This window comes from Gemmatimonadota bacterium, from assembly GCA_016719105.1.
Taxonomy (GTDB): domain Bacteria; phylum Gemmatimonadota; class Gemmatimonadetes; order Gemmatimonadales; family Gemmatimonadaceae; genus SCN-70-22.
On record JADKAQ010000002.1, the window covers coordinates 403701 to 461371 of the forward strand.

Here is a 57671-nt window from a genome sequence, read left to right on the forward strand (position 1 = left end):
CGCTCTCGGAGCTGCACCGCGTGGCCCCCCCCTTGCAACAGGTCACTGGCGTCGCCCCCGTGCTCGGGAGCGGCGTCGTGCAGGAACTGCTGCGGCGGCGTCGGCAGGCCAGTGAATTGGTCACCGCCCCTCCGCCGCCCACCGTCGACGAGCGCTTCTAGGCGTCAGGCGACATTAAGTTCCTCCTCGACACTGCCGATACCACAAGGCAAGGAGGATGCCGATGAAGATCCAAGGCGGCAATGGCGGCCCGATTCGCCCCGATCGTGCGCGTGACGTCTCGACCCAGCCGGTCGACGCGCGTGAGCGAGCGAGCGCACGGACCCCGTCGCAAGTAGAGAAGTTCGATCGGGTCGAGATCTCCGACGCTGGGCGCGCCAAGGCGGGCCAGCTCGAGCCGACCTCCCAGGGCTCGGAACAGCGCCTGGCCGAAATCCGCCGCCGCGTCATCAGTGGCGCATACGACGCCGATGCTGTCGTGGGTGAAGTCGCGCGACGGATCATCGAGCGCGGCGACGTCTAGCACCTTTCCCCGCAGGAGACCCGGACCATGAAGATCCTCGTCGTCGACGATTCGGCCACGATGCGGCGCATCCTCGTCAACTCGCTCCAACGCATTGGCTACAGCGAGTGTGTCGAAGCCGGCGATGGCCGCGAGGCCGTCGACAAGTTCGATGGATCGATCCAGTTCGTCATCACCGACTGGAACATGCCGAACATGTCCGGGCTCGACCTCACGCGTGCCCTGCGCGCCCATCCCGATGGCAAGTCCGTCCCCATCCTGATGGTCACCACGCGCAGCGTGAAGGAAGACATCATCGCGGCCGTCCAGGCCGGCGTCAACAACTACATCGTGAAGCCGTTCACGCCGCAGGTCTTGAAGGAAAAGATCGACGCCGTGTTGAGCGGCACCGCAGCGGCGGCCTGATCATGAGCGCCAAGCAGCCCAGCGAGCTTCTGTACGATTCCGAAGCGACGCTTCGACTGGTCGACACCGCGATCCACGATATGGGGGATCTCGATGGTGAAGGCCCCCCATCCCTCGAACAGCGAGTGCGCGCGGCCATGACCCAGCCACAGGGGACCTCCATCGGACTCATCGGGCTCTCCGATCTCCTCGCGCGTGGCTACGCCGAGATTCTCGGCGTCCTCGATTCGTTGCGGCAGAGCCGGCACCTCCTCGAACGCGCCGCGGTCGAGAAGATCCAGCACACGCATGACAAACTGCGCGAAGTCTCCAACGCCACCGAGACCGCCGCCACCGACATCCTGAATGGCCTCGATCGCGCCAACATGATGGTCGATGACCTCGACGCCTACGCCGGCGAGCACGGGGAACCCGATGACCGGGCCAGCATGATTCGCGCATCGCTGCGCGATGAACTGTTCGCCCTCATGGGGCACATGCAGTTCCAGGACATCACCAGCCAGCAGCTCAACTACGCCTCCGCGGTCCTGACCGAGATGGAGACGCGGCTCGCGAACATCGCGCACGCGTTCGACCCCGCCGTCTTCGGCGTCGTCAGCCCCGACGCCCCGGCGCCCAGCGCCGCCACCGGTCCGGTGACCTTCGACCCCAATGCCTCGACGCAGAACCGCGCCGAGCGCCAGGCGGTCGCCGACGAGATCGTCGCCACCAAGGCGATCGCCTAGCACGGCGATCGCCGGATAGGACGATCGCCCAGTTGGGAGATCGGCCGGCACGACGTCGCCCCTTCGCATCGCGCCATCGCCCCACGGGGCGGTGGCGCTTTTCGCTTGTTAGGGGATGGCCGCCCGGGGGGTCAAGAAGCGCACAACGGCGGCCGACACTTCGAGGTGGCAGTCCGCGGCCGTCTCGCTCCGCCGGACGTGCGCCACTCTCCTCTTCACGACTCGCTTCCCGTGCCGTCGCACTCGCTCAACGACCTCGCCGCGCGACTCATCGCCATCGAGGGCACCGACGACGATTATCAGGAGATCCTCGACACCCTGTGCGCCCTCACCGACGATGCGTCGTTGCCGGAGGGCGTCCGAGCGCTCATGGGCGATGCCCTCGTCCGGTGGAGCGGCACCGCCGTCGATGCGCGCGAGCGCGTCGCCACCGAACTGCAGCAGGTCGTGACCGCGGCCCAGAACCGCCTCGACCTCCGCGATCGCCTGGCGCTGGTCCTGGGGAACGAGCCGGAACCCGCCCCGGCCCCCGCCCCTAGGGCCCCGCGCATGCCGACACCGATCGCCACCGTCGTGACGGTCGCCACGGTGTCGTCCGAAGTGATCGGCCCGTCGGGGGCCCCGGCCGCGTTGCTCCCGCCCGAATCCGACCTCTCGCTCCTCGGCGATTTCATCGCCGAGAGCCGTGAGCTCCTCGAGCACGCGGAGGCCGCACTGCTCGGCCTCGAGGTCGACCCGGACAACGCCGAAGCGGTCAACACGATCTTCCGCGCCTTCCACACGATCAAGGGCACGTCCGCCTTCCTCGCGCTCGACTACATCACCGAGTTCGCCCACCACGCCGAGACGATCCTCAGCCGCGTGCGCGATCGGGAGATCCGCTGTACGGGTGGCTACGCCGACCTGGCGCTGCGCTCGTGCGACATGCTCCGCTCCCTGCTCGACTCCACGCAGGATGCGCTCGAAGGGCGCGGCGAGACCATTCCCGCGGGCTACGACGCCCTGCTTGCCCTCGTTCGCAACCCCGAAGCCTCCGGCGTCTCCGAACACGGACGCGCCGCGTCGTCGGGCCGCGACTTCACGCGCGGCGATCGTGCCGGCGAGGGCGCCGGAGACGAGTCGCCTGACGAGTTGGGCGCCGCGCGCGACGCCACCCCGTCGGCCGGTGCGCGCCGCGCCGGCCCCGCCGCTGAGCAGAGCGTTCGCGTCCGCACCGAGCGCCTGGATCGCCTCATCGAGATGGTGGGCGAGCTGGTCATCGCCGAATCGATGATCTCGCAGGATGCCGTCATCAAGCAGGGCGGGCACCTCGAGCTCAATCGCAAGATCTCGCACGCCGACAAGATCGTCCGTGAGCTGCAAGACCTCTCGATGGCCATGCGCATGGTGCCCCTCAAGGGCCCCTTCCAGAAGGTGGCGCGCCTCGTGCGCGACCTCGGGAGCCGCAGCGGCAAGCGCGTCGAGTTCGTCGCGGAGGGGGAGGACACCGAGATCGACCGCAACATGGTCGACTTCCTCGGTGACCCCCTCGTGCACATGGTGCGCAACTCCGTCGACCATGGCATCGAGCCGCCGGATGAGCGCCGGGCCCTCGGCAAACCCGAACACGGGACCGTGCGCCTCTCCGCCTATCACGCCTCGGGCAACGTCGTGGTGGAACTCAGCGACGACGGGCGCGGGCTCAATCGGGACAAGATCGTCCGCAAGGCGATCCAGCAGGGGCTCATCGCCTCGGCCGAAGGGCTCAGCGACAAGGACGTGTACGACCTGATCTTTGCCCCCGGCTTCTCCACCGCCGACAAGATCACCGACGTCTCCGGGCGTGGCGTGGGGATGGACGTCGTGCGCCGCAACATCGAGGCGCTCCGCGGGCGCGTCGAGATCCAGTCGCGCGCCGGGCAGGGGACGACCTTCCTCGTCCGCCTCCCGCTCACCCTCGCCATCACCGACGGGATGCTCGTCCGCGTCGGGACGGAGCGCTACATCGTCCCGACCATCAACATCCACCTCTCGTTCCGTCCGGCGCGCAGCGCCCTCTCCACGGTGGCCGGCAAGGGCGAGATGGTCATCCTGCGCGACGAGATCATGCCCCTCGTGCGCCTGCACCGAGTCTTTGGAGTATCCGGCGCCGTCGAGGATCCCACCGAGGCGCTGCTCATGGTGGTCGGCGACGGCAGCCAGCGCACGGCCCTCCTCGTCGATGAACTCCTCGGCCAGCAGCAGGTCGTCGCCAAGTCGCTCGGCAACGGCCTCGGTCGCGTCAACGCCATCTCCGGTGGCGCCATTCTCGGCGACGGCCGCGTCGGCCTCATCCTCGACGTCAACGAACTCCTCACGCTGGCGCGCCTCGGCGACGCCGGCGATCACGTCCACAGCACCGCACGCGCGGTCGCCTGACCGCCAGGAGCACGTCCATGCAGACTGCGACCGCCACCCCCGGCACCTCCCGACTCGCCCAGGCGGGCAAGTACCTCACCTTCTTCCTCGCCAGCGAGGAGTACGGGGTCGAGATCCTCAAGGTGCACGAGATCATCGGGATGCTGCCGATCACCCGGGTACCTCGCACGCCGTCGTTTGTGCGCGGCGTCATCAACCTACGAGGCAAGGTCATCCCGATCATCGACCTGCGTGAGCGCTTCGGCATGGCGCACGATGGCGCGGAGGAGCAGTGCATCATCGTGGTGCAGGTGCACGGCATCCAGCTCGGCGTCGTCGTCGACAAGGTCTCCGAGGTCCTCTCGATCGCCGACGGCGACATCGAGCCCACGCCCTCGTTCGGCGTCGACGTCAGCACGGAGTACCTGCTCGGCCTCGCCAAGGGCGACGGACGCGTACGTCTCCTGCTCGACATCGATCGCGTGCTGACGGCCTCGGAGGCCGATAGCGTGCAGTCCGTCTCCGGGAGCGACGGCGGGGCATCGCGCGAATGACCGCTCCCTCGGTCGGCTCCATTGGCGGGATCGACCTCACCGACGCGCAGTTCCGGCGTGTCGGTGAGCTGGTCGGCCGCATCTCGGGCATCCAGCTCCCGCCAGGGAAGGAGAGCCTCGTGCGGTCGCGTCTCGCCAAGCGCCTGCGCGCGCTCGGCCTCGCCTCGGTCACCGAGTACCTGGAGATCGTCGAGCGCGAGCCCTCGCGCGCCGAACTCGCCGAGATGGTCGACGTCCTCACGACCAACAAGACCTCGTTCTTCCGCGAAGTCGATCACTTTCGCCTGCTCGAGTCGACGGTGTTGCCGGCGCTCGGCGGCAAGGGGGCCCCCATTCGCATCTGGAGTGCGGGCTGCTCCAGCGGCGAGGAACCGTACACCGTGGCGATGGTCGCACGCGAAACGCTTGGGGCGGCCGCGTCGCGCGTGCGCATCCTCGCGACCGACATCTCGGCTCGCGTTCTCGCGCGGGCGCGCGAGGGACTCTATGACGCCGACACGCTCGACGACGTCCCGCCCGCCCTGCGCCGCACGCACTTCGAGCCGGTCGCCAACGCCACCGATCGGCTGCGCGTCGCCCCCGCCACGCGCGACCTCGTGCAGTTCGCCCGGCTCAACCTCATGGGCGACTGGCCCATGAAGGGGCCATTCGACGTGATCCTCTGCCGCAACGTGATGATCTACTTCGACAAGCCGACGCAGGAACGCCTCGTCTCACGCTACGCCTCGCTCCTGGCTCCCGGCGGATACCTCTTCGTCGGGCACTCGGAGAGCTTGAGCGGCCTCCGGCACGAGCTCGCCTACGTGCAACCTGCCACCTATCGCAAGGGCCGCTGATGCAATCCACCGATAGCATGGCAGACCGGGTGATCGGGATCGCCGACATGGCCGTCTCCGCCAGCAGTGCGGACCGGCTGGTGACCTACGCGTTAGGCAGCTGCCTGGGTGTCTGCGTGCACGATCCCGTGGCCGGCGTCGCGGGGCTGTTGCACGTGATGCTCCCCTCGTCCGACATCGATCCGCAGAAGGCGCAGCGCAACCCGTACATGTTCGTCGATACGGGCGTCCCCGAGCTGTTCCGCGCCGCCTATCGCGCCGGTGCCCAGAAGGAGCGCTTGATCGTGAAGGTCATCGGCGGCGCATCCACGGGCGACGGCGATCAACCCGACGCCTTCCAGGTCGGCAAGCGCAACGTGCTCACGCTCAAGAAGCTGCTGTGGAAGAACGGTGTCATCCTGCGCGCCGAGGATGTCGGTGGCCAGCGCTTGTCGCGCACCGTCTTCCTGCAGGTCAGTTCGGGAGAGGTACTGGTGAAGACGAACGGTCGCGAAGCCACGCTCTGACCACATCGAGGAACGATTCCAATGGCACTCAATGTCCTGGTGGTCGACGATAGCGCCGTGATGCGCTCGATGTTGATCCGTACTCTACGCCTCAGCGGACTCCCGCTGACCAACGTGTATCAGGCCGGCAACGGCGCCGAGGCGCTCGCTTCGCTGGCGGCCCACGAGGTCGACCTCGCCCTGGTCGACATCAATATGCCGGTCATGAACGGGGAGCAGCTCATCGAGCAGGTCCGCGCCGACGCGCGGCTCGCCGGTGTGGCAATCGTCGTCGTCTCGACCGAAGGATCCGAGACCCGCATCGATTCGTTCAAGGCGCGTGGCGTCTCCTTCATCCATAAGCCGTTCACCCCCGAGCAGGTACGCTCCACCGTGCTCAAGGTCCTGGGAGTCGCCGATGCCTGAGACACTCACCTCCCCGCTTCTCGAGGCCGCGACCGAGACCTTCGAGAGTCTCGCGTATCTCTTCGCGGAACCCGGGATCACCGACGACATTCCCGGGGAGGACGTCGAAGGCGTGGTCGCGGTCGCGTTCAGCGGTCCGTCCCACGGCGGCGTCATCATGCAGCTGTCGGGGGGGGTCCTTCCTGCGCTCGCGGCCAACATGCTCGGGCTGGACGATCCCACGTCGGGCCATGACCAGCGCGATGCCTTGGGCGAAGCCGCGAACGTCATCTGTGGCAACGTCCTCCCGCGCGTGGCGGGCAGTGCGGCCGTCTTCGCGCTTGGGAGTCCCACAGCTGTTCGCCAGCTGGTCCGACGCCGTCCAATCCCTCGGCGCCGAGTCGGCGCGGATCCGGCTCGATGTCGAAGGCGGACGCGCCGATATCGCACTCGTGATGCACCCGTCGCTCTGAGAGGGGCGCCACGGCGCGCCCCCCCGCACTCGTCCCTTCGCTGCCCACGCTGCCCACCACTCCCATGCCGATCCGCGTCCTCGTGGTCGATGACTCCGCCGTCGTGCGCAAGGCGTTGAGTGAGGAGTTGTCGCGCTATCCCGACATCGAGGTGGTCGGGACGGCGATGGACCCGTACGCGGCGCGCGACAAGATCATCGAGCTCCGACCCGACGTCCTCACCCTGGACGTCGAAATGCCCCGGATGGATGGCCTCTCGTTCCTCGAGCGGCTCATGCAGCACTATCCCATCCCGGTCATCATCGTCTCGTCGCTCACGCCCAAACACTCCGAAGCGGCGGTGCGCGCGCTGGCGCTCGGCGCGGTCGACGTCGTCCCCAAGCCCGGAACGCAGTACTCCGTCCCCGACGTCGAACGTCACCTCGTCGCGGCCGTGCGCGCCGCCGCACGCGCTCGGCTCCACAAGCGTGATGCGACCGCGCCGAGCGCGCCGTCGGTGCACATCGGGCAGATCCGCACGACCGACCGGCTCGTCGCCATCGGGGCCTCGACCGGTGGCACCGGAGCCATCGAGGATGTCCTGCGCCGATTCCCGGCCAACGCCCCCGGGACGGTGATCACGCAGCACATGCCCGCCGGCTTCACCGCGTCGTTTGCGCAGCGCCTCGATCAGCAGTGTGCCGTCAACGTGCGCGAGGCGCGCGACGGCGACATCATCACCCCGGGGATCGCGCTCATCGCGCCCGGCAACTTCCATCTGCTCGTGCAACGGAGCGGGGCGCAGTGGATCGCGCGCGTCAAGGACGGCCCCCTCGTCCACCATCAGCGCCCCGCCGTCGACGTGATGTTCCAGTCGGTGTCCAAGGCCGCCGGCCGCAATGCCGTCGGCGTGATCCTCACGGGAATGGGTGAAGACGGCGCGCGCGGTCTCGTGACGATGCGCGACGCCGGTGCCTGGACCATCGCGCAGGACGAGCAGAGCTCGGTCGTGTTCGGGATGCCGCGCGCGGCCATCGAGATGGGCGCTGCGCGCGAGGTGCGGCCGTTGCACGAAGTTGCCGACGCGATCTTCGCCGCGTTGGCCCCCGGCCGGCGTACTCCACTCTCGTCTGCGGTCGCCGCCGGGTAGCCCGACCGCCGCGGGAGATGCGCATCGATGAACGGATGAGGTCGTCCCGACGCACTGGGCACACGCGAGAAAACGCCCGCCACCGAGAGGGTGACGGGCGTTTCTGATGTCGTCGTAACTGAATAGTCGGGGCGACTGGATTTGAACCAGCGACCTCCTGCTCCCGAAGCAGGCGCGCTACCGGGCTACGCTACGCCCCGAAACTACCGGAATTTCAACGAATGATATGCGCCCAGAGAGACTCGAACCCCCAACCTTCTGATCCGTAGTCAGATGCTCTATCCAATTGAGCTATGGGCGCTCACCATAAGCGCTTACAACACCTGCACCTGCTCGCGCCTCGTACGACCCCACCAACTGGCCGGACGAAGAACGCGGAAGGTAGACACCCCTCTGGAGGCCGTCAAGTGAGCGAGCGGTGTGGCCTCGCGACAGAATCCTCCGGAAAAGCCAACGCCCTCGGCGATGCCGAGGGCGTATGGGCGGTACAAGACTCGAACTTGTGACCTCCACGATGTCAACGTGGCGCTCTAACCAACTGAGCTAACCGCCCGATTCACCGCAACCACCGGCAACTTTCCGCCGGCCCCGCACGTTCATTCCAATACCCCGGAGTAAAGCATGCTGGCGTTGCGCTGAGAAGCGGGAAACGGGACTCGAACCCGCGACCCCAACCTTGGCAAGGTTGTGCTCTACCAACTGAGCTATTCCCGCGAACCGCTAGCCTGACGCCCGCTTTCGTGAGCTGCAACTAATCTCGTCGATCGCAGGCCATCACACTATTCCAGGTCGAAGCCTTCTCGACCATGGAGGCGAGGGGAATCGAACCCCTGACCTCTTGAATGCCATTCAAGCGCTCTCCCAACTGAGCTACGCCCCCGCACGCGACGCCACCCTGACAACTTCTGGCAACCGCCGCTTTCAGGAACCGGGAAGTGTATCCGGGAGTAGTATTGATGTCAAGAAATCCACTCTAGCGGATTCACCATCGAACGGTATTTTGCAGCGACTTTTTCCACTCCTGCGTTAGCCTGACGAGACACCGTCAGGTATCCGCGAGTGTTTCTCGTGCGGCAGCGCCTTTCGCGCCGCGCTTCTCTTTATAAACGCCAAGTCCACGAGGACTTTACTCAATGACTGACGTCAAGCGCCGCCGCCGCCGGACGACCCCCGCGGGGATCGCGCCGAGCGAGCCGGAGCGCGACATCCTCGACCAGTACCTGTACGAGGTGAGCACGTACCCGCTGCTCAAGGCGGCGGAAGAGATCGAACTCGCCCGCAAGATCCGCGCGGGCGATCAGGACGCGCTGCAGGAGCTCGTCAAGCGCAACCTGCGCTTCGTCATCTCGGTGGCGAAGAAGTACCAGAACCGCGGCCTCCCCCTCATCGATCTCATCGGCGAAGGGAACGTCGGCCTCCTCACCGCCGCCCGGAAGTTCGATCCGGATCAGGGGGTGAAGTTCATCTCGTACGCCGTGTGGTGGATCCGTCAGGCCATCCTCTCCTCGCTCGCGCGTCAGGGGCGCACGGTTCGCGTCCCGCTCAACCGCACCGCCGATCTCTCCCGCATCATCAAGGCGTCGGAAATCCTCCGCCAGAAGCTCCGCCGGGAGCCCACTCCCGAGGAACTGGCGCAGCTGACCGGCCTCTCCGTCGATGTCGTGCAGTCGCTCGCCGCGCTCAACACCGGCGACGTCCGCCTCGATGCCCCGATGGATCCGGAAGGCGATCGTGCCCTCATCGAGCGCTTCGTCGCCGATGAAATGCCCGACACCGAAGAAGAAGCGATGAACCGCTTCCTCTCCGATGAAATCGAACTGGCGCTCTCCACCCTTCCGCCCCGCGACGCCAAGGTCCTGCGGCTCTACTTCGGGCTCGAGGGCGGGCGTGAACACACGCTCGAGGAAATCGGCTCCATGCTCGGCGTTACCCGCGAGCGTGTGCGTCAGCTGCGCGACCGTGCCCTCAAGCGCCTCCGCGAAGGCGATGTCGGGCGCGCGCTCTCCAGCTTCGCCGCCTAGCGTTACGCGATCGTCGACGGGACGTGCAACGGGCGAGCCTTCACCGGCTCGCCCGTTCGCTTTTCCGCACCAACCCGCCCTCGTGTCACGGCCCCGCGCGCCCCTTTCGCCCGTCACATTCATGCTGTTGATTGGGACCGGAGGCGAGTGTCGCGTAGCGCACCCTCTCGTCTTCCCGCGGTCTCAAGCCTCTGGGCCCCAGCGCTCGCTGGGGTGCTCGCTGCGCTCGCATCTTCCCGTCTTCTCCATTGATCTCCCTACAGAACGTCCACAAGGCGTTTGGCTCCAAGAAGGTGCTCCAAGGCTTCACGCTCGACGTGGCCGAAGGAGAGACGATGGTCATCATCGGATATTCGGGGAGCGGAAAGTCGGTGGCGATCAAGCACATCGTCGGCCTCCTCGAGCCCGATGAAGGGAACGTCGTCGTCGATGGACTCGACGTCCCCAAGCTCTCGCGCCGAGATCTCTACGCCCTGCGCGCCCGCATCGGCTACGTCTTCCAGTTTGCTGCCCTCTTCGATTCGCTCTCCATCGGCGAAAACGTCGCGATGGGACTGCGCAAACAGGGGCAACTCTCCCCCAAGGAGATCGCCGACCGCGTGCACGAGGTCCTGGAACTCGTCGACCTCCCGAACGTCCAGGATCGCTTTCCCGCCGAACTCTCGGGCGGCATGCGCAAGCGCGTCGGTCTCGCCCGCGCCATCGCCCTACGTCCGAAATACATCTTGTACGATGAACCCACGACCGGACTCGATCCCGTCACCAGTGCGGTCATCGACGAGTTGATGGTGCGCATGCGCGAGAAGCTCGGCGTCACCAGCATCGTCATCACCCACGACATGCGCAGCGCCTACCACGTGGGGAGCAAGATCGCGATGCTCTACGAGGGGAAGGTGCGCCAGGTCGGGACCGTCGATGAGATCCGGAATTCCGCCGATCCCATCGTGCGCCAATTCGTCGAGGGGCGTCCTGAGCTCGACGACGAGCCCACGCGAGGCCCCTGAGCCATGGCGCCGCGGGCGGGGAAGGCGAGGGAGGAGATTTCCGCTGGCGGCGTCGTCGTTCGACTGCACGGCGGGCGCCCGCTATTCCTCCTCATCCGCGATTCATACCGCAACTGGGGCTTTCCCAAGGGGCACCTCGAGCCGGGCGAAACCGCGGACGCGGCGGCCATTCGTGAGGTCGCCGAAGAGACCGGACTCGGTGACCTGCGCCTGCGCGCCGAAATCGAGACGATCGACTGGTATTTCCGCTTTCGCGGGCGACTGATCCACAAAGTCTGCCACTTCTATCTCATGGAGTCCGACAGCGCCGTCACCTCTCCCCAGCGCGACGAGGGGATCACGGCGTGTCGATGGGAGACGTTCGAACGCGCGGCCGAACTGGTGTCGTACGAGAATGCGCGCGCCGTCCTGCGCCGCGCGCACGAACTCGTCAACGCCGCCCCCACCTCCGCGACCTGACGCTCATGACGATTGCCGGGACCACGGGGACCCCTGTCCCCCTCTGCGTCGTGGTCCTGGCGAGTCGCGATCGGGCGCGGACGATCGTAAAGGACGCCTTCCCGCGTCGTCGCACGCGCCTCACCCTCGCCCGAAACGTCCGGGAGTTCGAGCGCGCCTTTCGCACGGGCCTGGTCGACGCCGCCGTCGTCGATCTTGGCGGCACCACCGAGGACGTCATGCGGGCCATCGACCTCGCCCGCGAATTCCCGAGCGCCCCATTTTTCGCCCTCTCACCGTTGCGGGCGATCGATGGGGCACTGGCCGCGCGCGCGGCGGCCTACGACTTCGCCGATGTCCTCGTCGATGGCGTCGACGATCACGTCCTGCGCGACCTGGTGATCCCGCGCGCCTTCACGACCCGGTTTGCCCTGGCGCTCGCGGTCCCCCCGGAATCGCTGCACGTGAACACCGCACTCCGCCTCGAGAGCTGGCGCGTCCTGGTCGAGCATGCGGGGCGCCCGATTCATACCAATGCGGTCGCCGAGGCGCTCGGGGTGACGCGCGAGCATCTGAGCCGGGCCTTCGGGGCGGCGGGGGCCCCCAACCTCAAGCGGGTCATCGACCTGGTGCGTCTGGCCGCGGCGGCCGAACTCTCCAAGAATCCGGGCTACGACGTGGGCGACGTGGCCCGGGTCCTCGGCTTCGCGTCGTCGTCCCACCTCAGCACGACCTCCCAGCGCATCGTCGGGATTCGTCCCTCTTCGTTGGCCCGGCTTCGCACGGTCGATCTCATCGAGCGCTTCGTGCATGGGCGGATGCGGAGCCGGCCGGTGGTGCGAGGGCGCCGAGTCGCGGCCGGGTAGCCGGCTGGTCGCCGGCCGGGGCGATCGCCCTTCGTGATCCCACCGGGACGGGGGGAGCCGGAGAACTGGGGAGGGTGGGGACCGCCAGACGGGGAGGAAAGACCTATCCTGTTCGCTTGAATGCCGAGTGGCCTTGTGATAATTTTCACAAGCTTTACCCGTTCGCTTTCCGATCCTTATCTGCCTCCGATCTCGATATGGCTTCTGATACGATCCTGCGCCCCGGCGAAATCAAGGACATCCTCCTCCGTGAAATCGAGGCGGCGGACCTGCATGCACTCGATGTCGAGGAAGTAGGGACCGTCCTCGAGGTGAAGGACGGCGTCGCGCGCATTTACGGCCTGCGCAAGGCGATGGCCGGCGAGATGCTGGAGATCACGTCGTCGCAGACCGGCAACAAGATCACCGCGCTGACGTTGAACCTCGAAGAGGACAACATCGGGTCGGTCATCCTCGGCGACTACTTGCAGCTGAAGGAAGGCGATGAAGTCCGTCGCACCGGACGCGTGCTCGAAGTGCCCGTTGGCCCGGCCCTCGTGGGCCGCGTGGTCGACGCCCTCGGCCGGCCGATCGACGGCAAGGGGCCGGTGGTCACCCCGCACACCCGCCTCGTCGAGTCGCAGGCTCCCGGCATCATCGTTAGGCAGCCGGTGAAGGAACCGCTGCAGACCGGGATCAAGTCGATCGACGCGATGATCCCGATTGGCCGCGGCCAGCGCGAGCTCATCATCGGCGACCGCGGCACCGGCAAGACCGCCATCGCGGTCGACACGATCATCAACCAGAAGGGGCAGGGCGTCACCTGCGTCTACGTCGCCATCGGCCAGAAGGCCTCGACGGTGGCCTCGGTGGTCGAGAAGCTGCGCCAGCAGGGGGCGATGGACTACACCATCGTCGTCGTCGCGGCCGCCTCGGATCCCGCCCCGATGCAGTACATCGCGCCCTACACCGGCGCAGCGATGGCCGAGTACTTCATGTACGACGAGGGCCAGGCCACGCTGTGCGTCTACGACGACCTCTCCAAGCAGGCCGCCGCGTACCGCCAGCTGTCGCTGGTGCTCCGCCGTCCGCCGGGTCGCGAGGCGTTCCCGGGTGACGTCTTCTATCTCCACTCCCGCCTCCTCGAGCGCGCGGCCAAGCTCCGTGAAGACGCCGACGTCTGCGACGGCACGGTGATCAAGAAGCCGGGTGGATCGCTCACCGCGCTCCCGATCATCGAGACGCAGGCCGGCGACGTGTCGGCCTACATCCCGACCAACGTCATCTCGATTACCGACGGGCAGATCTTCCTCGAGACCGACCTCTTCTACGCCAACGTTCGCCCCGCCATCAACGCCGGCATCTCGGTGTCGCGCGTCGGGGGCTCGGCGCAGATCAAGGCGATGCGTTCGGTCGCGGGCCGCCTCCGCCTCGACCTCGCGCAGTATCGCGAGCTCGAAGCGTTCGCCGCCTTTGCCTCGGACCTCGATGCGGCCACCAAGAAGCAGCTCGAGCGCGGCGCCCGCACGGTGGAGGTGCTCAAGCAGCCGCAGTACGCACCGATGCCGGTCGAGCAGCAGGTCATGATCATCTACGCGGTCTCCAACGGCTTCATCGACGATGTCGAAGTGTCGAAGGTGCGCGCGTGGGAGCGGGGCTTCCTCGAGTTCATGACGCTGCAGTACCCGCAGGTCGGCGAGGGGATCAGGAAGGAGAAGGCCCTCTCCAAGGACATCGAAGCCGCCCTCAAGCAGGGCATCGACGCCTACAAGAAGGTCGCGAGATAGCCCGTCGCGACCTGCGCCTGGCGCAGGTCGCACGCTCGTCTCCCGTCTCCCGACTCCCGTCTTTCTTTAGAACATGGCCAAAGGCAGAGAACTCAAGGCGCGCATCAAGTCGACCGAGAACACCCGGAAGATCACGCGCACCCTGGAGATGGTGTCGACGTCGAAGATGAAGCGCGCGCAGGACCGGGTGCAGGCAGCCCGGCCGTATGCGAACGCCCTCTCCGACGTCATCGCCTCGCTGTACACCCCCGAACTGGCAGAGCAGTTTCCGCTCCTCCGGCAGCCGGCCAAGCCGCGCAAGGCGGCGGTGATCCTCATCAACTCCAATCGCGGCCTCGCCGGCGCGTTCAACTCGAACCTCATCAAGGAGACGCGCACCCAGTTGGCCCAGCTGCGCGCCCAGGGGATCGAGACCGAGCTCCACATCACGGGGCGCAAGGGGATCGGTTTCTTCCGCTATTTAGGGGAGACGCTGGCCACCGCCCGCACCGACATCAGCGACCGCCCCACTGCGGCCGATGCCGCGTCGCTGGTCGACAGTCTGATGCAGCGCTTCATCGACGGGTCGCTCGACGCGGTCTACGTCGTCTACGCGCAGTTCAAGTCGGCGCTCTCGTGCCCTCCCACGACTGCGCAGGTCCTCCCGGTCATCCCGCCCAAGCGCACGGGCGCGGCCCCGGACTACCTGCTCTACCCGTCGGCGGAGGAGATCCTCACCGAACTCCTCCCCTCCTACGTGCGCAACACGATGTACCGCACGCTGGTCGAAACCGCGGCCGCCGAGCATATCGCCCGGCGCACCGCCATGAAGAACGCCACCGACAACGCGACGGAGCTCCTGTCCGTCTACCGCCGCACATACAACCGCGCCCGTCAGGCGCAGATCACGCAGGAGATTGCGGAGATCGTTGGTGGGGCGGCGGCGCTTGAATAGAAGACGAGAAGACGAGAAGACGAGAAGACATGGTCTTCTCCGAACTCGTCCGTCTTCGGTGCGTGGATGCGCAGCTGGTGTTCTAGATCGCTAGATGAATGAGCAGTCCCTCGTCTTCTCGTCTTCCCGTCTTCTCGTCTTCTCTTAAAGGTATGTCCACCACCGCTGCCCCACAGACCGTCGGCCGCATCGTTCAGATCATCGGCCCCGTCGTCGACGTCGAGTTCGATACGGACGCGCTTCCCGAGCTCTACAACGCGCTCGAGATCCGCGGCAAGACCGACTCCGGTGCCACGATCCGCGTGGTGGCCGAGGTGCAGCAGCACATCGGGCGCAATCAGGTGCGCGCCGTCGCCATGTCCACGACGGACGGCGTCGTGCGCGGCATGGACGCGATCGACACCGGTGCGGCGATCTCGGTCCCGGTCGGTGCTGCCGCGCTCGGGCGCATCCTCAACGTGATCGGCGAGCCGGTCGACAACGGCCCCGACATCCCGGCGTCGGTCGAGCGCTGGCCGATTCATCGCAAGCGCCCCGACTTCGTCGACCTCGAGCCCAAGACGCAGATCTTCGAGACGGGCATCAAGGTCATCGACCTCATCGCCCCGTTCGTGAAGGGCGGCAAGATCGGGCTCTTCGGCGGCGCCGGCGTGGGCAAGACGGTCGTCATCCAGGAGCTCATCAACAACGTCGCCAAGGGACACGGCGGCAAGTCGGTGTTCTGCGGCGTGGGTGAGCGCACGCGCGAAGGGAACGACCTGTACCTCGAGTTCAAGGAAGCCGGCATTCTCGATTCCGTCGCCCTCATCTACGGGCAGATGAACGAGCCGCCAGGTGCACGCCTCCGCGTCGGCCTCTCGGGGCTGACGGTGGCCGAGTACTTCCGCGATCGTGAGAACGCCGACGTGCTCGTCTTCATCGACAACATCTTCCGCTTCACGCAGGCGGGCTCGGAAGTGTCGGCGCTCCTGGGCCGCATGCCGAGCGCCGTGGGCTACCAGCCGACGCTGGCCACGGAGATGGGTGACCTGCAGGAGCGCATCACCTCGACGCGCAACGGCTCGATCACCTCGGTGCAGGCCATCTACGTTCCCGCCGACGACCTCACCGACCCGGCGCCGGCGACGGCGTTCGCCCACCTCGACGCGACCACGGTGCTCAACCGCGCGATCACCGAGCTCGGCATCTACCCGGCCGTCGACCCGCTCGACTCGTCGTCGCGAATCCTCGATCCGCAGTTCATCGGGGAGCGCCACTACAAGGTCGCCATCGAGGTGCAGCGCATCCTGCAGCGCTACAAGGAACTGCAGGACATCATCGCCATCCTCGGCATGGACGAGCTCTCCGAGGACGACAAGCTGGTCGTGGGACGTGCGCGCCGCCTGCAGCGCTTCATGTCGCAGCCGTTTGCGGTCGCCGAGCAGTTCACCGGCATGAAGGGCGCGTACGTGAAGCTCGAGGAGACGATCTCCTCGTTCGAGCGCCTCTGCGCCGGCGAGTTCGACCAGTACCCGGAGCAGGCGTTCTTCATGTGCGGCGGCGCTGACGACATCGTCAAGAACGCCGAGCGCATCGCCAAGGCCTAACGATGCTCAAGGTCTCGGTGATCTCGCCGGAACAGACGTTGTTCGAGGGGGAGGTCGAGTCGGTGACCGCCCCCGCGTTCGACGGCGAGGTGGGGATCCTCACCTCTCACGCGCCGATGATGACGCTGCTGGGGAAGGGGACGCTCCGCCTCGGATCGAATGGGTCCAAGGGGACGTTCCAGGTGGAAGGCGGCTTCCTGCAGGTGGTCGACAACCACGTGCGGGTGGTGACGGAGAAGGCGGCGCAGGCCTAACGCCGGCCCAGCCGGCGTCCCGGGGGAGGCATGTCCGACACCTGGATCCTCGGCGTCTCCGCGTTCTACCACGACAGTGCCGCCTGTCTCGTCCGCAATGGCGAGATCGTCGCCGCGGCGCAGGAGGAGCGATTCAGTCGCCGGAAAGGCGACGAATCGATTCCCACCCGCGCCGCGGCGTTCTGTTTGGCGCAGGGCGGGATCGACGCGGCACGGCTCGACGCCGTCGCCTTCTACGATAAGCCGCTCCTCAAGTTCGACCGCCTGCTCGAGACCTACCTCGCGATAGCACCGCGCGGCGTACGGTCGTTCCTGCAGGCCGCCCCGCTCTGGAGCAAGCAGCGCCTGACGCTCGAGCCGCAGCTGCGCGTCGCACTCGGCGGCTACGCCGGCCGCATGCTCTTTGCCGAGCACCACGAGTCGCACGCGGCCAGCGCGTTCTATCCGTCGCCCTTCGAGGAGGCGGCCGTCCTCACCATCGATGGTGTGGGCGAATGGGCCACCGCCAGCATCGCCCATGGCGAGGGGGGGCGGCTCACGGTCGTGCAGGAGCAGCACTTCCCCGACTCGTTAGGGCTGCTCTATTCGGCCTTCACGTACCATGCCGGCTTTCGCGTGAACTCCGGGGAGTACAAGCTGATGGGGCTCGCGCCGTACGGCGAGCCGCGATACGTCGACGCGATCTACCGGCACCTGCTGTCGCTGCGCGACGACGGGTCATTCATCCTCGACCAGCGCTACTTCGACTACCTGGGCGGGTTGACGATGACCAACGCCCGCTTCAGCGCGCTGTTCGGCGGCCCCCCGCGCGTGCCCGAGTCGCCGCTCACGCAGCGCGAGATGGACCTCGCGCGCTCGGTGCAGGACGTGTGTGAGGAGGTGGTGCGGCGGATGGCGCGCCACGCGTTGCAGGTGACGGGGAGCCGCCGACTGTGCCTGGCGGGGGGCGTGGCCCTCAACGCCGTGGCCAACGGGCGGCTCGCCGCCGAGCGCGTAGCCGATCAGCTGTGGGTGCAGCCCGCGGCTGGCGACGCGGGCGGGGCGCTCGGGGCGGCGCTGCTCGCCTGGCACCGCTACTTCAGGGGGGAACGAACGGCCGACGGCGTGCACGATGGCATGCGCGGCGCGTTGCTCGGCCCGATCTTCGATGGGGAGGCGATCCGCGCCGCGCTCGCCGCGCACGGGGCCGTGATGCACGAACTGCCGCGCCCGGAGCTGGTGGCGCGCACGGTGGACGCCCTCGCGACCGGACAGGTCGTCGGGTGGTTCGATGGCGCGATGGAGTTCGGCCCGCGTGCGTTAGGCGCGCGCAGCATCCTGGCCGACCCACGCAACCCCGCGATGCAGGCGACGATCAACCTCAAGATCAAGTTCCGCGAGGGCTTTCGTCCCTTCGCGCCCGCGGTGCTGGCCGAACGCACCCGCGAGTACTTCGACTTCGACAGCGACTCGCCGTACATGCTCTTCGTCGCGCCGGTCACTGCGCGACGCCGACGGCACGGGGCGCCGGGCGACGCCTGGGGGATCGACCGACTCAATCAACCGCGCAGCGACATCCCGGCCGTCACACACCTCGACTACTCGGCGCGCCTCCAGACGGTATCGGCCGCGCGTGCGCCGGGCTTGCACGAACTTCTCACGGCGTTCGATGCCCGGACCGGCTGCCCCGTGCTCGTGAACACCTCGTTCAACGTCCGTGGTGAGCCCATCGTCTGCAGTCCGGCCGACGCGTACGCGTGCTTCATGCGCACCGATCTCGACGCGCTGGCCATTCCGCCGTTCTTCCTGGTCAAAGGTGAACAACCCGCACTCGATCGCTCCCGATGGCAGACGGCACTGATCCCCGACTGACCGTCGCGGAGGGGCGCCGTTTCGCCTTCACCGTGGCGGGCGGCTTCGCCGTGCTCGCCGGCGGTGGCGTACCTTCGGTCGCGCGGTACGACGAGCCTCGTCCTGCTGGCGCTCGCCGGCTCGTTGGTCGTCGCGGGGGGGCTGCTGCCAACGCACCTGGGACCCGCGCGGCGCACCTGGATGGCTCTGGGCGTGGCGCTGTCGCGCATCACGGCGCCAGTATTCTACGGCGTGATGTATTGGCTGGTGATCACCCCGATCGGAGTCATACGACGGTCGGTGGGCCGATCGCCGCTGGCGAGGGACTCGCGGGCGTCCAGCTACTGGGTCGACCGCCCATCGGTGGACGACGCGTCGGCACGTCGGCGCATGGAACGACAATTCTGAACGATTCGGACGAGACGCGATGCTGCAGGTGATGCGCGAACTGTGGGCGTTCATGCTGGAGCGAAAGAAGCTCTGGCTGCTTCCGATCATCGTCGTGTTGGTGCTCTCCGGTGCGGTGCTCGTCGCGGTGCAGGGCTCGGCGCTCGCCCCCTTCATCTATTCCATCTTTTGAGTCGCAAGGCCAAGCGCGGGACGGCCAGCGCCGACGCGAGGGAGACCAGCGGGACGGAGGGAGCGTCGCCGAGTGCGCCCTCGGGAGCAGCGCCCTCGGGAGCAGCGCCCTCGGGTGCAGCGCCCTCGGGTGCAGCGCCCTCGACCGGGGTGTCGGCGCGCGCTTCGCTGACACCGGCGCGTCGTCGCCTGTTTCTCGCGATCACGCTTCTGCTGCCGGTGGTCGCCCTCGCCGCCGTGGAGGGGGCGCTGCGCGTGCTCCGGCCCGAGGACGCCCTCCCGCTCTTCGTCCCGGCGGTGGTCGGTGACGGTGCGCTGCTGGTGGCGAACCCTCGGGTGGGGCAGCGCTACTTCCCGCTGACGGAGAACGCCCCGGCCCCGCCGCCGGAGTTCTTCGCCAGCCGCAAGCCGGAAAACGGCTTCCGGCTGTTCGTGCTCGGGGAATCGACCACTGCGGGATTCCCGTATCCACGCAACGGGACGTTCTCGCGCCTGCTGCGCGATGCGCTGCGCGACGTACTCCCGGGCGATTCGGTCGAGGTGATCAACCTCGGGATCGCGGCGACCAATAGTGTCACCATGCGTGACCTCGCCGCGGAGATCGCCGACGCGCGCCCGGACGCCATCCTCATCTACGCCGGGCATAACGAGTACTACGGTGTGCTGGGGGCGGCGTCCACGAGGGGCGGCGGGGCGTCGCCCTGGCTGGTTCGCACCTCCTTGCAGCTGCAACGCCTTCGGATCGGGATGGCGCTCCGGCGCCTGCTCGGTCGCGGAGGGGCGGCGGCGCCCGATTCGGCGCCGAGCTTCATGGAGGTGCTCGGCCGCGATCGCGAGGTCCCGCTCGACGGCGAGATTTTCGTGCGGGGGCGCGACCAGTTCGCCGACAACCTCTCGGCGCTCCTGGCGACGTTTCGCGAGGGAGGCATTCCGGTATTTGTCGGAAGCCCGGCGAGCAACCTGCGAGACCAGGCGCCGTTCGCCTCGCCCGCCAACGCGGCGGCCGACTCGGCATTTCGGTCGGCGCAGGGGGCGCTGGCGGCCGGCGATTCGGCGGCCGCCCGCGCTGCATTCCAGCGGGCGCGCGAGCTCGACGTGGTGCGCTTCCGCGCTCCTGGCGTCTTCACCGCGACCGTGCGCGAGGCGGCCCGGATTGGTGGGGCGACGTACGTCCCGGTCGCCGAGCGATTCGACCAGGCGAGCGCCGGGCTCCCTGGGCATGCGCTCTTCCTGGAGCACGTGCACCCCAATCGCCGAGGCGTGACGCTGCTCGCGGCGGCGTTCTACGACGCACTCGACTCCGCCGCGTTTCTCGGACGTCGCGCCGAACGAAGCCGGCGCAGGTCGTGGGAAACGTACCAGGAGGCGTCGGCCTTGACCCCGTTCGACGAGCGCATCGCGTTTCACACCGTGCAGACGCTCGTCACGCGTTGGCCCTTCGTGCCGACGACGCAGCAGCGAGACTATCGGGCGACCCATCGACCAGACGGCGTGCTCGATAGCCTGGCGCTCATTGTGTCGCGCGGCGGCTTGCGATGGGAGGAGGCCAAGTTGCAGGTCGCCGCGGACTACGAGCGCCGATCGTTGCCCGATTCTGCGGCGGGCGAGTATCGAGGACTCGTGCGCGACCTGCCGTCGGCGGAGTATCCGCGTCGGCTGCTGGCGCGTGCCCTCCTGTTGCAGGGGAACGAAGGTGAGGGCGCACGCGCGCTGCGCGACGCGTTGCAGCTGGAGCCGACGAGTGCGGGGGCCCTCGCCCTCGGCCAGCTCCTCGTGCAGCGCAAGGACATCGCGGGGGCACTCCCGCTGCTCGAGCAGGCGGTGCAGCTCGAGCCGACGAACACCACGGCGCTGTACCAGCTCTCGCTCGCCTACGGCTTGGCGCGCGACATCGACAAGGCTCGGGCGACGGCGCTGGCCCTCGCCCGCATCGATCCACGTTTTCCCGGGCTGGCGGGGTGGATGTCGGCGATCGGGCTGAGCCGGTAGGGGCGACTCGTCTCGTCCCGCGCACGTTTCGCGACGACGTCGTCCGACATATCGTTGATGGGCGACCGACCCTCGACACGATGCGCCTCTCTCGACACCGAGTCTCGCGTTTGATCACCCGGCGGGCGTGGTGGGGACTCATCACGGCGCTGCTCGTCGTCGCCGCGCCCGCCTCCGGTCAGAGCGCGACGGTGAGTGGCGTTGTACGCGACACCGTCGGGCTCTTCATTGCCGGAGCCGAAGTCACGGTCGAAGGTGGGAGCGCGCGTGCCGTCTCCGGGGAGGACGGGAGCTACGTGCTACGCGGGCTCACCGCGGGCAACCTCCGCCTGCGTATTCGCCGGCTGGGATTCCGTCCGGCCGTGATGGACGTCGAGGTCCCGACCACTGGCCTTGTCGACGTCGAGATTCAGCTCGTGCAGGTGGTCACGCGACTTGCGGCGGTCTCGGTGCTGGCGAGGCGCGATGCCTTCGAGTCGCGCCTCGCCGGCTTCTACGAGCGCCGGGACCGAAAGGTCGGGCATTTCGTGTCACGCGACCGGATCGAACGAACGCATTCGTTCTCGTTCACCGACCTGTTGCGGGAGATTCCGGGGGTGAAGATCCGCCCGATCGGCAACATCCAGAAGGCCGTTCGCATCCGCGGGTCGAGCTGTCCACCGCTGGTCTTCCTGGACGGGATGGCGGCCGCCGCAGCGGAGTTCGACCTGGAGTCGATCGATCCGGGGATGGTGGAGGGGATCGAGGTCTATTCGGGATCCGCCACCGTCCCTGCGGAGTTCGCCGGGCCGCGCAATCTCGATCGATGCGGCGTGGTGGCGATATGGTCGAGCCCATCCCGATCGCGCCGCCGACGGCCCGACCCCAAGGCGACGGTCGATTCCCGGGCGGCGATCGATCTCGATGGAATGGTGGGGCGCGGCGAGGCCTTCACGGCGGCGCAGGTCGACTCGGCGGTGACGTTGGTCGACGGCGGCCTAGCACCGGAGTATCCGATTCCACTCTACCGGGACCGGCGAGGCGGGCGCGTCCTCACCGAGTTTGTCGTCGACACCACGGGTGCCGTGGTCCCCGGGACGATCGGGGTGATCGCCTCAACGCATCCGCTGTTCTCGCTGTCGGCGCGCGAGGCGCTCCTGCGGGCGCAGTTCACGCCAGCCCGGCGTCAGGGGGCTCTGGTTCGGCAGGTGGTCCAGCTGCCGATCGAGTTCGTCTACCCGACCAGCCCCTGATCCGCGGCAAGGGGGCGACTCGCCCCCTCCGGGCGCCACGGTAGCCGGCGTTCCCCTGGTTTGCGAGCCTGCGCCCGGACTGGAGCGCGGCCGCGAGCGCCGATCGCATCCCCGGCGCTGCGGGTTTGGCGACCCCGTCCTTTAGTGTGGTTCCTAAGCGGATCGCTGTGAGGGAAGGGGTGCGAAACCCTCGGGGAATACCGGGCAGGTTTTGTATACAAAACGGGACGCAAGTTGTTGTCGTTGCGTGGGATAAGCCGAAGCGGGAATCGTGCAGATCCCTCTTGACGCTCGCCTGACACCCCCCAACGTTCGTGTCGTCCCAAATCCTGCCCGAACGGGCGGGTGCATTGGGTTCAACCCAATCCCGGAGGACTTTGTCGGACTACTTCGTCACCGCGGTTCCGGTTCAATCAACGCACCGCAGCTCCCCCCAAACCCGCATCCCCAGGTAACATGCGAAGCTTGCCAGTAATGAAGGGCGTCTTCGCGCGCGTGTTCGCCCTCGCCCTGCTCATGGGCGTGTCGGCGGAAGCGTTTGCGCAGGCCGCCACCATCTCTGGACGGGTCACGAATACCGAAGGGCAGCCGATCGTCGGCGCCAACGTCTTGATCCCGTCCCTCAACGCCGGCACGACCAGCGGCGCCAATGGTGTTTACCAGTTTTCGGTTCCAGAGTCCCAGGCGAACGGCCAGCGCGTCACGCTGACCGCCCGCTTCATCGGCTTCACCCCGGTGAGCCGTCAGATCACGCTGACGACCGGCGCGCAGACGCAGAACTTCGAGCTCAAGACCGATCCGTTCCGCCTGGAAGAGATGGTGGTGACGGGGGTGGCTGACGCGACGTCGACCAAGAAGCTCGCCTTCTCGGTCTCGCGCATCTCCGAGGAGCAGATGAAGCAGGTCCCGGCGTCGTCGCCCATCGCGGCGATCGCCGGCAAGGTCGCGGGCGCCCGCATCGCGGTCGGCACCGGCAACCCCGGCGCCGCGCCGTCGATCCGTCTGCGTGGCTCGACCAACCTCACGGTCGGCAACAACGATCCGCTCATCCTCGTCGATGGCGTGATCACCAAGAACTCGCTCGCCGACATCGACGCCAACGACATCGAGTCGGTCGAAGTCCTCAAGGGCGCCGCTGCGGCCTCGTTCTACGGCTCCAACGCCGCCAACGGCGTCGTGGCCATCACGACCAAGCGCGGCAAGAACCTGCAGGACAACAAGATCTCCTTCAGCAGCCGCAGCGAGTATGGCCAGTCGGGCGTGTACAAGTTCGTGCCGCTCAGCCAGCACCACAATTTCCAGCTGAACAGCGACGGCTCGATCAAGACGAACGCCGCCGGCACGCAGCGCCTCCTCGACCCGGACGGCATCGCCGACAATCCGTATCCGTCGACCGGACCCGACGCCTGGCGCAACCAGCTCAAGAGCTGGCTCCAGGACGGCAACTTCTACCTGCAGAACTTCCAGCTCGGGCTGCGTCGCGGCAGCACCAACCTGAACTCGTCGTTCACGACGGACCACAACCAGGGGATCCTGCCGTTCACGTCCGGGCAGCGCCGCCAGAACCTCCGCATGAACGTCGACCAGGCGTTAGGCAGCAAGGCGGACTTCTCGGCGAGCTTCACGTACGGCTTGAATCGCAACGACTACGATCCGGGCAGCACCGACGGGTGGTTCGCGCTGCTGCAGGCGCCCCCCGATCTCGACCTCGTGCACCCGAACCCGGCGAGCGACGTCGAGTACTACCCGCTGCTTCCGGACCTCAAGGCGAAGAACGCGCGCGGCAATCCGCTGTACGGCCTCCGGAACAGCGACTACAACCTGCGCCGTGAACGCCTGCTCGGCTCGTTCTCCTTCCGCTATCGCCCGTTCAACTGGCTCAACCTCGACGCCAACTACGGGACCGACCGCCTGAACCAGCGCGACCGCCTGTACAACTTCCGCGGCTACCTCAACGAGGGCGGCGTCGCGGGCAACGGTCAGCTGCAAGAGCGCACCTTCAACAACGTCGCCGAGAACCTCCAGTTCAACGCCACGACCAAGAAGCTGCTCTTCAACAACCTGCTCTCCACGACCCGCGTCACGTACCTGCTGGAGAACCTCGACAACACCAACTTCACGGCCAACAGCACCAAGCTGAACGTGACCGACGTGCCCGACCTTGCGGCCGCCGATCCGACGCAGGTGGCGGTGAACTCGGGGCTCGACCTGCAGCGCACGGTGAACTACTTCGTGTCGCAGTCGTTCGACTTCAAGGATCGCTACATCATCGACGCGCTCTATCGTCGCGACGGTTCGTCGCTCTTCGGCAAGGACGCGCGCTGGCAGGACTTCTATCGCGTCGCCCTGGCCTATCGCATCTCCGAGGACTTCAAGCTCCCGGGCGTGCAGGACTTCAAGATCCGCGCGGCCCGCGGGACCGCGGGGCTGCGCCCCGGCTTCTCCGACCAGTACGAGACCTACTCGCTCGCCGGCGGGCAGATCTCCAAGCAGCAGCTCGGCAACACGAACCTCAAGCCGGCGATCCAGACCGAAAACGAGTACGGCATCAACATCCAGTTCCTCGATCGCTTCGACCTCGAGCTCGTGAAGGCCGATCGCCTGACGAAGGGCGCCTTCCTGTCGATCCCGCTCTCGCTGGCGGCGTCAGGCGGCTTCCTCAATCAGGTGCAAAACGCGGCGGACGTCAGCGCACACACGTACGAAGTGTCGTTGCAGACGCGCGTGGTCGACACCGATGCCTTCTCCTACTCGTTCTCGCTCACCGGCGACAACACGCGGCAGAAGATCGATCGCATGGACGCCGCGCCGTTCCGCCGCAACGCGACGGGAGCCCAGGGGCAGGACGTCTTCTACTACAAGTCGGGTGAGAAGCTCGGCGTCATCTACGGCACCAAGTGGGTGCGCAGCTTCGAGCAGCTCAAGGAAAACCCGGCCAACGCCAGCGCCAACGCGGCGGACTACGTCGTGAACTCCGACGGCTATCTCGTGCGCGCGGCCAACCTCGGGAAGAGCACCGAAGCGCCGATCGCCTACGTGAATGCCGCCGGCGCGACGCAGCACGTGATCGGGGACGTCAACCCCGACTTCAGCTTCGGCTTCGCCAACAACCTGCGCTACAAGAGCTTCACGCTCTACGCCCTGCTCGACGGCGTGCGCGGTGGCGACATCTACAACTTCACCAAGCAGTGGATGTACCAGGACGAGCGGCACGGGACGCAGGACCAGGCTGGTCGCCCGGTCGCCGATCGCCGTCCGCTGGCCTTCTACTCCGCGGGGCTCTACAACGGCCTGGTCGCCAACGACCACTTCGTCGAGGACGGGTCGTACGCCCGCCTGCGTGAGCTCTCGGTCGCCTACAACGTCGGCCAGAACACGCTCGCGCGCTTCGGGCTCAATCGCCAGATCAAGGGGATGAAGCTTGCCTTCATCGGGCGCAACGTCTTCACGTGGACCAAGTACACGGGCTTCGACCCGGAAGTGACCGCCGGTGGCGACTTCAACTTCCGTATCGACGGCTTCCGTTATCCCAACTTCCGCACCTTCACCGGTCAGGTCGAGCTGCAGTTCTAACCTGGCACGAGGAGCCCTTACACTGATGCGAACCCGAAGCATTTCCCGCTTCGTCCTCGGGACCGCGGCGCTGCTCTCTGCCAGTGCCTGTGCGGATCTCGACGTGACGAACCCGAACAATCCCGACATCAAGCGTGCCTTGGCGTCGGGGGAAGACGTGAAGAACATCGCCGTCTCCACGATCAACTCGTGGTACCTGACGGCGACGTACCTCGAGCCGTACATGATGCTGTCGGTCACCTCCGACAACGGCGCGGCCAACTTCGGCAACTTCGGCATGCGGTTCAACAACCTCGAGCCGAGGGCGCCGTACGTGAACAACTCGGCCGGTGGTGACCGCGCCGTGACCGAGAGCCCGTGGAACTTCAACTACGGGACGCTGGGCGCCGCCAACGACGTCCTCATCGCCATCGACAATGGCGTCGAGGTGCCGAATGGCGAGACGGCGAAGTACAAGGCGTTGGCGCAGTTCACGCAGGCGGCCTCGCTGGCGAACATCGCGATCCTCTTCGACCAGGGATTCGTGGTCGACGAGAAGAGCGCGGGGACCACGCCGGTGTTCAAGAAGTACCCGGAGGTGTCGGCCGCCGCGATGACGAAGTGGGACGCGCTGATCGCCTCGCTGAGCGGCAAGAACGAGACGTATGACGTCAGCGTGATCCCCATCGCCGCCGGGCCGATGACTTCGGCGATGCTGTCCCGCATGGCCAACACGATGGCGGCCCGTACACTCGTCTACACGGCGAGAACGCCCACCGAGAACGCTGCGGTGAATTGGGCCAAGGTCGTGTCGTACGCCGAGAAGGGGCTGAGCGGGACGGCGGGTGCCGGCGCGCCGTACGACTTCACCGTCGTCGGCGACAACAACAACTGGTACTCGTACATCGCGTTCTACGGCGACGAGCCCACGTGGCTGCGCGTCGACATGCGCCTCATCAACATCCTGGATCCGAACTCGCCGGCGAAGTTCACCGGCACGATCCCGCCGGCCGCAACCTCGGCCGACGCGCGCCTCGCATCGGACTTCCAGTTCCACGGCGCCGTCATCGGCGACCCGGCGCGCGGCATCTACATGCAGAGCCCGTACTCGCACAAGCGCTATCGCTTCCATGCGCGTACGTCGCCGAGCGCGGCCACCGGGCCGGTCCCGTACGTCCTCCAGGCCGAAAACGACCTGCTGTGGGCCGAAGGGCTGATCCGGAGCGGCGGCAGCCTCGCCACCGCGGCTTCCCTGATCAACAAGACGCGCGTGACCCGCGGTCAGCTGGCGCCGGCAACGGCGGCCGATGGCGCCGCGAAGCTGCTCGACTACGTGTACTACGAACGTGTGGTCGACCTGCTCAACACGAGCGGCGTCGAACTGATGGATGGGCGTCGCTTCGACAAGCTCCAGGCCGGGACGCTTCGTCACCTCCCGGTGCCTGCCAAGGAACTGGAAATCCTCCGCCTCCCGATCTACACGTTCGGCGGCGTTGGACAACCGGATCGTTACATCTCGTCGATCGTCTCGCACGCCTCCGACAACCTGGCCACGATCGAGGCAGGGAAGAAGCGGGGACGCACGGCACGACCCGAGCGGTAGTACTGCTCGACGCACCAGAACGGAGAACCGGGCGCGCCCTCGTGCGAGGACGCGCCCGGTTCGCTTTGTCAGGGAGGAAGTCGGTCTCGGCGGCGCGACCTGCTCCTGCCGTTCGATCCGTCGCTGCTAGTGCTTCAGGTTCGCGCAGGTGATCACGTTGCTGAGCTCCTGCCCGCCGCTGTAGACGTTGACGTGGTACTCGCCGCTCTCCGGGAGCGAGAGCGACAGCTCGGTATCGAGCTGGGCTCGACCGTCGGCGCCGACTTCGATGACCGGAAAGATGTCGAGCGGCATGACGGGGATGCTCCCGGCGCCGCATCGTCCCTGCAGGAGTCCCCACTGCACGGTGAACGACTGGCCGCCGCTCTGGCTCGTGAAGTTGAGGCGCACCTGTGCGCGGTCCCTGTTCTCCGCCGTGGACGTGAGGGAGATGGTGCCGTAGATCCGCGATTGTGTGCGCATTGCGACGTTGGAGGCCCTCACCTGAACCGGCGTGAAGTTCCCCGACCAGCGAATCTTCTTCTGTTCGACCGAGGCGCCCGAACTCTGGGCGGCGGCAAGCGCGGGCACGAGCACTCCGGCGAGCGCCAGGAGCAGGTGACGTGGGCGTGGCAGTGCGAGGGAAGGCATGGCACGATCGGGCATTGGGGGGACGATCTGAAGTGGTGCGATGGAAGTGTCCGGGGTGCCGCGGTGGACGTCAATGGCGGCATGCCCGATGAAGCTACCCCGTTCCTTCGCGTCCGGTCCCCTGCAGGGAGGCGTGCGGTTCGCAGCGGGATGCACGGGACGGCGCACCTGAGGCGAGGTCGACACGACGTTGAGGCGTTGGTGACTGGCGCGCCCACCGTCAGGAATGTGGCCTTCACCGCACGAGCCTCTCCCTTGGCCGCAATGTCGTGGCAGCGGGCAAAGGGGACTCGCAGTTTCGGCATTCGACGCACACCTCCTCTCCTCACCCACGAGGTCTCGCATGATGCTCTCACGTCGGTCTGCCCGTGCCGCCGGGACGCTGGTCCTGCTCGCCACCACTGCGCTCACCGCCTGCGACGACGACACGACGGCCCCCGCGCCGGAGCGCTATGTGCTCGCCCTGACGGGGGCGGCCGAGCGGCCGAATGCCGTCGTGACCAACGCGTCGGGGAGCGCCGTCCTGACCGTGCTGGGCAAGGACTCGATCGAGTACCTGATGTACGTCGCCAATGGCGATTCGATCACCGCGTCGCATATCCACGCGGCCGATGCGAACTCCTCCGGGCCGATCATGGTCTTCACCTTTGGTGGGCCGGTCATCGGGCGCGTCGATGGTGTCTTTCGGTATGGTTACATCACGCGCGGCGGGACGTTCAGCGGGGCCTTTACGTTCGACTCGGTGCTGACGCGCATGCGCGCCGGGACGGCGTACCTCAACGTGCACTCGCGCAAGTATGCGCCTGGGGAGCTGAGAGGGCAGATCGTGCGGTAGTCCAGCGCGCTTCGCGGCGCTTGTCTCAGGAGGGCTGCCTGACGAATCTTCCCGTGCCCTGTGGCGTATGACAGGGCGCTACCTTCCCGCGCCGCATGTCGCGCCAGCGCGGGACGACGTCTCGCACCTTCCCGGGCGCCTGCGCGCGCCCGTGCACGAGGATTCGTCATGCACGGTTCCCACCCCACGGTTCGCACCTCGGCGCGTCTGCGCCACTTCCTCATCCGCACCGGACGCGCGGCCGGCATCGTTGCCGGCGCCGCCCTCGTTATGCTCAGTGCCCGACCGGCGGAGGCGCAGGCGTGGGCCTATCCGTCGTTCCAGGTTCCCACGACGGCCTCCCGCGAGTTCAACTTCGGCATCGCCGACGGCGGCAACGCCGGAACGAGCGTGGTCTTCCAGTGGCGCGAAGGGTACGCGAGACGATCACAGTTCTCGTTCGATGTGGGCATCGCCGACCCCACGGGGACCGGGCGAGACAATGTGCTCTTCCTCGGTGGCGCCTACGCCTACCAGCTCTCCACGGCGACCTCCGACGTCCCGCTCGACTTCCTGCTGACCGCGGGCGCCGGGTTCGCGTTCGGCAACAACACCACGCTGAGCGTCCCGCTCGGGGTGTCGATCGGCCATCGGTTCCCGCTCGACGGAACGCTCGCCCTGACGCCGTACGTCCATCCTCGCGTCTCGCTCGACATCTGTAGCGGATGCAACGGCGACAAGTCGCAGGTGGGGATCAACTTCGACATCGGCGCCAATCTCGAGCTCACGCGCGTGCTCGCGGTCCGTGGCTCGGCCTTCTTTGGCGGTGCCGATGGGTACGGCGACGATCGCAACGGGATCGGGATCTCGCTGGTGTGGACCCCGCCGGGCCTCAAGCGTTAGGCCCTGCCGCCGCCTCGGGTGGCGGGCGTGGCCGCCCTGCTCATGACCCGTTGAGCAGGCGCTCGACGAGCGTGTAGGCGCGCTCGGCCGCCCCCACCCCCGATTGGACCAGCGTGCGCGCCTGGGCTCCGGCCTCCCGGGCGGTGGACGCGGTGCCGAGCCACCGCGTGACCACCGCGGTCGTCTCGCGAACGTCGCGCACCGTCACGCCGCCACCCGACTCCGTCAGGAGCACGGCGTCGCGCGCGTTCCGGAAGCGCGGGCCGAACAACACCGGGACGCCGAACGCCGCCGGCTCGAGCACCGAATGCAGGCCGGCATCGTGAAAGCCGCCGCCCACGAACGAGGCGGTGGCGAGCGCGTAGAGATCGCCTAACACCCCGACGCGATCGACGAGGACCACGTCGGCCGACTCCTCCCCCGACGCACCGAGTCGCGAGACGACGATGCCATGCGCGCGTCCCCAGGCCTCGATAGGGGCGAGGTGCGCGGTGGTGGGTTCGTGCGGGGCGATGATGAGTCGCGCTCCAGGGACGCCTCGACGAATCGCATCCCAGGCGGGGAGCAGCACGGCTTCGTCGGCAGGCCAGGTGCTCCCGGCCACCAACGTTGGGCGCGGCGACGCGAGCGGCGCGAGCAGCGCCGAGGACCGATCGACGGCTCGCGCGCGGGCGGCGACCTGGTCGTAACGGGTGTCGCCGATGACCGTCACGGCGCCCGGCGGAACGCCTAACGCCACGAGGCGCGCGCCATCGTCCGCCCCCACGGCGCCCACCGCCCCCATCGCCGCATAGGCGTCGTGCAGGAGCGCGCGCGCGAGCCCGCGGTTGCGCGAAGAACTCGGGGACACGGTGGCGCTCACCATCCCCAGCCGCACGCCCCGGCGCTCGGCCTCCTGCGTCAGGAGGGGCCAGACGTCGAGCTTGGCGTACACGAGCGCCGTCGGCCGTAATGCCGCCAGCGCGGCGCGCGCCGCCCCCGCGGTGTCGAACGGGAGATAGTCGGCGAAGTCGACCGACAGGCGCCGAGCAAAGGCCTCGGCGCTGGGACTGAAGAAGGTGTAGGCGAGCTGCACGTCGGGGCGGCGCGCGCGCACGAGCTCCAGGACGGGGCGCGCCTGCAGCCCCTCACCGACCGAGGGGGCGTGCATCCAGAGGAGCGGGCGCGACGGATCGCGTCCGTCTCGCCCCCAGGCGGCATAGCGGTCCAGCAGGTTGCGTCTGGCGGCGAGCGACCTCGCCAGCTTGCCCTCGCCCCCTGGGGTGACCCGCGTGGCGAGCGAGGCAAGCCCACCCACCGCGCCGTAGGCCAGGGAGAGGAGCGGATTCACTCCGCTAGCCCTCGCGCCGAGGCGTCGTGCCCACTACTTCGGGAGGTCGGCCTGTGCCTTGGCGATGACGCTGCGGAACGCCTCGATCTTCTCGGCGCCGGCAAGCGCCTGGTTGCCGATGAAGAAGGTGGGGGTCGAGCGGGCCCCGGCGGTCGTCGCACGTTCGGCATCGGCGAGGATCATCGGGCGCATGACGTGGTCCTTGACGCACGCCTTGTACGCATCGACGTCGAGCCCCAGCTCGCCGGCGATCTTCTCGAAGAACGGCGGACTGTCGGCCAGGTTGCTCCACTCGCCCTGCCGCTCGAAGATGCGCCCGTGCATGTCCCAGAACTTCTCCTGCGCGCCGGCGCACATGGCCGCTTCGGCCGCCGGAAGGGCGTTGGGATGCTGCTGCAGCGGGAAGTTGATGAAGGCCATGCGAGCGATCCCGGTCTGCACGAACTCCTTGATGACCGCCTGCGAGGTCTCCTTCTCCCATTGGCCGCAGAACGGGCACTGGAAGTCGCTCACCACGAGAATCCAGAGCTTCGCCGTGCTGTCGCCGAGGATGCGGCTCTTGTCGGCGCGGGTGACGCGCGCGTCGGCGTTGGTTGCCGAGGGCGCGGGGACGGCGCTGGTGGTCGCGCCGCCAGCGGGCGCGGCGGCACCCGCTGCAGCTGACGAACTATCGGCGGCGGCGCCGGACTTGGTGCCGCACCCCGCAAGCGTCGAGGTGATGGCGGCGAGCACCAGGGCGGGGAAGAGGCGCGACATGGATAGGCGGGTGAAGTGACGCGGAACGAGTGCGCTCCCGTGCGCTCGCGCGTGGGGCGCAGGCGAACAGGCGGGCAACAACGACGGGGAAAACTACTGGCCTCCGCACGAATGGTCGACGGCGCGTCGGCGCGCCGCGCCGGCATGGCCTCCGTGCGGTTCGCCGCGGCGGTGAGTCGTCGCCGGAGGGATGCGCACCCTCTCCTGCGGGTTGGCTGAATCCCTACCCCGCTCCCCTGCGTATGGCTACCATACCGCAGTGCCTACTTCGCCCGGCTCCCCCGTGAGCGCCGGGCGTCACGTTGTCAGGGAGACGATTCGCCCGTGTGGGCCCTTCTCGCGCTCGTCGCGTCGTTGGTGGTAGCACAGGAGGTCCAGCTCCCGTCGCCGCCGCGTGGCTTCAGCCAGACGCAGGCCGACATGGTGGTGGACGCAGCCAGCGTCCTCTCGGCCGACGCGGTCGCGCGTATCAACCGGATCGTTTTCGACGTCAAGGCGAAGTCCGGCGGTGAGATCGTCGTCGTCACACTCCCCGACCTTGGCGGGCGGGACGTCGCAGACGTCGCGTTGCGCATCGGTCGCGAGTGGAAAGTCGGGCTCGACGCCGGGATCGGCGATCGTTCTCGCAACGCCGGCGTCGTCGTCCTGGTCGTCCCGAAGGAGACCAGTCGCGATGGGCGCGGCTACATCTCGATCATGACGGGGCAGGGGACGGAAGGCTTCATCACCGACGCGACCGCCGGCGACATCCGGCGCGAGGCGATTCCCTTCTTCCAGCAACGCGACTATTCCACGGCGCTCGAGCTGATCTCGCTGCGTGTGGCGCAACGGTTCGAACGGGAGTTCGGCTTTGCGCTCGATACGGCGATTGTCCCGGCGCAGGTGGAGTCGCTCCGCCCGAGTGGCGGCGGGATCCCGCCCGAGGCGGTGCTGGTGGTCTTCGTGGTGCTGCTCATCCTGTTCAGCGCGATGGCGCGGGCTTCACGCGGTGGACGGCGCAACGGGTGCTTGCAGGCGCTGATCGTGGCCGATGCGATCTCGAACTCGCGCGGGCGATCGCATTGGGGTGGTGGTGGCTTTGGTGGGGGGGGCGGTGGCGGTGGCTTCGGTGGCTTTGGTGGTGGCGGCGGTTTCAGCGGCGGCGGTTCCAGCGGGAGTTGGTGACATGGCAAAGATGACCCTCGAGGGATTGGTCTCCCAGCTGTCGGCCACGTACGGCGACGAACTGGTCGGCGTCGCGCTGTACGGCTCGGCGGCGCGCGGCGAGCAGGCCACGCGGCTCTCCGACCTCAACGTGCTCGTGGTGGTGCAGCGCATCACCATGGAGCACCTGCGCAAGGAAGGGGCGGTGGCGCGCGCCTGGCGGGAGGCCGGCAACCCGCCTCCGCTCACGATGACGCGCGCCGAGTGGTTGGGGAGCGCCGACATCTTCCCGATCGAGTACGCCGATATCCTGGCCCACCACAAGGTGCTGGCCGGGACGTTGCCGCTGGCCGGTGTCGTGGTGGAACGCGCCGACTTGCGGCTGCAGCTCGAGCACGAGGCGATGAGCAAGCTGCTGCGCCTGCGGCACGCGGTCCTCGAGGCGTCGGGCGACCAGAAGGCGCTCCTGCTGTTGCTCGAGCAGAGTGCGAGTGCGATGCTCGTGCTGCTGCGCGCCACGTTGCGTCTGGCGGGCACCGAACCACCCAATGACTCGGAAACCGTCTGCGATCGATTTGCGTCCCAGAGCGGGCGCGACGCGTCGTCGCTCAAGCGCATCGTGCGCCACAATCGTGGCCTCGAGACGTTGAGTCAGCGCGACGCCTCGGGCCTGGTCGAGCAGTACCTCGGCTTCGCCGAGGCGCTGGTCGCCTATCTCGACGCGTACTCCCAGACCGTCGGCTCCGACGGCGGATATCCCGCATGACGTCGCGCCGTCACTCGGCTGCCGCGAAGCCAGGCTCCGGCGTTTGCAGGGGTGCTCGCTTCGCTCCCGTCTTCCCGTCTTCCCGTCCTCTCTTTCCAACCAGGAGTGCATGATGCGCCTACGACGACTCGTTGCCCTTCTCCCGCTCGCCCTGACGGCGTGCGGCTACAACACGATCCAGACCTACGACGAAAAGGCCAATGCCGCCAAGCAGCAGATCGAGGTCCAGCTGCAACGCCGCGCCGATCTCGTCCCGAACCTGGTCGAGGTGGTGCGCGGCCAGGCCAAGCAGGAGCTCGAAGTCTTCACGCAGGTCGCGAAGGCCCGCTCCGGGCTGGTAGACGCGGTCCAAAAGGGTGATCCGCGCGGCATGGCCGAGGCCAACGAGCAGCTCACGACGGCCATGCGCGGCCTGATGATCCAGGTCGAGGCCTACCCGCAGATCAAGTCCGACCAGGCCTTCCTGCGCCTGCAGGATGAACTGACCGGGACCGAGAATCGCATCGCGGTCTCGCGCACCGACCTCAACGGAGCGGTCGAGACGTACAACACGTACATCCGCAAGTTCCCGCAGGTGATGACCGCCAAGGTGATCGGCTCCAAACCCAAGGAGTACTTCGAGGTATCCAACGCGGCGGCGCGCGAGGCGCCGAAGATCGACCTGACGAAGTAGCGGACGACCGTCGATCATCGAGACGGACATGGGGGCGCCATCCCGACGGGTGGCGCCCCTTCGTCGTGCGTCCGGGGGCCTAACGAGGGGAGGAGGCGTCGCGCCGGCCAGCGGCCCCGCGCGCCGTCGGCGCCGCGCGCCGCCCCGCGTCGCGCGCGCTCGCCGAGTCGGCCAGCGCCTCGATGCGCCCCTTCACGAGCGCGGCGCGTCGCAACAGCGAGTCGGCGGAGGCGCGACTCCCCTTGAGCGCGGCGTGGGCCTGCAGCGTGGCCGAGTCGGGAGCGGGGACCCCGGCGGCTGCGCTCAACCTCGCGTCGGCGCGCCGTATCGTGTCGAGCGCGCCGTTGAGGGCCTGTACGGTCGCTCGCAGCGAATCCATCTCCGCCACGCGACTCCCACCCTCGACCTCGCCGACGGTCGCCCGCTGCGCCCGCATCGTTCCCTCGCCGGTCCGCGCGGCCCACGAGGCAATTGCCCCGACGCCGACGATCGCGGCTACGGCGACGATCGCCACCCCCGCCCCCATCCACCGCAGCGCGCGCGACGAGACCGCGACGCTGCGCGGCTCGTCGGTGTCGTGCGGAATGAAGAGAACGGTCCAACGCTTCATGCGGCGGTACGTCGGGATACGGAACGATGGGAAGGCGAGACTGCGGCGTCTCGCCTTCGCTCTTGAGTTACCCGGGTTCGGGAGTGCGGGCAAGTACGCCGGTCACACCCCGCGCATGACGCCCGTCGCCGGAGCGCGGCAGCCCCGACCGTGCATGTCGCGCCGGCGGCGTACCGGAGGCGGAGGAGGAGACGGCCGGCGCTGCCGGCCGGCGGTGTAGGCCCGCGGTTCAGGCCGGCGGTGCGTCCTTCGGAAAGAGCGGGGCGGGCTTGACCACCCGCCATCCGTTCGCGTCGAGCTCCGGAAGCGCCGTGAATCGCACGTCGGCAGGGGTTCCCGGGGCGCCAAGGGCCCGCCAGAGCTCCAGCGTCTTCACGGGCATGAACGGGTGCAGGAGGACGCAATGACGCGCCAGGTGGCGCGCCAGCGCCGCCATCGTCGCATCGAGTTCGGCTCGCTGCGCCGGGTCCTTGGCCAGCTTCCAGGGGGCCTGCCGGTCCACGTACTCGTTGCCGCGCGCTACCGACTGCCAGACCGCCTTGAGCCCCTCGTGCAGGAGGAAGCCGTTCTCGCCGTTCATCGCCTCGTGATAGGCGGCGATGTCGGCCGCGTCGCCCTCATCCAGCGAGGTCGGGCCCGCGGCCGGGACGGTGGCGCCGCAATACTTCTCGATCATGGAGATCGTGCGGCTCGCGAGGTTCCCCCACGCGTTGGCCAGGTCGGCGTTGTAGCGCTCCTCGAATCGTTCCCACGAGAAGTTGCCGTCGGCATCGAACGGGACCTCGCGCATCAGGAAGTAGCGGAACGCGTCGGCGCCGAAGCGTTCGATCGCCTCGCCGAGCTCCAGCTTTACCCCCGCAGACTTCGAGAACCGCTCCCCCCCTAACTGCACGAAGCCGTGTGCCCAGACGCGGCGTGGCAGCGGGATCTCCGCCGCCTGCAGCATGGCGGGCCACACCACCGCGTGCAGGCGCGTGATGTCCTTCCCGATCACGTGCACGTCGGCCGGCCAGCGCTCGCGCCATCCCTTCTCCGGATAGCCGGTTGCCGTGAGGTAGTTCGGCAGGGCGTCGAACCAGACCCACGTCCCCTGCGGCACGTTGTCCGAGGTGGGGATGGGGAAGGGGATCGCCCATGACAGGCGCGAGCGCGTGATCGAGATGTCCTCGAGCCCCTGCTCGATGAGCGAAAGGATCTCGTTGCGCCGACTCTCGGGGGCGAGGAAATCGGGCCGCTCGGCGAAGAGGCGGCGCAGGAACCCCTCGTACTTCGAGAGGCGGAAGAACCAGTTGCGCTCCTCGGTCCATTCCAGCGTGCGGGTCGGGTGCACGACGCACCGGCCCTCGACGATCTCGTCCTCGCGCTTGAACAACTCGCACCCCACGCAGTACCACCCCTCGTACGACTTCTCGTAGTAGTCGTCGGGCGAGGCCTCGTGGATGCGCTTGATGAGCGCCCGGACCCCCGCCTTGTGCGCCGGGTCGGTGGTGCGAATGAACTGATCGTACGAGATACCGAGTCGCGCCCACATCGCCTGGAAGTGCGTCGCGATCCCGTCGACGAACTCCTGGGGCGACACCCCCTTCGCTGCGGCGGTCTGCGCCACCTTCTGCCCGTGTTCGTCCATTCCCGTCAGGAAGTGGACGTCGCGCCCCGCCAGGCGCATGTACCGGGCGATGACGTCGGTGCCGATTTTCTCGAAGGCGTGTCCGAGGTGCGGCTCGCCGTTGGCGTAGTCGATTGCGGTGGTGATGTAGAACCGGCTCACGCGCCGTCTCCTGGTCCGGAATCTGTGCTGGAATCGCGATCGCCCCCGCTCCCCGAATCGCCGGCGTCGCCGCGCTCTCCCTCGCCGCGCTCACTGCCGCCGCGCGCGCGCCGACCGCCGCGCCGTCCGCGGCGCCGCCGCAGCCTGCGCTCCTGCTCGTCGAGGCGCTCCTCACTCGTCGCCCCCTCACGTCCCGTCGCCTCCGCGTCAGCTGCAACGTCGGGCGTGACGTCGCCCCCCGGCCGGCGGTCGCCGCCGTTGCCAACGGCGGTGACCTCATCTCGCGGCGGCGGAGCGCCGGGATCGGCCGGTGAGCTGGACGTGGCACGGTCAGCCGCACGACGCTGGTCGCGATCGCCACGACCGCCGCGGTCGCCGCGGCCACGCCGCTCGGCGTCATCCTGCCGGCCGCCACGATCGCTGCCGCGCGCCGCGCCGCGCTCCCCACTCCGATCGCTCCCGCGTGCGCCGCGGCGATCGTTAGGCTCCCCGCGCTCGCGAGCCGCCACGCCGTCACCCGCGTCCGGCGCACCTGGGGTACGTTCGCCGCCCCGCTCGCCCGAGGGCGCTCGTTCGGCCCCGCCGCGCCGCTCGCCACGCCGCTCGTCTCGCTCGCGCCGCGCGCCACGCTCGCCGCGGTCTGAGCGCTCACCGCGATCCGTGCGCTCGCCACGCGCCTTGGCCTCGCCGCGCTCACGACCTTCTCGCTCTCCGCCCCCGGCCGGTGCTCCTGCGTCTCGTCCACGCTCACCCCGGCCGAGCACCGGAAGTCCGCGGGGCGGCAGCGGGGCGAGCCCCCCTTCCATGTCCGGGCGCCAGACGGGCATCTCCGACGTGTCCTGCAGTCGCAGCACCTCGTCCGTCACCTGTTCGTACGGATAGGGCGAGGCATCCTCCTCGAGCCCCTGCGTCCCTGCCGGCGGGTTGCGCCATTCGCGGCGCAGCTCGGCGAGTGGAATGATCCGAACGTCGCCTTCGGGGCCGCGCAGGGTCACGCGCTCGCGGAAGATGTCGTTCGAGATGACCTTCTCCTCTCCCTTCGACGTCTCGATGATCTTTCCTTCTTTGGGGAAGCGCTTCCGCTGCTGGACGTAGAAGTCGTGCTCGTAGCGCAGGCAGCACATCAGGCGCCCGCAGGCCCCGGAGATCTGCGTGGGGTTGAGCGACAGCTTCTGGTCCTTGGCGACGCCAAGGTTCACCGGGCGCAGCTCGGGGAGCCACGACGCCGAGCAGTACTCACGTCCGCAGCGCCCGATCCCGCCCAGGCGCTTGGCTTCGTCGCGCACGCCGATCTGCTTGAGCTCGATGCGCGTGCGGAACATCGCCGCCAGCTCGCGCACGAGATTCCGGAAGTCGACGCGCTTGTCGGCCGTGAAGTAGATCGTGAGCTTGCGCCGGTCCCACCGCCATTCGGCGTCCGTGAGCTTCATGACGAGGTTGTTCGCCTTGACCCGCTCCATCGCCTTCCGGCGGGCGATCTCGTCCTGGTCGCGCAGCTCGGCGACCTTCTTGACCTCGTCGGGGGTCGCCAGGCGCCGCACCTCGCGCGACACCGGTTCCTCCTCGGTCGGTTTGTGCGCGACGCCGGCAATGCGCTTCTCGACCAACTCACCCGTAGCATAGACGTGCCCGAGGTCCTCGCCGCGATCTGCCTCGACGATGACCGCGGCCTTCGTCGGGAGCGGCTCGTCGCCGTTCCAGAAGAAGAACTCTTTCCGGTTGCCCTTGAAGGCGACTTCTACCAGGCTTGGCATGGGAGAAGACGGGAAGACGGGAAGACGAGAAGACGAGAAGAAGGGCTCACAAGTCGAACTATAACAGGGGGATGCGGGGCCGGGAGGCGGGGCAGGCGATGCGGCTGCGGTGGCGCAGCCGCGCCCCCGAAAACGACCGAGGCGCCCGCAACCCTCGCGCGCGCCCGATCTCGTCTTCTCGTCTTCTCGTCTTCCCGTCTTCTATTCAGAAAACTTCCCCATCTTCAGGAACTTCTCCCGCCGCTTCCGGACCAGCTTCTCCGGCTTGTAGCGGCGCAGCTCCTCGTAGTGCTTGATGAGCGTTTCCTGGAGCGCAGCGGCCGCCACCTCATGGTTGGCATGGGCGCCGCCGAGTGGTTCGGGGATGATCTCGTCGATGACGCCGAGTTCGAGGAGGTCCTGGGCCGTGATCTTGAGCGCGCCGGCCGCCTTCTCGCGCATCTCGGGGGACTTGCCGTCCTTCCAGAGAATCGCGGCGCACCCCTCGACGGTGATCACCGAGTAGACGGCGTTCTCCAGCATGAGCACGCGGTCGGCCACGCCTAACGCCAGTGCCCCGCCCGACCCGCCCTCGCCGATGACCGTGGCGATGATCGGCGTCTCGAGGCTGCTCATCTCGAACAGGTTGCGGGCGATCGCTTCGGCCTGACCTCGCTCCTCCGCCCCCAGTCCGGCCCATGCCCCGGGGGTGTCGATGAAGGTGAAGACCGGGACGTGGAACTTCTCGGCCAGCTTCATCAGGCGGAGCGCCTTGCGGTAGCCCTCGGGGTGCGGCATCCCGAAGTTGCGCTTGAGGTTCTCCTTGGTGTCGCGCCCCCGCTGGTGCCCGATGATCATGACGGTCTCGCCGTCGAGTCGGGCCCACCCGCCGACGATGGCGGCGTCCTCGCGGAAGGCGCGGTCGCCGTGCAGCTCGACGAAGTCGGTGAAGCAGAGCCGCACGTAGTCGAGCGTGAACGGGCGCTTGCTCGAGCGAGCCACCTGCAGGCGCTGGAGCGGCGTGAGGTTGCGATACACCTCCTGCCGCAGGTTGGTGAGCTTCTTCTCGAGTGGCTGGATCTCGGCGTCGACGCTCATGTGCTGCCCGTCGGCCATCCGCTTCAACTCGTCGATCTGCTTCTCGAGTTCGAAGATGGGACGCTCGAACTCCATCGTGGGTGTACTAGCCATCATTGCCCTCCGACGCGTACGAGGCGAACCCGGTCCTGGCCCAGCAACGCGCGCAGCTCACCCAGAGCAGCACTGTTGGCGGCAACCTTGATGGACCGTGAGCGCAATCGCGACGGCGTCCCTTTGGCGTCAATCCAGCGGACTTCGAGCGATGCAGACCCCGGATGCGATTCCGCGACGATCCGCACGTCCTTCATCAGGTCGGGCGAGAGGGGGTTCCCATCCTCGCCGTCCCGTCTAGCGTCTCCGATCTCCAGCTCGACCGCCACCTGCCCCGCCACCCGTAGCTCTTCAAATCGCTGTACCGACTCCACGATGAACGTCGGGTTGTCGGCACCCTGGTCTCGCTTCGAATACCCGCCCTTCACCAGCAGCGGAATGTCGGTCTTCACCCGGTCCGAAAGGGCGGCCCAGGCTTCCGGAAATACCAGCAGCTCCGAAGATCCCGAAAAATCCTCCACTGTCAACCGGGCGAACTCAGCACCGGACTTCTTGCTGACCTGCCGCTTGACCGCCGTCACCACCACCCCGAGCGTCAGCCCCCCCTCCTGCCACGTCCCAAGCTGCGAGACGCTGGCCGAGGTGAACAGTTCGCACTCCGCGCGGTATGGCTCCAGCGGATGCCCCGAGATGTAGAAACCGAGAATCTCCTTCTCACGGGTGAGCCGCTCCGACTCGGTGAGCTGCGCGATGTTGGGGAGGGTGAGTTGGTGCCCCGACCCCGCCTCCTGCTTCCCGCCGCCAAGGTCGCCAAAGAGCGATCCCTGCCCGGTGGCCTTCTCGTCCTGCTTGAGCGAGGCCTCCTGCAGTGCCGCGTCGAGGATGTTGAGGTATTGCCCGCGGTGCCCGCCTAACGAATCGAGCGCCCCGGAGTGAATCAGCGCCTCGAAGACGCGCTTGTTGCACATCCGCAGGTCGATGCGTTCGCACAGGTCGAACAGCGTCTTGAACGGCCCGTCGTTGCGCGCGCCGAGGATCGAGTCGATGGCCGTTCGTCCCACGTTGCGCACGGCGCCGAGCCCGAAGCGGATGCGCTTGTCGCCGACGACCGTGAACTTGTACCCCGATTCGTTCACGTCGGGGGCCAGCACCTCGATCCCGAGCTCGCGCGCCTCGTTGATGAACTTCACCACGCTGTCAGTGTCGCCAATCGACGACGACAGCACCGCCGCCATGAATTCAGCGGGATAGTGGCACTTGAGCCAGGCCGTGTGATACGAGATGACCGAGTAGGCGACCGAGTGCGACTTGTTGAAGCCGTAGCGGCCGAACGTCTCGATCTGCGCGGCGAGGTCCTCGATGATGCGCTTGTCGTAGCCGCGATCGACCGACTTGGTGACGAACTTCCCCAGCTCCGCCTTGATCAGCTCCGCGTCCTTCTTGCCCACCGCCTTTCGCAGGACGTCGGCTTCGGCGAGCGAGATGCCGGCCAGCACCTGCGAGATACGCATCACCTGTTCCTGGTAGGTGATGACGCCGTAGGTGGGTTCGAGGATCGCCTCCAGCTCGGGGAGCGCGTACACCACCGGCTCCTCGCCGCGCTTGCGCCGCTGGTAGACCTTGTGCATCCCGGCGTCGAGCGGGCCCGGGCGCATCAGTGCGTTGGAGGCGACGAGGTCGTCGAACCGGTCGCAGCGCATGCTGCGCAGCATGTCGGTCGCCAGCGGCGACTCGAACTGGAAGACCCCGACCGTGCGCCCCATGCGCAGCATGCGATACGTCTCGGGGTCGTTGTCGGGGATGGCGTCGAGGTCGGGGACCGCCTTCCCGCGCGCGGCAATGTTCTGCAGCGCGTCGTGGATCACCGTCAGCGTCGTGAGGCCGAGGAAGTCCATCTTGAGCATCCCGGCCTTCTCGAGGCACGTCATGTCGTACTGCGTGACGATGACGGTCTCCTCGCTCCCCGCGCCTGCCCCCTTCGAACTCTGCGTGCAGATGGGGACGTAGTCGTCGAGCGGCCCCGGCGCGATGACGACGCCGGCGGCGTGGACGCCCGTGTGGCGGGACAAACCTTCGAGAGCGACGGCGTAATCGAGCAGCGTCGTGTAGCGCTCGTCGGTGTCGTAGAACTTCTTGACCTCGGGGACCTTCTCGATCGCCTCGCCCACGGTGAGCGAGAAGTTGGGCTGGTTGGGGATCAGCTTGGCCAGCGCGTCGGTCTCGGCCGGCGTGAAGCCCAGCACGCGCCCCACGTCCTTCACGGCGGCGCGCGACTTCATCGTCCCGAAGGTGACGATCTGCCCCACGGCGTCCTTCCCGTACTTCTCGCGCACGTACTCGATGACCTCGCCGCGTCGCTCGAAGCAGAAATCGACGTCGAAATCCGGCATCGAGACGCGTTCCGGATTCAGGAAGCGTTCGAACAGCAGGTCGTACTTGAGCGGGCAGACGTCGGTGATGCGCAGCGCGTAGGCCACCAGCGAGCCCGCCGCCGAGCCGCGCCCCGGTCCCACCGGGATCCCGCGGTCGCGCGCTGCCTTGATGAAGTCGTACGTGATGAGGAAGTAGCCGGCGTAGCCCGTCTTGGTGATGACGCCGAGCTCGTAGTCGAGCCGCTCCTGCACTTCGTTGGGGAGCGGCGTGCCGTACCGCGCCTTGGCCCCGTCGGTCGCCAGCTGCACGAGCAGCTCGTTCTCGCTCTGCACCCCGGCCGGGAGGGGAAACGACGGGACGTGGTACTTCTTGGAGAAGACGACGTCGCACTCGTCGGCGATCTTGAGCGTGTGCTCCAGCACTTCCGGGTTCTTCGGGAAGCGCGCGGCCATCTCCGGGGCGCTCTTGAAGTAGAGCCCCTCGTCGTACTTCATCCGGTCCTTGTCGTCCCGGTCCTTCCCGAGCCCGATGCAGAGCAGGATGTCGTGCGCGTCGTGGTCGCTCGCCTTGAGGAAGTGCGCGTCGTTGGTCGCGACGACCGGGAGCCCGACGTCCTTGGCCAGCGCGAAGATCTGCTCGTTGAGCTTGGCCTGTCCGCCGGAGTCGTGCGCCTGCACTTCCAGGTAGTAGCGGTCCTTGAACGTCTCGGCGTACCACGCGGACACCTCGCGCGCGCCGGCGACGTCGCCGCGCTCGAGATGGACCGCCACTTCGCCCGCCATGCAGGCAGAAGAGACGATGATCCCTTCGCTGTACTTGGCCAGGAGTTCGCGATCGACGCGCGGGCGCGTGTAGAACCCCTCGGTGTATGCCAGCGACGAGAGCTTGACCAGGTTGCGATAGCCGACGATATCGCGGGCCAGCAGCACCAGGTGGTAGTACGGCTTCTGTCCGGGAGCACTGCGCGCCTTGAGGCGGCGATCGCCCGGCGCGACGTACGCTTCCATCCCGATGATCGGCTTGACCTTTGCCTTCTTCGCCTTCTCCTGGAACTCCCAGGCGGCGTGCAGGTTGCCGTGGTCGGTGATGGCGAGTGCCGGCTGCTCGAATTCCTGGGCGCGCCGGATCAGGTCCTCGATCCGGTTCGCCCCGTCGAGAAGGGAGAACTCCGAATGGCAGTGCAGATGGACGAAAGACATTGCGCGTAACTTAGTGGTCACGGTCCGCTGCGCCAAACCGGCCGCGTGGCAGAATGGATCCGCTATCTCCTTGACAATGCACTGGTTATGCGCTCGGCCCATTCCAACCCCGACCCGACGTTCGTCTCGTGACTGACCAGGTGAGCAGCGACGGCACCGATTCGATGCGGTTCGCCAGCCACGCGCCACCGTCGCGCGGTCGGTGGCGACTCGTCAGGCGCGTCGGCCTCGCGGTGCTCGCGAGCGTGGTGATAGGAGTGGGGGCGACGCCGATGGGGCGGTACCTGGTGCGCGCGGCCTGGGAGGAAGGGAAGATCCTGGCGAGGCGCCGCCCCATCGCCGAGATCCTGTCGGAGGGGGCGGAGCGTGAACGCCGGGCGCCGGCGGCGATCGAAGCGCCGGGCGACGGTGGGGCCGACCGCGCGGTCGGCCCCACCGCGTCGGCGACGGCGCTGCGTCGTCGGCTGCAACTGGTGGTCGATGCACGGGCCTTCGCCCAAGGCGCGCTGGGGCTGTCGGGGGGCGAATCGTTCACGACCTATTCGGCGCTCGAGCGCGACACGCTCGTGCTCGTCCTGTCGGCGGCGCGGCGCGACACCCTGGCCGCCCACACGTGGTGGTTCCCCGTAGTTGGCCGCTTTCCGTACAAGGGATTCTTCGACTTCGCCGAGGCGCGTCGCACGGCGCAGGCGCTGCAGCGCCGCGGGTACGACACCTACCTGCGCCCGGCGTCCGCGTTCTCCACGTTAGGCTGGTTCAACGATCCGCTGCTTTCCACCACGCTGCGTCTCGACACGCTCGACCTGGCCAGCACCGTCATCCACGAACTCACCCACAATACGCTTTTCGTGAAGGGCGAGGTGACGTTCAACGAGTCGTTCGCCTCGTTCGTGGGGGCCCGTGGGGCGATCGAGTTCTTCCAGTCGCGCGGGCAGCCGGGGGCGGCGCGGCGGCTCGACGCCGAGTGGCGCGACGAGAAGCTCCTCGGCTCCTTCTGGGGCGCGACGCTCGCCGCGGTGGATTCGGCCTACACGGCGCATGCCGGGGACTCGACGGCCAGGATCACCGCGCGCGACAGCGTGTTCGCGCGCATGCGCCGCATCCTGGTGCGCGACCTGGCGCCACGCCTCTCGACTGCCGACCCCGCGCGGCTGCAACGCATCCCCCTCGACAACGCGTCGCTCCTCGCGCGCCGCGTCTATGCCGCCGACCTCTGGCTCTTCGACGCCGTGCACGAGCGGGTCGGGGGCGGGGTCGCCCGGACCGTGCGACTCGTCAGGCAGCTCACGAAGGACGGAACGGGCGACCCCTTCGACGCCTTGCGCGCCTGGCTTGCTGCCAATCCCGCGCCGCGTTGACACGCGCCACGCCACCGCGCGCGACGTTTCCCCGTGCACTCGGCCGCCTTCGTGCCCTTCGCGGCTTCGCGTGAGCCGCCCTTTCGCTTGATCCATCCTCCCGATCCACCGCCCTCACACCACCCTCACACCACCGTCACACCACCCTCACGTCGCGCGCTGACGCCCGTCGGCCCACGCCCGCACGAACGCGGTCGCGCCTCGCCTACTTGAACCGCTGCCGCATGAGCGCCCGCAGGTCGACTGTGCCGGGTGGCAACGGCGCCTCGGGCGGGGGCGTGTCGTCCCATCGCGGCACCACCTTCTCCATCTGCTCGCGCACGCCGCGATCGAGGAAGCGCGACATCTGGTCGATGGAGTAGTCGGCGCCGCGCCGCGACCCGTAGGAGTTGAGCGGATACGTCACGGCGAGGTGATTGCGGGCGCGGGTGAGCGCGACGTACATGAGGCGGCGCTCCTCCTCCAGCTCGTCCTCGTCGTTCATCGCCCGGGCCATGGGGAAGAAGCCGTCGACCGCCCAGATGAGGAAGACGGCGTCCCACTCCTTTCCCTTGGCGCTATGCACGGTGCTGAGGACGAGCGCATCGTCCTCGTTGGTGGTGCCGCCGGCCAGGTCCTGCGTGGCTTGCGGCGGCTCGAGGGCGAGGGCGGAGAGGAAGGCCCCGCGCGACGGATAGCCGCCGGCGATGACTTGCAGCTGGTCGAGGTCGGCCAAGCGCGGCTCCACGCGGTCGTAGCGTTCGCGCAGGATGTCGTCGTAGACGAGGCGCACGCGCGCCAGGTCGTGCCCCACGCGTCCCTCGTCGTCCCCTCCCGATAGCTGCTCCAGGAGGACGCCTAACGTCACGTGGGCGGCGCGGGCGCGCGGTGGCGGGGACCAGCGCTGGAAGGCCTTGGGGTCCCAGGCGTGCTCCGCCATCGCGGCGATCGCGCTGCGCGCCGTGGCGTCGCCGATCCCCGGCAGGAGCAACAGGAGGCGGTACCAGCTCACCTCGTCGCGCGGGTTCTCCAGGATGCGCAGGAAGGCCAGCACGTCCTTCACGTGGGCGGCCTCGAGGAACTTGAGCCCGCCCCACTTCTCGAACGGGATCTTGCGGTTGGTGAGCTCGATTTCCAGGTCGGCCGACATGTAGCCGGCGCGGAAGAGGACGGCCATCTCGCGGAGGGGCGTCCCCGCTTCGTGCAGTTCGAGGATGCGCTCGACGGTGAAGCGTGTTTGTTGTGCTTCGTCCTGGACCGAGACGAGCCAGGGTTTCTCGCCGCCTTCGCGCCGGGTCCACAGGTTCTTCGTGAAGCGCTCCTCGGCGCGCGAGATGAGCGTGTTGGTGACGTCGAGGATGGGCTGCGTGGAGCGGTAGTTCTGCTCCAGCGTCACGATCGTCGTGCCGGGAAACTCGCGCGGAAAGTCGAGGATGTTGCGGAAGGAGGCGCCGCGGAAGGAATAGATGCTCTGTGCGTCGTCGCCCACGACGGTGATGTTCCGGTGCGACCGGCACATCCCCTTTAGCACGCGCGCCTGCAGGATGTTGGTGTCCTGGTACTCGTCGACGAGGACGTGGTCGTACAGGCCGGCGATGCGGTCGGCGAGCGCCGGGGCGCTCTCGAGCATGGCCTGCCAGAAGAGGAGGAGGTCGTCGTAGTCGACGAGGTTGCGGCCGGCCTTGCGGTCGGTGTAGTCGGCGAAGACGCGGGCGATGTCCTCGCGATAGTCGACGAACTGCGGATACTCGTCGCGGAGGATGTCGTCGACGGCGAACTCGGTGTTGACGTGGCGGGAGTAGATGTAGTGCAGCGTTTCCTTCTTGGGGAATCGCTTCTTGGTGTCGCCGAGTCCGAGCTGGGCGCGCGAGAGCTGCATGAGGTCTTCGGCGTCGCCCTGGTCCATGATGGTGAAGTCGGACGCGATGCCGGCGGCGGCGCCGAAGCGGCGGAGGAGGCGGTGGCCGGTGCCGTGGAAGGTGCCGCCGGCCACGTGGCGCGAGGCGCTGCCGACGAGTCGTTCGGCGCGCTGGATCATCTCCTGGGCCGCGCGCCGGGTGAAGGTGAGCAGGAGGATGCGTTCGGGGGCGACCCCCTGTTCTATAAGATGTGCGACGCGGTAGACGAGGGTTCTCGTCTTTCCGGTGCCGGCGCCGGCGATGATGAGGAGGGGGCCGGGACCGAAGGTCGCGGCGGCGGCCTGCTCGGGATTGAGCTCCGCGGCGAGGTTGTGCGCCGGGGGGGTGACTTCGGAGGAGCGGGAGTAGACGCGCGGGTCGGACATGGGGCAAAGATGGGGGGCATGTCGGGTGGGAGGGAGGCGTAGCGATGACGGAACGGGGGCCAGCTGTGACGGTGGCTGGGGGGAGTCCGTCTTTTTCCGTCAACTTCTCGTGAGATCTCCTCCGGGAGTCGCCGGGACTTCCTCTGGCGGGTGCAGGCGGTGCGAGATAGATTCGCGCCGCGTTTTGCTGGAGGGGGGCGATGCTGCGAGGTGCGGCATCGTTTTCCGTTCGTCGAGGGACCCTGCACCCGGAAGTGGGGCGGCGACGGGCACTGGCGATGCACGGAGGTGTTGGACAACCGAGGTTGGCGGAGCTGCCGGTGATTGGATTATCGGGGAGGGCTGAGTGTGTCGTTATGCGACACATGATTGCCTTGACCCGGTATTCTGATGCCGGTAGCTTGGTTGGCTGCGTCCCGGGGGTATCCGGACGCGGTTTGAAAGTCCGACATCTAAGAAGTGACCGCTCGGAGCAACGTGGGGTCTCCGTCATTGAGAACGGAGGCCGCATTGCGTCTCCGGTCGGCGCTTGTGCGTCGAGCGGGTGTCCCGCCAGACGAGAGCAAGGCGGTAATTGCAAGGTAGGAAGGCAGTAGCAGTACCAGTCCGAGCAGGACACAACTCACTCTGCAGAAGGGGGAAAAGGAATGCAGAAATTCACTCGGTCGTTGTTTGCAGTCGGCGCGGTCCTCGGACTCGCCGCTTGCGGAGACGACGTATCGGTCACCCCACCGGCTGAGACGCCCGCGGCTACGATCGCGAGCGTTACGGTTTCGCCTGCCGCCGTGACGATTGTCATCGGCGAGAAGGTGATTCTTCAGTCGTCGGTGACGACGACCGCTGGCACCGGCACGCCGGCGTCGACGGTCACGTGGGCTTCGAACAACGCCGCGATCGCGTCGGTGTCTGCCGCCGGTGAAGTGACCGGTGTTGCGGCCGGCACGACGACGGTTGTTGCGACCTCGACGGTCGACAACACGAAGAAGGGCGCTGCGGCCATCACGGTGCGCGCGCTGGCGGTGCAGAGCGTGACGGTCCAGCCGACGGCGCTGTCGCTGAAGGTTGGTGAGACGGCGACGGCCGCTGCTTCGGTGAACCGCGATCCGGGCGCCAACGGCGCCGTGACGTGGGCGTCGAACAACACGACGGTTGCGTCGGTCTCCGCGACCGGTGTCATCACCGCCAATGCGGTTGGTACGGCGGTCATCTCGGCGACGTCGGTTGCCGATCCGAGCAAGTCGGGCGCCCTGGCGGTGACGGTTTCCGCTCAGCCGCAGGCCCTGAACTCGCTGACGGTCACCCCGACCACGATCACCATCGGCCCCGGGTCGTCGCAGCTTGTGACGACGACGGCGACGGCGGCGACTGGCGCGACGATCGCGTATGCGAACAATGCGGCGAACGCTGCCTCGGGCTGCCCGGGTGTTGCGACCGCTTCGACCAACGCCTCGACCGGTTCGACGACGATCACCGCCGTCGCCTCGGGCGCTTGCGTTGTGACGATCACGGCGACCGGCTCGGGCTCGGGCCTCGCCACGAACTCCCTGCAGGCGACGGTGGCGATCAACGTCATCACCCCGCAGGTCTCGATCAACAGCATCACGACGGGGCTCACCAACACCCCGGTGACGGTCAACAACGTCAATGGCCAGATCGAGATCAACCTGAACTTCCAGCCGAGCGGCCTTCCGATTGACTCGGTGGTCGTTCGCATGCTGCAGCCCGACGGCCTCCGTCGCGTTGCGCTTCAGAACTTCGGTGGCGCGATCCCGGCCGCTGGCATCCTGTCGCTGTCGGTGAACACCGCCAACTTCGTCAAGAACGCCGCTGCCCCGTCCGTCACGGTCGACCTCCTCAACGGCCCGAGCACCGTCTCGGCCCAGGTCTACCCGAAGGGCGCCACTGGCTCGACGGCGACGAACTGCACGAACAACCCGTCGGACCCGACCTGCGCCTCGCCGGTCGCGATCGTCCTGAACAACATCGATGGCTGGACCGCTGACATCACGAAGCCCAGCGTCTCGGCGATCGGCACGAACAACTTCACCTACTGGGGCGGCCCGACGGCGAACGCTACGGCGATCGTCTACCCGGTCATCTACACCCCCGGCCGTTCGATCTCGAACGCCGAGTGGACGGTTGGTGCTTGCGATCTCGCCACGACCGGCGCCCTCGCCGCGTCGAACGGCGGCCGCACGCAGGCTGGCCAGAGCAAGACCTTCGGCTACACGGCCAACGGCGCTGACCTGGCTTGCACGAGCTACGAGAACAACGGCGGCACCCGCGACAACGTCGTGGTCGCCACCGCGATCGACAACACGAACAACTCGTACGCCCTCACGCCGCTGATCGCGAACACGGTCGTGTTCAACGCGACGCCTGACTCGCTGCGCCTCGACTACCGGGCGCCGTCGGTCAACACGCCGTCGATCACGCGTACGCTTCCGGCCGTCACCGGCTGGGTCAACGGCGCGTTCAGCTTCATCAACTTCGGCTCGACCGATAATGGCGTCGGCCTTCGCTCGACGCGCGATCGCGCGACCACGTACTCCTCGGTCAACTGCTCCGGCGTGACCGCGGCTGACGTGGCCATGGCGACGGGCACGGGTGCCGACATCAACGGCGCCGTTGCTTGCCCGACGAACTTCATCGGCGGCACGCCGGGTCTCGGCGGCACCGCTCCGTGGACCGTCAAGGGCTCGGAGTCGGACCGTCTGGCCAACCGTGGCACGTCGTCGGCTACCGCGACGTTCGGCACGGACTACACCAACCCCGACATCCGTTGGGGCCTTGCGGACGCGGCCTTCGCTCCGGCGCTGCTGGCGTCGTACGGCGGCACGGCGACCGATCCGGTCGACACCGTCTACACGGACGTGAAGCCGTCGGTCCTCCAGGCCGATACGGTTGAGTTCCGCGCTGAGTACCTCGACGATCGCGCTGGGTTCTACAACACGGCTCAGTACGACGCCGGCAACTCGATCGCCGCGCAGTCGCACCACCTCTCCACCGCTGGGCACCTCAACCCGACCGGCGTCTGCGTCGTCGCGGCTGCGGGCTCCACGCCTGGCGCCACGTTCGTCACGAGCCCGTCCTGCGGCTTCACGCCGATCACGGTTGGTGTCCCGGGCGTCCGTACGGACGGCTGGCAGCCTGGTCAGCGCGTCGACATTCCGGACGCGGAAGGCTACTACGGCTACAAGACGTGGGTCATGGACGCTGCCGGTAACACCTCGGCGACGCTCTTCCGCCGCGCGCTTGTGAACAACCAGTCGCCGTTCTCCACGGGCCTCGGCGTCCCGGCGACGCTGACCGGCTCGACGTTCATCTTCAACGCGACTCACGCGGACTCGGCGGAAGTCATCGCCCAGTCGCTCGAAGTCACGTACCCGGCCGTCCCGACGGTGGCTGCGCTCCGCTACTCGCGTCAGTCGATCGGAACCGCCTTCGACGACGTCATCTCGTCGCCGCTGGCTGTGACGATCTCGCCGACGCACGGCGCGGTCTACGCCCGTGGCATCGAAGTCGTCGGCGCCGCGGTCTTCCCGGCGGTCAACGTACAGGCCTATGCGGCCGGCACGGCGAAGCCGACGACGACGACCGTGTGGTCGTGGAACGTGGGCAGCACGCTGGGCTTCGGTGCCGGCTTCCCGGCTCCGTCGACCTCGCCTGTCATCCCGATCCCGGCGCTGAACGTCCAGAACGGCTCGGGCGTCCAGGCTTGGAACACGGCTAACCCGACGATCGCGGTCAACCACTGGCGCGTGATCACGACGGTTGCCTCCACGAACCAGTTCGGCTCGACGACCCCGCTCCGTGCGCAGGTTGTTTCGCCGACGAATGCTCCGAACCCGCCGTTCAGCCGCGTTGACTACTACCGTCTCGACGCGGGCGGCACCTGGTGGAACTACCTCGGGAGCGCCAGCACGGCTCTCGGGACCGACCAGGGCACGTATCGCTCGTGGATCTACGCCCTGCCGAACGCCTCGTTCGTCAATGCGTGGAACACCTCGGCGGCTCAGACGGCGATTGCCGCTGGCGACATCATCGTCGCGGTTGGCGTCCTGTCGAACGGCGATGCCATCACGACGGTTGCCACCACGATGATTCCGTAAGCTCGAAAGAGCCTACAGATTCACGTAGTCGAAAACCAACGGCCCCGCGAAAGCGGGGCCGTTTGGTTTTCTCCTAACTGAGTGCTGTCGGCGCTTGACGCTCCACCGCGCACCTGTCAGCATTCCCGCCGGCTGGGTACGTACGCATGGAACCAGCCGTGCATCGAGAATCACGAGGAAGACATGTTCTATCGTTTACATCGCTCCCGAATCACCACACTTGCTCTCGTCCTTGCCGCGACCAGCGCGGCGTGCGGGGGGGCCGCGTCGACCGACGTGGCGCAGGACATCGTCGTCAGCGATTCCGCGCTCTCGGCCCTCCCTGTCGCGACCATCACGGATGGACGCCTCATCTGCACGGCAGACGGCGCCGACCGGTGTCCGCTACGAAGCGCCGTCGCCAACTGGCTCTCCAGCGACCGGCTCGCGGTCTGGGAGCCGGGTCGCCCGATCTTTGTGCTCGACCGCGAGAATCCGAACGGACGGACGCTCGGATCCATCGGTCAGCGAAGCGGCCAGTACTCCTACGCCACGGCAGTCGGCATGCTCGATGGCAACGTGGCGGTCATCGACATGCAGCGCTCCAAGCTCGTGCGCTACAAGCTCGACAACACGTTCGTCCGTGAGGACAACATTCCGCGCCCCGACGAGAGCGCGGCTCCTGGCTTCAGCTTCGAGACCCCGGTCTTGCAGTCGATCGCCGCCGAGACCGACAGCGGCACCGCACACCTCAAGGTGCAGGTGCTCCGCTCGCAGACCGAAGTTGGGGGGACGACGGTCCTCGACATTCCCGTCGAGTGGTTGCAGCTGAAGGGGCGCGACGCGCTGGCGGCGGCGCCGCTGTTTCCGGCGCTCCCGCGTTATGCGATCGACTCGGACAAGACGATCATCTGGACACCGGCAGACTCTTTCTTCGTCCAGCGTCGCAGCTTCGACGGGAAGGTGCGCTGGACACTCACCAGCGACCGGAAGGGGGTCGAGATCACGCAGGGCGACATCGCGGCGCGGCGCGACGAGATCTTCAGGCTCACGCCGGCGGGGATACTCAAGCCCGGAGACCTCGACTCCATGGTGGCCCGTACCGGGAAGCGTCATCCGGCGATCGGCGGTTTCGTCGTGGAGCCGAAGGGGCGTATCCTCGTGGCGAGTGCCGCGTCGCCCACGCGTGACACGGTCGACTACGTCCTGCTGACGCGCGAAGGGCGCCCGACCCATCGATTCGTCCTCACCGGGCGCACGCACCCCCTCTTGTTCGCCGGTGACTCGTTGCTCGTGCACCGCCCCACGGAAGGCGAGCCGTGGGAGCTGCGGTGGCTGCGCCTGTCGCTCGGCAAGTAGCGGCCGCTCAGGCCTCGCGCGAACTCCCGAACGCAGAACGCCCGGACTCGACGTCGTCGAAGTCCGGGCGTTCGAGCATTCTGCCGGTGCGGTGACTACTTCACGTTTCCGGGGAGGGTCCGGATCTGCATCTTGTACTTTGCCGTCAGCTCATCGGCGAAGCCCCAGCCCGTCCCCTCGAGCTTGTCCTGCACCACGACGATCGGGGTGAGTTCCTTGTCGGTCACGGTCGGGTCTTCCCAGACCTTCCGGTTCTTCGGATCGAAGAGGAAGACGTCGAAGAACTTGCTGTCGACGAAGTACTGGATGCGCTTGTAGACGTTGGGGAGCGAGTCACCGGCCGGAGCACCCTTGCCGATGACCTTGAGGACCGAGTCCTTGCTGATGCCCAACGTGAGGGCGCTGATCCGGCTATCGGAGCAGGCAGAGACGAGGAGAACGATCAGCGCAGCGGTCGCGAAGGACGCGACGCGACGCGGAGGAGAAACGCGCATAGGAGATGTCGGGGGAAGCAGCGAAGTGATGAACGGCAGCGAATGTCGCGCAGCCACAAATGTAACCCGTCGGTGAGTCGTACCCCAACCCTCGGGAATGGTGACAAGGCGAGGAGAGCGACCCCTGCGCGAGCGTCAGGGCACCGATCCCATCGTGCCATCGCGCAGGGGCTCGGCCCGCTGCGTCGGCCACCACTCCGCATGCGGGGGCAGCACAGACTCGAGCGTCTCGCGAACGGCCTCCAACCCGAAGCAGTGGGCGAACGCCTGTACCACCGCGTCCGCCACGCCCTGTATGACGGGGGGCGTGGCGCCGCCTCGCGAGGCGACCTCCCGGGCAACCGACGTCATGTCCACCCCCTGAATGCCACAGGGGACGATGAGGTCGAAGTACGAGAGGTCGGTGGATACGTTCAGGGCGAAGCCGTGCCAGGTGACCCAGTCGCGCGCATGCACGCCGATGGAGGCGAGTTTGCGATCGTCGACCCAGACGCCGGTGTAGCCCGCGTTCCGCGTGGCAGTGATGCCGAAGTCGCGAAGGGCGACGATGAGCGATTCCTCGAGCTGCCGCAGGTACCAGTGGAGATCCTGCTTGTGGCGCTTGAGGTCGAGGATGGGATAGCCGACGAGCTGGCCCGGTCCATGAAACGTGACGTCACCGCCACGATCGACCTCGAAGCGCTCCACGCCGCGCGCCTCGAGTAGTGCGTCTGACGCCACCAGGTGCGCATCCTTCGACGAGCGCCCGAGCGTGACAACCGGGGGATGCTCGACGAGGAGGAGCACATCGTCGTCGATGTCGCCGCTGATGCGCGCCCGGGCGATGGCCCGCTGCAGGTCGAGGGCGGCGGCGTAGGGGAGGGTGCCGAGGGGGACGACGAGCAGACGGGCCGCCTTCCCGTCGTCCCTTCCTGCGCCCTCAGGCATGCAGCATCTTGCCTAACGAATCCAGCGCGGCCTCGGCCACCGCCTCCGACAGGGTCGGGTGGGCATGGATCGCGAGGTCGATCTCCTCGACGGTGAACTCGTTCTCGCGCGCCACGGCGAGCTCGTGGATCAACTCGGTCGCATGGGCACCGACGATGTGGGCACCGAGGATCTCGCCGTACTTGGCGTCGCGGATGATCTTCACGAAGCCCTCAGTCTCCCCCGACGTGCGGGCACGGCCGTTGGCGGAGAAGGGAAACTTCCCGACCTTGTAGTCAAGTTTCTTCTCCTTGCACTGCTGCTCGGTGAGCCCGATGGAGGCGACTTCGGGGTGGCAATACGTCGCGTTGGGGATGTTGCCGTAGTTGAGCGGGTGCGCGTGCTGCCCGGCCAGGAGCTCGGCGAGAATGTGCCCTTCGCGCGAGCCCTTGTGGGCCAGCATGGGCGCGCCAATCACGTCGCCGATGGCATAGATCCCCTTCGCGCTGGTCTGGTACGTCGTCGTGTCGACCTTGATGAAGCCGCGATCGGTCAGCTGCACGCCGAGCTCCTTGAGCCCGATGTCCTCGACGTTAGGCGCTCGCCCGGCGGCCACCAGCACCTGGTCCACCGTGAGCTCCTGCTTCGCGCCGCCGGCCTCGACGCTCATCGAGACGCTGTCCTTGCCGACCTTGATGTTGGAAATCTTGGCGTTCGTGGTGACGTTGATCTTCCGCTTCTTGAAGGCGCGCCCCAACTCGGCGGAGCAGTCGGCATCCTCGAGCGGAAGGATCGACGGGAGCACTTCGAGCAGGTGCACTTCGCTGCCGAAGGCGTTGAAGACATCGGCGAACTCGCAGCCGATGGCGCCGGCGCCGACGATGGCGATCGACTTGGGGGCCTTCTCCAGCGTGAGCGCTTCGTCCGAGGAGATGACGGTCGTCTTGTTGAGCTCGAGGCCGATCTGCGGAAGGCCGCGCACGCGCGAGCCGGTGGCGACGACCAGCGCCTTCTTGGCGTCGTGCTTCTCTTCCTTGCCGTCGGCGCCCTTCACCGTGAGCGACGCCGCCGCGCCGGCGCTCGCCTTCACGATGCGTCCGGTGCCGCGGATCCAGGTGACCTTGTTCTTCTTGAACAGGAACTCGACCCCCTTGGAGTTCTGGTTCGAGACGCCGCGCGACCGTTTCATGGCGACGTTGTAGTCGAAGTCGATCTCCCCGCTGACCTTCACGCCGAATTCGCCTGCGTGCCGCACCTTGTTGGCGAGCGAGGCGCTCTCGAGCAGCGCCTTGGCCGGGATGCACCCCCAGAGGACGCAGGTGCCACCGAGCCCTTCGCGTTCGACGACCGCGGTGGAGAGGCCGAGTTGGGCGCAGCGGAGCGCGCCGACATATCCGGCGGGGCCGCCGCCGAGGAAGATGACGTCGTACGATGCCATGACGAGTCGAGGAGTTGGCGTGAGACCGCGCGGATGGACTGCGAGGCCGTTCAGCGTGGACGGTTCCAAGGGGGAGGTACCGCGCGCCCAATGCCGGTGGCGCGCACCGGGTAATCTACGCCGTTGGGGGGAGGGAGCGCAGGGCGGGGGAGGTGCGAAGGATCAGGGGGCACACGTCGACAGGGCGCCCCGCTGGAGGCGCCCTGTCGTCGAACCGGGATCAGAGCCCGTCGTGGGCGGGATCGTCCGCCAGGCGCGGTGCTAGCGCCGAGGCCGCGGTCCTGACGGCGACACGCTGACGCGCCGGCGGGCGCTGCGCACGCCGTCCGACGTCGTCAGGTCGAGCGACGACTCGCCGGTGTAGACCAGGGCGTCGCCCCCGCGGGCGAAGGCGAGGATCTCCCCGGTCCGCGGGTGCCGCACCAGCACGCCTCGCGTCTCGGCGTCGTTCCATTGCACGCGGACCGCGCGCGAGTCGACGCGCTGCACCACGGGGGCGGCGGCCGACGCGGTCGCGCTGCCGACTGACGTGAACTCGGCCTGCTGACCAGCGGCGGCGAGTCGCACGCGAGTGGGCTGCATCCCGCGCATCATGCCGTACGGCACGACGAAGGCGAAGTGCTCGGTGGTGCCGTCCGGGTGGTCGGCGACGCGTTCACCATCGAAGGAGAAGTCGAAGAGCGATTCTCCCAGCGCGCCGAAGCCCTGGAGGCGATGGCGCCCCGGACGCTGCGGAAGCGACGGCGGGGCGTCGACCTCGAAGGTGGGTTCCAGAATGACCTGCCCGTTCTGCACGCGCCCCCACACGAGCATGCCGCGACGTGCGTAGCCGCCGCTGATGGCGGCCGAGGCGGAGAACGGATTGGCGGCGCGATACGAGAGAACGGCGTTGAACGTGTAGGCACTGATCCACGTGGTATTGCAGTAGCCCATGAGATCGTAGTTCGTGGCGGTGTCCTTGAGCGCGTTGGTGGCGATGTTGTAGCCGAAGGTCTCGATCTTCCCGTTGGACAGCGGGTACGCGTTGTCCGGGCCACCGGCACCGCAGCTCGGTGCATGAAACCGCCCGAAGTTGTGGCCCAGTTCGTGGGCCATCACGTCGCTTGCACTCGGCAGGTAGTCCCATCCGATGGCCGCGCGCCCCGGAACATAGCCCAACCCGGCGATGCCGGACCCGTAGCTCACCTTCACGATGCCATAGTAGTAGCGCGAACTGCCGTCGGCGGTTCGCAGCGCGTTCACCTCGCTCAGGATCTGTCCCCATGCGCCGTTCGCGTCGCCACTCTGCAGGGCGCCGGCCGACGTGGTGAACGCCGCGCGCACGTCGGCATCCACGGTGTTGATCGGGTAGAGCGCGCGCGTGTCGGCGAGGTACGAGTCGGCGTTCCCCACCGTGACCCCTCCCTGCAATCCGTTGACGCTTTGCAGGACGGGGACCATCCGGATGTTGAACGTCGGGACGCTGCGCACGTCCATCGTGGCCGGCGTGCCGTTGAGCGGGAAGCTGTTGTCGCTGTCGGACGACTCGGAGACCGTATTGGTCGGGTCGACGTCGGCGAGGATCCGGAGCCCGGGCTGAATCGTGCTCCCCGGAATCGTGTAGTTCCACGACGAGGTGAGCGTCCCCTGGTTGACGGTCTGCGGAACCGACGACGTCGGGGCGCTGATGGTGATCGTGCTGGTGAGCGTCGCGCCGTTGTAGAAGCGGACGCGCACGGTGGGCGTGACGGTGTTGGCGGCGGCTGACTTCACGAAGACGCGCAGCAGGCCGGAACGACCGGCGACGAGCGGCACCGTCCCCGCATAGGTCTGCACCACCTGCTGCACGTGCATCCCGTCGATCGTCAGGTTGGGCCCCGACGGCGGCGGTGGCGCGCTCGCCGTGTACGTGACGGTCGCCGTCGATGTGGCCCCGCCGCCCACCGAGACGTTGCTCGACGCAGTGGTCGGTGAGTAGGTCGTGCCGCTGTTGGTCACGGCGGCTGCTGCGACGGTGTAGAGTCCCCCGATCAAGCCGGTGATGGACGTGCTCGCGGTGAGGGCGCGCGAGTACGCCCCCGGGCCGGTGACGGTCACCGCGGCATTCACCCCGATGGGGAGGCCGTTGATGGTCACGGCGAGCGTGCCCACGGAGGAGACGTAGTTGACCGTGGCGGTGATCGCCGAGGTCGACGGGGCGACCGCGACGTTCTGCGATGCGGGATTCGGGGCCCATGCGCCGCTCCCGACGGCGCGCGCCGCGATCGTGTAGGTCCCGACCGGCAGGCCGAGGATGAGCGTGGTCGCGGTCACGGCCCTGGAGTAGCCGTTGGGGCCCGTGATGGTGAGGTCACCGGCGGTGCCGTCAGGCAGACCGGTGATCGTGACG

The 57671-nt window shown here is 67.7% G+C and carries 47 protein-coding genes and 5 tRNA genes (2 of these 52 cut by a window edge); 34 read left to right on the plus strand and 18 right to left on the minus strand.

Features of this window, described 5'->3' with window-relative positions; all coding sequences use genetic code 11:
* From IPN47_05360 to IPN47_05410, 11 genes are all read left to right on the plus strand, one after another.
* A protein-coding gene (locus IPN47_05360) for a hypothetical protein (protein ID MBK9407474.1) crosses the window boundary here: on the plus strand, positions 1-161 show its 3' end. It extends 220 nt beyond the left edge of the window; the window shows 161 of its 381 coding nt (coding positions 221-381); its start codon lies beyond the left edge, outside the window; it ends in the stop codon at positions 159-161.
* A 62-nt stretch (positions 162-223) separates the two neighbouring features.
* Positions 224-523, plus strand: coding sequence for a flagellar biosynthesis anti-sigma factor FlgM (locus IPN47_05365; protein MBK9407475.1), 300 nt, complete (start codon positions 224-226; stop codon positions 521-523).
* 27 nt (positions 524-550) lie between these two features.
* Positions 551-928: a response regulator gene (locus tag IPN47_05370; GenBank protein ID MBK9407476.1), complete on the plus strand. Its 378-nt coding sequence runs from the start codon at positions 551-553 to the stop codon at positions 926-928.
* A 2-nt stretch (positions 929-930) separates the two neighbouring features.
* A complete protein-coding gene (locus tag IPN47_05375) occupies positions 931-1653 on the plus strand; it encodes a hypothetical protein (GenBank protein MBK9407477.1) in 723 nt (240 codons plus the stop codon).
* Positions 1654-1884: 231 nt separating this feature from the next.
* Positions 1885-4050 carry a chemotaxis protein CheA gene (locus IPN47_05380; protein ID MBK9407478.1) on the plus strand — a complete coding sequence of 722 codons (2166 nt, stop codon included), beginning with the start codon at positions 1885-1887 and terminating at the stop codon, positions 4048-4050.
* 17 nt (positions 4051-4067) lie between these two features.
* On the plus strand, positions 4068-4583 hold the full coding sequence (locus IPN47_05385; protein ID MBK9407479.1) for a purine-binding chemotaxis protein CheW: 516 nt from the start codon (positions 4068-4070) through the stop codon (positions 4581-4583).
* Positions 4580-5419, plus strand: a complete 840-nt coding sequence (locus IPN47_05390) for a protein-glutamate O-methyltransferase (protein MBK9407480.1) — start codon at positions 4580-4582, stop codon at positions 5417-5419. Before IPN47_05385 ends, IPN47_05390 begins: the two co-directional genes overlap by 4 nt.
* 17 nt (positions 5420-5436) lie before the next feature.
* Complete coding sequence (locus IPN47_05395) at positions 5437-5925, plus strand: chemotaxis protein CheD (GenBank protein MBK9407481.1); 489 nt, start codon at positions 5437-5439, stop codon at positions 5923-5925.
* Between the two features lie 21 nt (positions 5926-5946).
* The gene (locus IPN47_05400; GenBank protein ID MBK9407482.1) at positions 5947-6330 is read left to right on the plus strand and encodes a response regulator; all 384 of its coding nucleotides are present in this window, start codon (positions 5947-5949) and stop codon (positions 6328-6330) included.
* Positions 6323-6901 (plus strand): chemotaxis protein CheX, encoded by a 579-nt coding sequence (locus tag IPN47_05405; GenBank protein ID MBK9407483.1) that lies wholly within the window; start codon positions 6323-6325, stop codon positions 6899-6901. Before IPN47_05400 ends, IPN47_05405 begins: the two co-directional genes overlap by 8 nt.
* On the plus strand, positions 6847-7911 hold the full coding sequence (locus IPN47_05410; GenBank protein ID MBK9407484.1) for a chemotaxis response regulator protein-glutamate methylesterase: 1065 nt from the start codon (positions 6847-6849) through the stop codon (positions 7909-7911). The genes IPN47_05405 and IPN47_05410 overlap by 55 nt, the downstream gene beginning before the upstream one ends.
* Before the next feature lie 126 nt (positions 7912-8037).
* Here IPN47_05410 and IPN47_05415 read toward each other — a convergent pair.
* The 5 genes from IPN47_05415 to IPN47_05435 all read right to left on the minus strand — a co-directional run bounded on the left by IPN47_05415 (position 8038) and on the right by IPN47_05435 (position 8791).
* Positions 8038-8111 (minus strand) — tRNA-Pro (locus tag IPN47_05415).
* A gap of 27 nt (positions 8112-8138) precedes the next feature.
* Positions 8139-8212: transfer RNA gene (locus IPN47_05420), tRNA-Arg, on the minus strand.
* A 178-nt stretch (positions 8213-8390) separates the two neighbouring features.
* A tRNA-Val gene (locus tag IPN47_05425) sits at positions 8391-8464 on the minus strand.
* An 88-nt stretch (positions 8465-8552) separates the two neighbouring features.
* Positions 8553-8625 (minus strand) — tRNA-Gly (locus IPN47_05430).
* Positions 8626-8718: 93 nt separating this feature from the next.
* A tRNA-Ala gene (locus IPN47_05435) sits at positions 8719-8791 on the minus strand.
* 253 nt (positions 8792-9044) lie between these two features.
* Here IPN47_05435 and IPN47_05440 point away from each other — a divergent pair.
* The 15 genes from IPN47_05440 to IPN47_05510 all read left to right on the plus strand — a co-directional run bounded on the left by IPN47_05440 (position 9045) and on the right by IPN47_05510 (position 27565).
* Complete coding sequence (locus IPN47_05440) at positions 9045-9932, plus strand: RNA polymerase sigma factor RpoD/SigA (GenBank protein ID MBK9407485.1); 888 nt, start codon at positions 9045-9047, stop codon at positions 9930-9932.
* Between the two features lie 248 nt (positions 9933-10180).
* Positions 10181-10936 (plus strand): ABC transporter ATP-binding protein, encoded by a 756-nt coding sequence (locus IPN47_05445; protein MBK9407486.1) that lies wholly within the window; start codon positions 10181-10183, stop codon positions 10934-10936.
* 3 nt (positions 10937-10939) lie between these two features.
* Entirely contained in the window at positions 10940-11395 is a 456-nt protein-coding gene (locus IPN47_05450; GenBank protein MBK9407487.1) for an NUDIX hydrolase, read from the plus strand.
* Positions 11396-11400: 5 nt separating this feature from the next.
* Positions 11401-12240 (plus strand): helix-turn-helix transcriptional regulator, encoded by an 840-nt coding sequence (locus IPN47_05455; protein ID MBK9407488.1) that lies wholly within the window; start codon positions 11401-11403, stop codon positions 12238-12240.
* Between the two features lie 197 nt (positions 12241-12437).
* Entirely contained in the window at positions 12438-14006 is a 1569-nt protein-coding gene (locus IPN47_05460; protein ID MBK9407489.1) for a F0F1 ATP synthase subunit alpha, read from the plus strand.
* 73 nt (positions 14007-14079) lie between these two features.
* A complete protein-coding gene (gene atpG / locus IPN47_05465; GenBank protein ID MBK9407490.1) occupies positions 14080-14940 on the plus strand; it encodes an ATP synthase F1 subunit gamma in 861 nt (286 codons plus the stop codon).
* A 152-nt stretch (positions 14941-15092) separates the two neighbouring features.
* A complete protein-coding gene (gene atpD / locus IPN47_05470) occupies positions 15093-16526 on the plus strand; it encodes a F0F1 ATP synthase subunit beta (protein ID MBK9407491.1) in 1434 nt (477 codons plus the stop codon).
* Positions 16527-16528: 2 nt separating this feature from the next.
* Positions 16529-16780 (plus strand): ATP synthase F1 subunit epsilon, encoded by a 252-nt coding sequence (gene atpC / locus IPN47_05475; GenBank protein MBK9407492.1) that lies wholly within the window; start codon positions 16529-16531, stop codon positions 16778-16780.
* Between the two features lie 30 nt (positions 16781-16810).
* Entirely contained in the window at positions 16811-18631 is a 1821-nt protein-coding gene (locus IPN47_05480; GenBank protein ID MBK9407493.1) for a carbamoyltransferase, read from the plus strand.
* A gap of 63 nt (positions 18632-18694) precedes the next feature.
* Positions 18695-19018 (plus strand): hypothetical protein, encoded by a 324-nt coding sequence (locus IPN47_05485; protein MBK9407494.1) that lies wholly within the window; start codon positions 18695-18697, stop codon positions 19016-19018.
* A gap of 19 nt (positions 19019-19037) precedes the next feature.
* Complete coding sequence (locus IPN47_05490; GenBank protein MBK9407495.1) at positions 19038-19190, plus strand: hypothetical protein; 153 nt, start codon at positions 19038-19040, stop codon at positions 19188-19190.
* A 149-nt stretch (positions 19191-19339) separates the two neighbouring features.
* The gene (locus tag IPN47_05495; GenBank protein ID MBK9407496.1) at positions 19340-21178 is read left to right on the plus strand and encodes a tetratricopeptide repeat protein; all 1839 of its coding nucleotides are present in this window, start codon (positions 19340-19342) and stop codon (positions 21176-21178) included.
* An 80-nt stretch (positions 21179-21258) separates the two neighbouring features.
* The gene (locus IPN47_05500; protein MBK9407497.1) at positions 21259-22410 is read left to right on the plus strand and encodes a TonB family protein; all 1152 of its coding nucleotides are present in this window, start codon (positions 21259-21261) and stop codon (positions 22408-22410) included.
* A 474-nt stretch (positions 22411-22884) separates the two neighbouring features.
* Entirely contained in the window at positions 22885-25983 is a 3099-nt protein-coding gene (locus IPN47_05505; GenBank protein MBK9407498.1) for a SusC/RagA family TonB-linked outer membrane protein, read from the plus strand.
* A 25-nt stretch (positions 25984-26008) separates the two neighbouring features.
* Positions 26009-27565, plus strand: a complete 1557-nt coding sequence (locus IPN47_05510; protein MBK9407499.1) for a hypothetical protein — start codon at positions 26009-26011, stop codon at positions 27563-27565.
* Between the two features lie 126 nt (positions 27566-27691).
* Here IPN47_05510 and IPN47_05515 read toward each other — a convergent pair whose 3' ends face one another.
* Positions 27692-28195, minus strand: a complete 504-nt coding sequence (locus IPN47_05515; GenBank protein ID MBK9407500.1) for a hypothetical protein — start codon at positions 28193-28195, stop codon at positions 27692-27694.
* Between the two features lie 343 nt (positions 28196-28538).
* Between IPN47_05515 and IPN47_05520 the strand changes: the two genes are divergently transcribed.
* The gene (locus IPN47_05520) at positions 28539-29030 is read left to right on the plus strand and encodes a CHRD domain-containing protein (protein ID MBK9407501.1); all 492 of its coding nucleotides are present in this window, start codon (positions 28539-28541) and stop codon (positions 29028-29030) included.
* 168 nt (positions 29031-29198) lie between these two features.
* A complete protein-coding gene (locus tag IPN47_05525; protein MBK9407502.1) occupies positions 29199-29912 on the plus strand; it encodes a hypothetical protein in 714 nt (237 codons plus the stop codon).
* Positions 29913-29952: 40 nt separating this feature from the next.
* On the opposite strand, the gene IPN47_05530 is transcribed toward IPN47_05525, so the two are convergent.
* Both IPN47_05530 and IPN47_05535 read right to left on the minus strand, forming a co-directional pair.
* On the minus strand, positions 29953-31242 hold the full coding sequence (locus tag IPN47_05530; protein MBK9407503.1) for a hypothetical protein: 1290 nt from the start codon (positions 31240-31242) through the stop codon (positions 29953-29955).
* 33 nt (positions 31243-31275) lie between these two features.
* On the minus strand, positions 31276-31998 hold the full coding sequence (locus tag IPN47_05535) for a thioredoxin domain-containing protein (GenBank protein ID MBK9407504.1): 723 nt from the start codon (positions 31996-31998) through the stop codon (positions 31276-31278).
* 324 nt (positions 31999-32322) lie between these two features.
* On the opposite strand from IPN47_05535, the gene IPN47_05540 reads away from it, so the two are divergent.
* The 3 genes from IPN47_05540 to IPN47_05550 all read left to right on the plus strand — a co-directional run bounded on the left by IPN47_05540 (position 32323) and on the right by IPN47_05550 (position 34580).
* Complete coding sequence (locus tag IPN47_05540; GenBank protein MBK9407505.1) at positions 32323-33162, plus strand: TPM domain-containing protein; 840 nt, start codon at positions 32323-32325, stop codon at positions 33160-33162.
* A 1-nt stretch (position 33163) separates the two neighbouring features.
* Complete coding sequence (locus tag IPN47_05545) at positions 33164-33907, plus strand: nucleotidyltransferase domain-containing protein (GenBank protein MBK9407506.1); 744 nt, start codon at positions 33164-33166, stop codon at positions 33905-33907.
* A gap of 109 nt (positions 33908-34016) precedes the next feature.
* Entirely contained in the window at positions 34017-34580 is a 564-nt protein-coding gene (locus IPN47_05550) for a LemA family protein (protein ID MBK9407507.1), read from the plus strand.
* A gap of 79 nt (positions 34581-34659) precedes the next feature.
* Here the strand turns inward: IPN47_05550 and IPN47_05555 are convergent, their stop codons facing one another.
* The 5 genes from IPN47_05555 to dnaE all read right to left on the minus strand — a co-directional run bounded on the left by IPN47_05555 (position 34660) and on the right by dnaE (position 43394).
* Complete coding sequence (locus tag IPN47_05555; GenBank protein ID MBK9407508.1) at positions 34660-35190, minus strand: hypothetical protein; 531 nt, start codon at positions 35188-35190, stop codon at positions 34660-34662.
* A 229-nt stretch (positions 35191-35419) separates the two neighbouring features.
* Positions 35420-36958: a methionine--tRNA ligase gene (locus IPN47_05560; protein ID MBK9407509.1), complete on the minus strand. Its 1539-nt coding sequence runs from the start codon at positions 36956-36958 to the stop codon at positions 35420-35422.
* The gene (locus tag IPN47_05565) at positions 36955-38712 is read right to left on the minus strand and encodes a hypothetical protein (protein MBK9407510.1); all 1758 of its coding nucleotides are present in this window, start codon (positions 38710-38712) and stop codon (positions 36955-36957) included. Before IPN47_05565 ends, IPN47_05560 begins: the two co-directional genes overlap by 4 nt.
* A 201-nt stretch (positions 38713-38913) precedes the next feature.
* A complete protein-coding gene (locus IPN47_05570; GenBank protein MBK9407511.1) occupies positions 38914-39882 on the minus strand; it encodes an acetyl-CoA carboxylase carboxyltransferase subunit alpha in 969 nt (322 codons plus the stop codon).
* A complete protein-coding gene (dnaE, locus tag IPN47_05575) occupies positions 39882-43394 on the minus strand; it encodes a DNA polymerase III subunit alpha (protein MBK9407512.1) in 3513 nt (1170 codons plus the stop codon). Before dnaE ends, IPN47_05570 begins: the two co-directional genes overlap by 1 nt.
* A 128-nt stretch (positions 43395-43522) precedes the next feature.
* On the opposite strand from dnaE, the gene IPN47_05580 reads away from it, so the two are divergent.
* Positions 43523-44752 carry an aminopeptidase gene (locus IPN47_05580; protein ID MBK9407513.1) on the plus strand — a complete coding sequence of 410 codons (1230 nt, stop codon included), beginning with the start codon at positions 43523-43525 and terminating at the stop codon, positions 44750-44752.
* A 205-nt stretch (positions 44753-44957) separates the two neighbouring features.
* On the opposite strand, the gene IPN47_05585 is transcribed toward IPN47_05580, so the two are convergent.
* Positions 44958-47015, minus strand: coding sequence for an ATP-dependent helicase (locus IPN47_05585; protein MBK9407514.1), 2058 nt, complete (start codon positions 47013-47015; stop codon positions 44958-44960).
* A gap of 785 nt (positions 47016-47800) precedes the next feature.
* On the opposite strand from IPN47_05585, the gene IPN47_05590 reads away from it, so the two are divergent.
* Both IPN47_05590 and IPN47_05595 read left to right on the plus strand, forming a co-directional pair.
* Positions 47801-51127: an Ig-like domain-containing protein gene (locus IPN47_05590; protein MBK9407515.1), complete on the plus strand. Its 3327-nt coding sequence runs from the start codon at positions 47801-47803 to the stop codon at positions 51125-51127.
* 183 nt (positions 51128-51310) lie between these two features.
* Positions 51311-52465, plus strand: coding sequence for a hypothetical protein (locus IPN47_05595; protein ID MBK9407516.1), 1155 nt, complete (start codon positions 51311-51313; stop codon positions 52463-52465).
* Between the two features lie 95 nt (positions 52466-52560).
* On the opposite strand, the gene IPN47_05600 is transcribed toward IPN47_05595, so the two are convergent.
* From IPN47_05600 to IPN47_05615, 4 genes are all read right to left on the minus strand, one after another.
* On the minus strand, positions 52561-52959 hold the full coding sequence (locus IPN47_05600) for a hypothetical protein (protein ID MBK9407517.1): 399 nt from the start codon (positions 52957-52959) through the stop codon (positions 52561-52563).
* Between the two features lie 135 nt (positions 52960-53094).
* Positions 53095-53886, minus strand: coding sequence for a lipoyl(octanoyl) transferase LipB (gene lipB, locus IPN47_05605; GenBank protein ID MBK9407518.1), 792 nt, complete (start codon positions 53884-53886; stop codon positions 53095-53097).
* Positions 53879-55303, minus strand: a complete 1425-nt coding sequence (gene lpdA, locus IPN47_05610; protein MBK9407519.1) for a dihydrolipoyl dehydrogenase — start codon at positions 55301-55303, stop codon at positions 53879-53881. The genes lipB and lpdA overlap by 8 nt, the downstream gene beginning before the upstream one ends.
* A 261-nt stretch (positions 55304-55564) precedes the next feature.
* Positions 55565-57671, minus strand: the 3' portion of a protein-coding gene (locus IPN47_05615) for a hypothetical protein (GenBank protein MBK9407520.1). Its footprint extends 1442 nt past the window's final position; only the last 2107 of its 3549 coding nucleotides appear in the window; its start codon lies off the right edge, out of view — the gene reads right to left on this strand; it ends in the stop codon at positions 55565-55567.

Bases quoted from the DNA above. Each gene is read 5' to 3' on its own strand.
- IPN47_05365 (MBK9407475.1), top strand. From the start codon at position 224: ATGAAGATCCAAGGCGGCAATGGCGGCCCGATTCGCCCCGATCGTGCG.
- IPN47_05370 (MBK9407476.1), top strand. From the start codon at position 551: ATGAAGATCCTCGTCGTCGACGATTCGGCCACGATGCGGCGCATCCTC.
- IPN47_05375 (MBK9407477.1), top strand. From the start codon at position 931: ATGAGCGCCAAGCAGCCCAGCGAGCTTCTGTACGATTCCGAAGCGACG.
- IPN47_05385 (MBK9407479.1), top strand. From the start codon at position 4,068: ATGCAGACTGCGACCGCCACCCCCGGCACCTCCCGACTCGCCCAGGCG.
- IPN47_05390 (MBK9407480.1), top strand. From the start codon at position 4,580: ATGACCGCTCCCTCGGTCGGCTCCATTGGCGGGATCGACCTCACCGAC.
- IPN47_05395 (MBK9407481.1), top strand. From the start codon at position 5,437: ATGGCAGACCGGGTGATCGGGATCGCCGACATGGCCGTCTCCGCCAGC.
- IPN47_05400 (MBK9407482.1), top strand. From the start codon at position 5,947: ATGGCACTCAATGTCCTGGTGGTCGACGATAGCGCCGTGATGCGCTCG.
- IPN47_05405 (MBK9407483.1), top strand. From the start codon at position 6,323: ATGCCTGAGACACTCACCTCCCCGCTTCTCGAGGCCGCGACCGAGACC.
- IPN47_05410 (MBK9407484.1), top strand. From the start codon at position 6,847: ATGCCGATCCGCGTCCTCGTGGTCGATGACTCCGCCGTCGTGCGCAAG.
- IPN47_05440 (MBK9407485.1), top strand. From the start codon at position 9,045: ATGACTGACGTCAAGCGCCGCCGCCGCCGGACGACCCCCGCGGGGATC.
- IPN47_05450 (MBK9407487.1), top strand. From the start codon at position 10,940: ATGGCGCCGCGGGCGGGGAAGGCGAGGGAGGAGATTTCCGCTGGCGGC.
- IPN47_05455 (MBK9407488.1), top strand. From the start codon at position 11,401: ATGACGATTGCCGGGACCACGGGGACCCCTGTCCCCCTCTGCGTCGTG.
- IPN47_05460 (MBK9407489.1), top strand. From the start codon at position 12,438: ATGGCTTCTGATACGATCCTGCGCCCCGGCGAAATCAAGGACATCCTC.
- atpG (MBK9407490.1), top strand. From the start codon at position 14,080: ATGGCCAAAGGCAGAGAACTCAAGGCGCGCATCAAGTCGACCGAGAAC.
- atpD (MBK9407491.1), top strand. From the start codon at position 15,093: ATGTCCACCACCGCTGCCCCACAGACCGTCGGCCGCATCGTTCAGATC.
- atpC (MBK9407492.1), top strand. From the start codon at position 16,529: ATGCTCAAGGTCTCGGTGATCTCGCCGGAACAGACGTTGTTCGAGGGG.
- IPN47_05480 (MBK9407493.1), top strand. From the start codon at position 16,811: ATGTCCGACACCTGGATCCTCGGCGTCTCCGCGTTCTACCACGACAGT.
- IPN47_05490 (MBK9407495.1), top strand. From the start codon at position 19,038: ATGCTGCAGGTGATGCGCGAACTGTGGGCGTTCATGCTGGAGCGAAAG.
- IPN47_05500 (MBK9407497.1), top strand. From the start codon at position 21,259: ATGCGCCTCTCTCGACACCGAGTCTCGCGTTTGATCACCCGGCGGGCG.
- IPN47_05505 (MBK9407498.1), top strand. From the start codon at position 22,885: ATGAAGGGCGTCTTCGCGCGCGTGTTCGCCCTCGCCCTGCTCATGGGC.
- IPN47_05510 (MBK9407499.1), top strand. From the start codon at position 26,009: ATGCGAACCCGAAGCATTTCCCGCTTCGTCCTCGGGACCGCGGCGCTG.
- IPN47_05515 (MBK9407500.1), bottom strand. From the start codon at position 28,195: ATGCCTTCCCTCGCACTGCCACGCCCACGTCACCTGCTCCTGGCGCTC.
- IPN47_05520 (MBK9407501.1), top strand. From the start codon at position 28,539: ATGATGCTCTCACGTCGGTCTGCCCGTGCCGCCGGGACGCTGGTCCTG.
- IPN47_05525 (MBK9407502.1), top strand. From the start codon at position 29,199: ATGCACGGTTCCCACCCCACGGTTCGCACCTCGGCGCGTCTGCGCCAC.
- IPN47_05535 (MBK9407504.1), bottom strand. From the start codon at position 31,998: ATGTCGCGCCTCTTCCCCGCCCTGGTGCTCGCCGCCATCACCTCGACG.
- IPN47_05545 (MBK9407506.1), top strand. From the start codon at position 33,164: ATGGCAAAGATGACCCTCGAGGGATTGGTCTCCCAGCTGTCGGCCACG.
- IPN47_05550 (MBK9407507.1), top strand. From the start codon at position 34,017: ATGATGCGCCTACGACGACTCGTTGCCCTTCTCCCGCTCGCCCTGACG.
- IPN47_05555 (MBK9407508.1), bottom strand. From the start codon at position 35,190: ATGAAGCGTTGGACCGTTCTCTTCATTCCGCACGACACCGACGAGCCG.
- IPN47_05565 (MBK9407510.1), bottom strand. From the start codon at position 38,712: ATGCCAAGCCTGGTAGAAGTCGCCTTCAAGGGCAACCGGAAAGAGTTC.
- IPN47_05570 (MBK9407511.1), bottom strand. From the start codon at position 39,882: ATGGCTAGTACACCCACGATGGAGTTCGAGCGTCCCATCTTCGAACTC.
- dnaE (MBK9407512.1), bottom strand. From the start codon at position 43,394: ATGTCTTTCGTCCATCTGCACTGCCATTCGGAGTTCTCCCTTCTCGAC.
- IPN47_05585 (MBK9407514.1), bottom strand. From the start codon at position 47,015: ATGTCCGACCCGCGCGTCTACTCCCGCTCCTCCGAAGTCACCCCCCCG.
- IPN47_05595 (MBK9407516.1), top strand. From the start codon at position 51,311: ATGTTCTATCGTTTACATCGCTCCCGAATCACCACACTTGCTCTCGTC.
- IPN47_05600 (MBK9407517.1), bottom strand. From the start codon at position 52,959: ATGCGCGTTTCTCCTCCGCGTCGCGTCGCGTCCTTCGCGACCGCTGCG.
- lipB (MBK9407518.1), bottom strand. From the start codon at position 53,886: ATGCCTGAGGGCGCAGGAAGGGACGACGGGAAGGCGGCCCGTCTGCTC.
- lpdA (MBK9407519.1), bottom strand. From the start codon at position 55,303: ATGGCATCGTACGACGTCATCTTCCTCGGCGGCGGCCCCGCCGGATAT.